Origin of the sequence: Streptomyces sp. NPDC056061 (genome assembly GCF_042266885.1) — a bacterium.
Classification (GTDB): domain Bacteria; phylum Actinomycetota; class Actinomycetes; order Streptomycetales; family Streptomycetaceae; genus Streptomyces.
In genome coordinates this window covers 513,422-560,608 of record NZ_JBHJWQ010000001.1, presented here as the reverse complement: position 1 = coordinate 560,608, position 47,187 = coordinate 513,422, and the positions used below count along the sequence as shown (strand labels likewise).

Here is a 47,187-nt window from a genome sequence, read left to right as displayed (position 1 = left end):
CCGCGGGGGCCGCCCCGCCCCGGCACCTCGCGGGCGGGCTGCTCCGTCCCTTCCGTAGCCGCCCCCCCCCCCCCCGCCGCCCCCCCCCCCACCCCCCCCCGGGACAGCCCTCAGTCCTCGGCGCGGGCGTTCAAGTGCTGAAGCAGACGGGCAAGTTCGGCCACCTCGGCACGGTCCCAGTCGGCGAGCTTGCGCACGTAGCGGTCGCGGCGGGCGTCGCGGACGCTGCGGTAGCGGGCCAGCCCCTCGTCGGTGAGGTGGACCAGGAAGGCCCGCCCGTCGGCCGGATCGGGCTCGCGCGCCACCAGTCCGAGCCCTTCCAGGGCACGAAGTTGACGGCTCATGGTCGCCTTGCCGACGCCGAAGTAGGCCGCCAGATCGGTGGCACGCTGCCGCCCGGCCGATTCCAGCCGTACGAGGAGACCGTATGCGGCGGCTTCGAGTTCGGGGTGGACCTCGCGCGCCATCTCGCCGGAGTTGGCGCGCGCCCGGCGCAGGAAGACGGCCAACTCCCGTTCCAGAGCGAGGAATGCGTGGTCCACACCACTTCCACCGGTCGCGCCGCGTTCACCACCGCTTTCGCTCCCGTGCACGTCAACACCCCTCACGAGCTTTCCTGTCGCTGAAAGTTTCTTCCGCCGCCGGTCATCGCCGCAGCTCCACCAGTATTTCGCAGGCATAGACCAGTGACGGCCCCCCGCCCCTCTTCCGCAGCACGGGTCTACGTGCGTAGCGTCACGCCTGGCATGTTCACACCATTGCATGTCGACAGGGGGTGCGCCCGGCTCCCCCTGGGATCAGCGCGTCCCCCCACCAACGCTTCGGAGGCATTCACATGCCGGTGCTCAGATCCGCATCCGGAACACCCCGCCGCTCGCGCTTCGCCGCGGCCGGAACCCTGCTCGCAGCCCTCTCCCTCCTCCTGGCCCTGCCCGGAGCGGCGAGCGCCTCGGACGCCCACGACGCCGCCGCGGCCAAGAAGCCGGCCCGCGGCACGGCCACGATGGGCATGGGCGTCGCCGCCCACGACGGCCAGGGCGGGCTGCCGCGCGACACCCGCGCCGTCCAGACCGAGGGCGTGGACGTCGCCGGCTATCAGGGCAACGTCGACTGGCCGACGCTCTGGGGCAGCGGCGTGAAGTGGTCCTACGTCAAGGCCACCGAGGGCACCTACTACACGAACCCCTACTTCGCGCAGCAGTACAACGGTTCGTACAACGTGGGCATGATCCGCGGCTCGTACCACTTCGCCACACCGAACACCACGAGCGGCGCCGCCCAGGCCAACTACTTCGTGGACCACGGCGGCGGCTGGTCCAGGGACGGCAAGACGCTGCCGGGCGCGCTCGACATCGAGTGGAACCCGTACGGCGCCCAGTGCTACGGCCTGAGCCAGGCGGCCATGGTCAACTGGATCCGCGACTTCGTGAACACCTACAAGGCGCGCACCGGCCGCGACGCGGTCATCTACACCGCGACCAGCTGGTGGAAGGACTGCACCGGCAACAACGCGAGCTTCGGCGCCACCAACCCGCTGTGGGTGGCCCGCTACGCCGGCGCCGTCGGCGAACTCCCGGCCGGCTGGGGCTTCTACACGATGTGGCAGTACACCGAGTCCGGTCCGTACGTGGGCGACCACAGTCGCTTCAACGGCGCCTACGACCGCCTGCAGGCCCTCGCGAACGGCTGAGCCGGCCCACCGCGTCCGCCGCACGTCCCATCGCTCCACACGTTCCACCGCTCGACACGGCCGAGCCCCCGGCGACCCACCCGTCGCCCGGGGCTCGGCCCGTTTTCGAGCCCGCACCAGGCACTTCACGCCCTCGTTCGATGTCGCCACCCCGCCTTCGGTCCCATCTATACACCATGTGTATAGTCCGCTTCTGCCGCACATCGTGTGCTCGGCCCAGCAGTGGAGGAGTGATCCGCCGTGTCCTTGAAGACGAAGCCGATCGGTACGGGGTTGGCCGCCGCGCTTGTGACGGCACTCACCCTGACGCTGGCCGGCTGCTCCTCGGACACCACCGCGCCGGCCGCGGCGCGGGCCGACGCGGGCTCCGACGCCAAGGGCTCCTTCGGCCCGGTGGACTGCCGCAAGGCGAAGTGCATAGCGCTGACCTTCGACGCGGGTCCGGGCGAGGACACCCCGCACCTGCTGGACGTCCTCAAGGAGAAGAAGGTGCACGCGACCTTCTTCCTGCTGGGCAAGAACCACGTCAAGAAGTACCCGGACACCGTGCGCAGGATCGCCGAGGAGGGCCACGAGGTGGCCAACCACACCTGGACGCACGCGATCCTCACGGACCAAAAGCCTGCCGAGATACGGGCCGAGCTGGAGAAGACCCAGAACGCGATAGCGGAGATAACCGGCAGGAAGCCGCGCCTGATGCGCCCGCCGCAGGGCCGCACCGACGACACCGTCTCGCAGATCAGCAAGGACCTGGGACTTTCGGAGGTGCTGTGGAGCGCCACCGCGAAGGACTACTCCACGACCGACTCGGCGCTCATCGAGAAGCGCATCCTGGACCAGGCGAGCAAGGACGGCATCATCCTGCTGCACGACATCTACAAGGGGACGGTCCCCGCGGTGCCGGGCATCATCGACGCGTTGAAGAAGCAGGGCTACACCTTCGTCACCGTCCCGCAGCTGATGGCCCCCGCCGAGCCCGTCCCGGGCACCGTCTACCACCCCTGATCGCCGCGGCCTGCGGGCCCGGCGCCGACGCGCCGGGCCCGCAGGCACGTTCGATCCCGCCCGACCACCGCGACCCGGCCGGGTCCGGGCAGGTCCGGAAAGGTCCGATTCGACCCGAACCACCGTGACCCGGACAGGTCCGATTCGGCTCGGTCCCGCCCGGTCCGGGCGAAGCACCCTACGCCGCGGCCGGGATCCTCTCCTCGGGCCGACCGGCGGAGGCCGGGGTCAGGGCGATCTCCAGCACCTGGCGGACGTCCGTGACCGGGTGGACGTCCAGGGTGTCCAGCACCTCGGCCGGGACGTCGTCCAGATCGGCCTCGTTCCGCTTGGGGATCACCACGGTGGTGATCCCGGCCCGGTGCGCGGCCAGCAGCTTCTGCTTCAGGCCGCCGATCGGCAGCACCCGCCCGGTCAGCGAGACCTCACCGGTCATCGCCACGTCCGTACGGACCAGCCGACCGGAGAGCAGCGAGGCCAGTGCCGTCGTCATCGTGATGCCCGCGCTCGGACCGTCCTTGGGAACGGCGCCCGCCGGGAAGTGGATGTGCACCCCGCGGTCCCTGAGGTCCGCGACCGGCAGCTCCAGTTCCGCGCCGTGCGACCGCAGGAAGCTCAGCGCGATCTGCGCGGACTCCTTCATCACGTCGCCGAGCTGACCGGTGAGGGTCAGGCCGGAGGCCCCGGTCTCCGGGTCGGCCAGCGACGCCTCCACGAACAGCACGTCCCCGCCGGCGCCCGTCACCGCGAGTCCGGTGGCCACGCCCGGCACCGAGGTGCGGCGCTCGGCCGGGTCCTGGGCGGACTCGGGGACGTGGTGCGGCCGTCCGATCAACGCGCGCAGCTCGCCCTCGGTGACCGTGAACGGCAGCTCCCGGTCGCCGAGTTCGTGCTGGGCGGCGACCTTGCGGAGCAGCCGGGCGACGGCCCGCTCCAGGTTCCGTACGCCCGCCTCGCGGGTGTACTCGCCGGCCAGCCTGCGCAGCGCGGACTCGTCGAGCGTCACCTCGTCCGCCACCAGACCCGCCCGTTCCAGCTGGCGCGGGACCAGGTGGTCGCGGGCGATGACGACCTTCTCGTCCTCGGTATAGCCGTCGAGCCGGACCAGCTCCATGCGGTCGAGCAGGGCCTCCGGGATCGCTTCGAGCACATTGGCGGTGGCCAGGAAGACGACATCGCTGAGGTCGAGCTCCACCTCCAGGTAGTGGTCGCGGAAGGTGTGGTTCTGCGCCGGGTCGAGGACTTCGAGCAGGGCCGCCGCCGGGTCGCCCCGGAAGTCGGAGCCGACCTTGTCGATCTCGTCGAGCAGGACGACCGGGTTCATCGAGCCTGCCTCCTTGATGGCGCGGACGATGCGGCCCGGCAGGGCGCCGACGTAGGTGCGCCGGTGGCCCCGGATCTCCGCCTCGTCGCGCACGCCGCCGAGCGCGACGCGGACGAACTCGCGGCCCATGGCGTGTGCCACGCTCTCGCCGAGCGAGGTCTTGCCGACGCCCGGCGGCCCGACCAGCGCCAGCACGGCGCCGCCGCGCCTGCCGCCGACGACGCCGAGGCCGCGGTCGGAGCGCCGCTTGCGCACGGCGAGGTACTCGGTGATCCGCTCCTTCACGTCCTGCAGCCCCGCGTGCTCGGCGTCCAGGATCTCCTGGGCGCCGCGGATGTCGTAGGCGTCCTCGGTGCGTTCGTTCCACGGCAGTTCGAGAACGGTGTCGAGCCAGGTCCTGATCCAGGAGCCCTCGGGGCTCTGGTCGGAGGCGCGCTCCAGCTTGTCGACCTCCTTGAGCGCCGCCTCGCGGACGTGCTCGGGGAGGTCGGCGGCCTCGACGCGCGCCCGGTAGTCGTCGGACTCGTCCTCCGGGTCGCCGTTGAGCTCGGCGAGCTCCTTGCGCACGGCGTCGAGCTGGCGCCGCAGCAGGAATTCGCGCTGCTGCTTGTCGACGCCCTCCTGGACGTCCTTGGCGATGGACTCGGCGACGTCCTGCTCGGCGAGGTGCTCGCCGAGCCACTGGATGGCGAGCTTCAGCCGGGCGACCGGATCCGTGGTCTCCAGGAGCTGCACCTTCTGCGCGGTGGTGAGGAAGGGCGAGTAGCCGGAGTTGTCGGCGAGCGCGGAGATGTCCTCGATCTGCTGGACCCGGTCCACGACCTGCCAGGCCCCGCGCTTCTTCAGCCAGCTGGTGGCGAGCGCCTTGTACTCCTTGACCAGCTCGGCGGCGGCACCGGGAAGCGGGGCGGGCACGACCGCGTCGACCCGGGTCCCCTCCACCCAGAGCGCACCGCCCGGTCCGCCGGTCCCGGCCCCGATCCGCACCCGGCCCCGGCCGCGGATGAGCGCGCCCGGATCTCCGTCCGACAGCCGCCCGACCTGCTCGACGGTGCCGATGACGCCGGTGCCGGTGTAGGTCCCGTCGATCCGCGGCACGAGCAGCACCTCGGGCTTGCCGCCGCCCTCGCGGGCCGCGGCCTGCGCGGCCTCCACGGCGGCGCGCACCTCGGTGTCGGACAGGTCCAGGGGCACCACCATCCCGGGCAGCACGACCTCGTCGTCGAGCGGCAGCACGGGCAGGGCGAGCGGAGTGACCGCATTGGACTCAGTAGCCATGATCTCCCCTTCGGCAGTCAAGTTGAGCTATGCAGACTCAATGCTCCTGAGCCGCCCATTGTTCCCCGGGCATGTTCGCTGTGAGCGATCAGGCGGACACGTGCGCACGGCCGTCCGTGACACCTCCTCCGACCCGCCGCCCCCACGCAGCCTCCGACCCACCGGCCACCGGCCCGCGCCGGGGACCGCCGGAACGCGCCGCGCGCCGCGTCGGCCCCCTGTCCGTAACCGGCTGGCCGATTGCCCCGTCGACCGGCCAGGATGGCGGGGACCCCGTCCGACAGCCACCGGAGATCCGCGCCATGCCCGACCGCCCCGGAACCGACTCCCCCGCCCCCGTCACCCTCGACCGCCGCGACGGCCCGTACGGCGAGGTGGTGCTGCGGGAGCGGGGGGACGACTTCGAGATCATCGCCAACGGCTGCTTCCTCATGGACACCTCCGACGGCCGGTCCGAGCGGCTGCTCGTCGACGCCGCCCTGGCCGCACTGCCCGCCGACCGGCCGGCCCCGGCGGTGCTCGTCGGGGGGCTCGGGGTCGGCTTCTCGCTCGTCCGGGCCGCCGCCGAGCCGCGGTGGGGGCGGATCGTCGTCGTCGAACGCGAGCAGGCGATCGTGGAGTGGCATCTGCGGGGACCGCTGGACCGGATCTCCGGCGCGGCGCTCGCCGATCCCCGTACGTCGATCCTCACCACGGACCTCGTCTCGTACCTGCGAACGACTACGGACCGTTACGACGCTCTGTGTCTGGACATCGACAACGGACCGGACTGGACGGTCACCGAGGACAACACGAATCTGTACGCACCCGACGGTCTGGCGGCCTGCCGGGAGCGGCTGACCCCGGGCGGCGTCCTCGCGGTCTGGTCCGCCCAGCCCTCCACCGACTTCGAACGAGCATTGCGGAATGCCGGATTCAGTGGAGTAAGGACGGAAGAGGTCGGCGTTGCCCGAGGTGTTCCCGACGTGGTGCATCTCGCAATCCGGATGGTCTGATTCCCTTCGCCGTTCGTTCCCCTTTGCCCCGGACGACCGGGGGCCAAGTGCCACAAGGCCGACACTCCGCCACTTCGGCGAGCCCCGGCCGTTACACCCTGCGTAGCCGAGAGCAGTGAACTGCCTTTACGCTGCTGAACGGGTGACGGGATCACCCACGACATCCACGAGCGAAGACCGTACGTCCCGGGGGAACCGCCCCCGCGAGGACGGGCAGGGGCGGGGCGATGGAACAGACACACACCACCCACAACAACGTCGCGGCCACCCCGGGCGCGCAGCGCCGGGTGCTGGTGGTCGAGGACGACGCCACGATCGTCGATGCCATTTCCGCCCGACTGCGGGCCGAGGGCTTTCTGGTGCAGACCGCACTCGACGGGCCCGCGGCGGTGGACGCGGCCGAGGCGTGGCAGCCGGATCTGATGGTGCTCGACATCATGCTTCCGGGCTTCGACGGCCTGGAGGTCTGCCGCCGGGTGCAGGCCCAGCGGCCCGTGCCGGTGCTGATGCTGACCGCGAGGGACGACGAGACGGACATGCTGGTCGGTCTCGGCGTCGGCGCCGACGACTACATGACCAAGCCGTTCTCCATGCGCGAACTCGCGGCCCGGGTGCACGTCCTGCTGCGCCGGGTCGAGCGGGCGGCGCTGGCCGCGGTCACGCCGCGCAGCGGCATCCTGCGCCTGGGCGAGCTGGAGATCGACCACGCTCAGCGCCGGGTCCGGGTGCGCGCCGAGGACGTCCACCTCACACCGACCGAGTTCGACCTGCTGGTCTGTCTCGCCAACACCCCGCGCGCGGTGCTCTCCCGCGAGCAGTTGCTCGCGGAGGTCTGGGACTGGGCGGACGCCTCCGGCACCCGTACCGTCGACAGCCACATCAAGGCGCTGCGCCGGAAGATCGGCGCGGAGCGGATCCGTACCGTGCACGGCGTCGGCTACGCCCTGGAGACCTCGGCGACATGACCCGGCCCGGCTCCGGACTGCGCCCCTTCTCGGTCAAGGCCAAGCTGGGCGCACTCGTGGTGATCTCGGTCTTCATCACCACCGGGCTGCTGATGGTGGCCCTGCGCACCAGGACCGAGCTGCGGTTCATCACCGTGTTCTCGGTGATCGCGACCCTGCTGATCACCCAGTTCGTGGCACACGGTCTGACGGCGCCGCTGGACGAGATGACGACCGTGGCCCGGTCGATCTCGCACGGCGACTACACCAGGCGGGTGAGCGGCGCCGACCGGCGCGACGAGCTCGGCGACCTGGCGCAGACCATCAATCGCATGGCGGACGACCTGGAGGCGGTGGACCGGCACCGCAAGGAACTGGTGGCCAATGTCTCGCACGAGCTGCGCACCCCCATCGCGGCGCTGAGAGCCGTGCTGGAGAACGTCGTGGACGGGGTGTCCTCGGCCGATCCGGAAACGATGCGCACGGCGCTGAAGCAGACGGAGCGGCTCGGCCGACTGGTGGAGACGCTGCTGGACCTGTCGCGCCTGGACAGCGGTGTGGTCACGCTGAAGGCCGGCCGTTTCGAGGTGTGGCCGTATCTGTCGGGAGTGCTGAAGGAGGCGAATCTCGCCGCCTCGCACCGCCGGCTGGCCTCCGGCTCCGGGAACCACAGCCGCAAGGACGTGCACCTGGCCCTGGACGTGTCGCCGCCGGAGCTGACCGCGTACGCGGACACCGAACGGCTGCACCAGGTCGTGGCCAATCTGATCGACAACGCTGTCAAGCACAGCCCGCCGCACGGCCGGGTGCAGGTGCTGGCGCGGCGCGGCGAGGGGCCGGAGTCGCTGGCCCTGGAGGTGCTGGACGAGGGGCCCGGCATTCCGGAGTCGGAGCGGCACCGGGTCTTCGAGCGCTTCAACCGCGGCGAGGTCCCCTCGCCGCACGGGCCCGGCAGCGACGGCGGTACGGGGCTCGGCCTGGCGATCGCCCGCTGGGCGGTGGATCTGCACGGCGGCCGGATCGGCGTGGCCGAATCCGATCGCGGCTGCCGCATTCGAGTCACTCTTCCGGGGATCTCTCGACCGCGCGGTTGACGTATGGTTCGAACCGGAAGAGCGCCTTCTGCGCGTTCTCTTCCAGGGGTACGGCCCAGGAGGCCGTAGCCCTTGCCGGGCGTTGCCGCGAAGGAGCGGAACCAGGCTTGTTTCCCGCCAATTCCACCGCCGAAACCCGCCTTTCCATGTGACTTGCGCGACGATGGGCGGCCCGGCCTGCGGGGAACGGCCGGGGAGGCGTAGCCTTGATTTCCGCTGTCCATCACCTTGTGAAGCGGAAGAGGGCGGTTGCCGCCGTGTCGTCTCAGTCCCCCAGTAACTCGAGCATCTCGACCGACCAAGCCGGCCCGGGCTCCGACCCGGCTGCCGCCTTCGGCCCCAACGAGTGGCTCGTCGACGAGATCTACCAGCAGTACCTCCAGGATCCCAATTCGGTCGATCGTGCCTGGTGGGACTTCTTCGCCGACTACAAGCCGGGTGCGTCCGGCACGGCGGACAAGCCCGTTCCCGGCGCCGCGGCCCCGACCGCCACCGCGCCGCAGGCCACCCCGGCGCAGGCTCCGGCACCGGCCGCGAAGGCCCCCGCCGCGCCCGCCGCACCCGCCCCGGCGCCCGCACAGGCCGCCCCGGCAGCCCCGGCAGCCCCGGCGAAGGCCGCCCCGGCCCCCGCCGCGAAGGCCCCGGCGAAGGCTGCCCCGGCCACCGAGTCGGCGGAGGGCCCTGAGTACGTGACGCTGCGCGGCCCGTCGGCCGCCGTCGCGAAGAACATGAACGCCTCGCTGGAGCTGCCGACGGCCACGTCCGTCCGCGCCGTCCCGGTGAAGCTGCTGTTCGACAACCGCATCGTCATCAACAACCACCTCAAGCGCGCCCGGGGCGGGAAGATCTCCTTCACCCACCTCATCGGCTACGCGATGGTGCAGGCCCTCAAGGCCATGCCGTCGATGAACCACTCCTTCGCGGTGAAGGACGGCAAGCCGACCCTGGTCAAGCCGGAGCACGTCAACTTCGGTCTGGCCATCGACCTGGTGAAGCCCAACGGCGACCGCCAACTGGTCGTCGCGGGCATCAAGAAGGCCGAGACGCTCAACTTCTTCGAGTTCTGGCAGGCGTACGAGGACATCGTCCGCCGCGCGCGCAGCAACAAGCTGACGATGGACGACTTCACGGGCGTCACCGTCTCGCTGACCAACCCCGGCGGCATCGGCACCGTCCACTCGGTGCCCCGCCTGATGCCCGGACAGGGCCTCATCATGGGTGTCGGCGCGATGGACTACCCGGCCGAGTTCCAGGGCACCTCCCAGGACACCCTGAACAAGCTGGGCATCTCCAAGGTCATGACGCTGACCTCGACGTACGACCACCGGGTCATCCAGGGCGCCGCGTCCGGCGAGTTCCTGCGGATCGTCTCCCAGCTGCTGCTCGGCGAGAACGAGTTCTACGACGAGATCTTCAAGGCGCTGCGCATCCCGTACGAGCCGGTCCGCTGGCTCACGGACATCGACGCCTCGCACGACAACGACGTGACCAAGGCCGCGCGGGTCTTCGAGCTGATCCACTCCTACCGGGTCCGCGGCCACGTCATGGCCGACACCGACCCGCTGGAGTACCGCCAGCGCAAGCACCCCGACCTGGACATCACCGAGCACGGCCTCACCCTGTGGGACCTGGAGCGGGACTTCGCGGTCGGCGGCTTCGCCGGCAAGTCGATGATGAAGCTCCGCGACATCCTCGGTGTGCTGCGCGAGTCGTACTGCCGCACCACCGGCATCGAGTTCATGCACATCCAGGACCCGAAGCAGCGCAAGTGGATCCAGGACCGTGTGGAGCGCACCCGCACCCCGCAGCCGGAGCGCGAGGAGCAGCTGCGCATCCTGCGCCGGCTGAACGCCGCCGAGGCGTTCGAGACGTTCCTGCAGACCAAGTACGTCGGCCAGAAGCGGTTCTCGCTGGAGGGCGGCGAGTCCGTCATCCCGCTGCTCGACGCGGTCATCGACTCCGCCGCCGAGGCCCGCCTCGACGAGGTCGTCATCGGCATGGCCCACCGCGGCCGGCTCAACGTGCTGGCGAACATCGTCGGCAAGTCGTACGCGCAGATCTTCCGCGAGTTCGAGGGCAACCTCGACCCCCGGTCGATGCACGGCTCCGGCGACGTGAAGTACCACCTCGGCGCCGAGGGCACCTTCACCGGTCTGGACGGCGAGCAGATCAAGGTCTCGCTGGCCGCCAACCCCTCGCACCTGGAGGCGGTCGACCCGGTCCTGGAGGGCATCGCCCGCGCCAAGCAGGACATCATCAACAAGGGCGGCACGGACTTCACGGTCCTGCCCATCGCGCTCCACGGCGACGCGGCCTTCGCGGGCCAGGGCGTCGTCGCCGAGACGCTCAACATGTCGCAGCTGCGCGGCTACCGCACCGGCGGCACCGTGCACGTGGTGATCAACAACCAGGTCGGCTTCACCGCCGCCCCGGAGTCCTCGCGCTCCTCGATGTACGCCACCGACGTGGCGCGCATGATCGAGGCGCCGATCATCCACGTGAACGGCGACGACCCGGAGGCCGTCGTCCGGGTCGCCCGGCTGGCCTTCGAGTTCCGGCAGGCGTTCAACAAGGACGTCGTGATCGACCTCATCTGCTACCGCCGCCGCGGTCACAACGAGGGCGACAACCCGGAGTTCACCAACCCGCAGATGTACACGCTGATCGACAAGAAGCGCTCGGTGCGCAAGCTCTACACCGAGTCCCTCATCGGTCGCGGCGACATCACCCTGGAAGAGGCCGAGCAGGCGCTCCAGGACTTCCAGGGCCAGCTGGAGAAGGTCTTCGCGGAGGTCCGCGAAGCCACCTCGCTGCCGGCCCCGGCGCACGCCCCTGAGGTCCAGGCCGAGTTCCCGGTCGCCGTGAACACCGCGGTCTCCCAGGAGGTCGTGAAGGTCATCGCGGAGTCCCAGGTCAACATCCCCGAGCGGATCACCGTCCACCCCCGCCTGATGCCGCAGATGCAGCGCCGCGCGGCCTCGGTGGAGAACGGCACGATCGACTGGGGCATGGGCGAGACCCTGGCCATCGGTTCGCTGCTGATGGAGGGCACCCCGGTCCGGCTCGCCGGCCAGGACACCCGCCGCGGCACCTTCGGCCAGCGCCACGCGGTCCTCGTCGACCAGGTGACCGGCGAGGACTACACCCCGCTGCTCTACCTCACCGACGACCAGGCCCGTTACAACGTCTACGACTCGCTGCTCAGCGAGTACGCGGCGATGGGCTTCGAGTACGGCTACTCGCTGGCCCGCCCGGACGCGCTGGTCGTCTGGGAGGCCCAGTTCGGTGACTTCGTCAACGGCGCGCAGACCGTCGTCGACGAGTTCATCTCCTCGGCCGAGCAGAAGTGGGGCCAGACCTCCGGCGTCACGCTGCTGCTGCCGCACGGCTACGAGGGCCAGGGCCCGGACCACTCGTCCGCCCGCCCGGAGCGCTTCCTCCAGCTGTGCGCGCAGAACAACATGACGGTCGCCATGCCGACGCTGCCGTCGAACTACTTCCACCTCCTGCGGTGGCAGGTGCATAACCCGCACCACAAGCCGCTCGTCGTCTTCACGCCGAAGTCGATGCTCCGCCTCAAGGCGGCGGCGTCGAAGGCGGAGGAGTTCACCACCGGCGGCTTCCGCCCGGTGATCGGCGACGAATCGGTGAACGCGAACGACGTCCGCAAGGTCGTCTTCTGCGCCGGCAAGGTCTACTACGACCTGGAGGCCGAGCGGGTCAAGCGCGGTGTCACTGACACGGCGATCATCCGTCTGGAGCGCCTGTACCCGCTGCCGGGTGCCGAGCTCCAGGCCGAGATCGCCAAGTACCCGAACGCCGAGAAGTACCTGTGGGCCCAGGAGGAGCCGGCCAACCAGGGCGCCTGGCCGTTCATCGCCCTGAACCTGATCGACCACCTGGACCTGGCCGTCGGCGCCGACGTCCCGCACGGCGAGCGCCTGCGCCGCATCTCGCGGCCGCACAGCTCGTCCCCGGCGGTCGGTTCGGCCAAGCGCCACCAGGCCGAGCAGGCCCAGCTGGTCGCCGAGGTCTTCGACGCCTGATCGGACACCGTACGCACACCGGGGCCCGGTCCCGCGACTCGCTCGCGGGACCGGGCCCCGGTCCGTGCGCGAACCGCGGCCGGACCGGTCGGAACGGCGTCCGCAGCGAACCGCGGGGCGGACTCCGGGGCGGGCTGCCGGGCGGACTCCGGAGCCGGGGCCCGGCCGGGTCGCGGTTCCGCGGGCCGCTGCGGCAGTGCCCTCCCGGCCGCCGCACGGCCGTCACCAGGCATTAGGCTTGCCGCATGTATTTCACCGACCGCGGTATCGAGGAGTTGGAGAAGCGGCGCGGCGAGGAGGAAGTCACCTTCGAGTGGCTCGCCGAGCAGCTGCGCACGTTCGTCGACCTCAATCCCGACTTCGAGGTGCCGGTCGAGCGCCTCGCCACCTGGCTGGCCCGCCTCGACGACGAGGACGAGGACGACTGACGTCCTCGCGCCCGGCGCGAGTGCGTCCCCGCGGCCCGGCGAGTGCGTCTCGTGCCCACCGTGCCGTCGAACGCTGCGCCGTCACGCGCCGCGATGCCACGGGATCCCTTCAGGACGCACCGGAAACGGAGCCCGTACGACAGGGCCGCACCCGGCCCCACCGAGCATGGAACCGCGACGTCCTGCGGCCGACGGAACCCGTACGCCGCTCCTCCACCGTGGTCGACCGAAGCAGACCGCGCTGCCGTCGGCAGGGCTGCGGTCGGATATGACGCGGCCTCCACTCGCTCTCGCCCTCATGCGCACGGCCGGGGTTGTCGCACAACGCGGCCGTCCTTCCCATCTCGCCCTGGCCACCGGTGCGTTCCGCGCCTTCCGTGCGGGCCTCGACCACCGGCACATCGCTCGGTCCGTACCGGATTTCGAGGCCGCGGATTCGGCGATCCCACTCACGGTTCCGCTTCGAGCGGCGAGCGCGAGCGCCTGAACCGTCGAACGAGTCGGCATGGCCGGCGGTATCAGCCGCTCCATCCGCGCCCAGGGCGTTTCCGATCGTTCTCATGATGTGCGCAGACCGTCTCGGCGCCCTGCGGGTGCTGCGCCGGTTCCTCGGCCGCCAGAGCCTGGGCCGTTCCGTGTCTTCCGGCGTAGGAGAACGGCGTACGAGAACGGCGTACGCGCTTCTTCGTGGGGCCGCCGCAACATCAACCCGCCCATATCGAGGGCCCGTTACCCGTAACCCGTTCCGAGGGCCCGCCGAGGGCCGGATTCCGGGGCCGTGGCGCGGCCCCGGGCGTCGTTCCCACGCGCCCTCCCTTGACTTCACCCTCCCACGATATATCGTGTCATGGAAGAGACGCGATATGTTGCGTCATTCCGCGTTCCCCTGGAGGCCAGATCCATGCCTGTGTCGACGTGGGCCATCGCCGAGCCCCGAAAGCTCACCTTCGACGCCCCCGTGACGTCGCTCGACGTGCGCATCGTCGGGGGCGCAGTCAACATCGTCGGCACCGACGAGCCGACCGCCCGCCTGGAGGTCTCCGAGATCGAGGGCCCGCCGCTGATCGTGACCCATGAGGCCGGTGTCCTCACGGTGACGTACGAGGGCCTGCAATGGAACGGCCTGCTCGAATGGTTCGACCGCAAGGGCTGGAACCGCAGGGCGGTCGTCTCCCTCGCCGTACCGGCCGGATCTGCCGTGGCGGTCGGCGTGATCGGGGCCGGGGCCGTGGTGTCCGGCATCCGCGGGCGCACGGACGTACGCGGCGCCACCGGTGACACCACACTCGTCGGGCTCTCCGGACCGGTCCGGGCCGAGACGATGTCGGGCAGCGTGGAGGCGCAGTCGGTCACCGGCGAGCTGCGCTTCCAGACGGTCGCGGGCGATCTGACGGTCGTCGAGGGCGCGGGACCGTCGATCCGTGCGGAATCGGTGAGCGGCAACATGGTGCTGGACCTCGGGCCGACCTCGTCCGGGGAGCCGACGGACATCCGACTGACCACCGTGTCCGGCGAGGTCGCCATCCGGCTGCCGCAGCCGACGGACGCGACGGTCGAGGCGAACACCGCGAGCGGCGCCGTGTCCAACGGCTTCGACGATCTGCGGGTGAGCGGCCAGTGGGGCGCGAAGAAGATCTCCGGCACCCTCGGCGCCGGAACCGGAAAGCTGCGGGCGACGACCGTGTCGGGCTCGATCGCCCTGCTCCGCCGTCCCGCGACCGAGGACGATGCGTACGACGCCGAGCCGACCGGAAAGGTGCTCTGACATGCCCCCCGTATTCGCCCACGGCCGCCTCCGCCTCTATCTGCTGAAACTGCTCGACGAGGCCCCGCGCCACGGCTACGAGGTGATCCGTCTCCTGGAGGAGCGCTTCCACGGGCTGTACGCGCCCTCGGCCGGCACGGTCTACCCGCGCCTGGCCAAGCTGGAGGCCGAGGGGCTCGTCACGCATGCCACCGAGGGCGGCCGCAAGGTCTACTCGATCACCGACGCCGGTCGCGCCGAGTTGGCCGGGCGCACCGGTGAACTCGCCGATCTGGAACTGGAGATCAGGGAATCCGTCTCCGAACTCGCCGCCGAGATACGGGACGACGTGCGCGGCGCGGCCGGCAAGCTGCGCAGCGAGATGAGGGCCGCGGCGCACGAGACCCGGCAGCCTCCCGCCGGTTCCACCGACCGCCCGGGGAGCCGGAAGTCCCCCCTCGGCACCTTCCCGGACTTCGCCGACTTCACGGAATTCGGCGACAAGGATGCCTGGCGGGCCGCGAAGGAGGAGCTGCGCAAGGCCAAGCAGGAGTGGAAGGAGCAGGCGCGCCGGGCGAAGGACGAGTCCCGCCGCGCTCGCGAGGACGCCCGGCAGGCCCGGCGCCAGGCCGAGGAGGCCCAGGAGAGGGCGCGTGAGCAGATGCAGAACGCCGCCCGCCAGGTGCAGGAACACTTCGCGCGCGGCGACTGGCCCTCGGGCGTGCGGGAGGGCCTGGCCGAGATCACCGGGCAACTTGGCAACTTCGCCAGGACGGGCGGTTGGGCCCCGTACATCAAGCCGGAACCCGCCGACGCCGACCCGGAATGGGGCCGTGACACCGTCGGCACCGGAGACCCGGCCCGGGACCTGGACCGGTTGCTGGACCGCTTCCGCGACGGCATCCGGGACACCGCGCGGGACCACGGCGTCACCGAGGAGCAGGTGACCGAGGCCCGCCGCCATCTGTCGACGGCGGCGGCCCACATCGACGCACTGTTGCGGCAGGGCGACGACAAGGGCGGGAAGAACGACGAGAAGGAGTGAGCCCCCGGCCCGCCGCCCCTCCGAGCGACGGGCCGAAGGGCCGAAGGGCCGACGGGCCGACAGGCCGAAGGGCCGACAGGCCGAGTGAAGGCCGGACCGGAGGGCCGGGCGAGGGCCCGGCAGGGCGGCTGAGCGACGGGCCGACGGGCCGTCAGGGCGAGTGCGGGCCAGCAGGTCGAGTGGGGGGCCGGCGGGGCGAGTGGGGGCCGACGGGCACAACAGCCCACCCGGCCACCGGATTTCACTCGTCCCTCCCCGGCCCTCCCCATCCCTCACCCGGCCCCTCCCCTCCCGTTCTCCTGCGCCCCCTGCCTCCCTGCCTCCCTGCCCTACCCCCGGCCCTCCCCGTGGCCGTCCCGATGGCCGTCCCCGTCCAGCGCCCTGCTCACCGACTCGTACGTCGTACCGTGGGCGGCGAGGACGTCGGCGACCGCACCGGGGCGGGCGGTGAGCGCCAGCAGGATGTGCTCGTCGCCGATGGCGCGGTCCCTGCGCCCCACGGCGATCCGCAGGGACCTCGTCAGGACGTCCTTCGCCTCGCGGCTGAACGGGCGGCGCCGCATTCCGCGTCGCTCCGGCCGGTCCAGCGCCCCCTCCCCGTGGACCTCCTCGACGCGGGCGACGATCGCGTCGACATCGATGCCGATGTCGGCGAGCGCGTCCGTGTCGGCGCGGGTCAGGCCGCCGCGGCGGCGGGCTGCGGCAAGGTCGGCCTCGACCGCCGCCCGGCCCTCGACGAGCCCCGCCGAGGCGGCGACCGCGGCGGCCCGGCCACCTTCCCGGTCCAGCAGGGCGAGCAGCAGATGCTCCTCCGTGACCGTCGCGGCACCGGCCCGTTCGGCACGGACCACGGCACCGCTCACGACCGACCGGGCATCCGACGTGAATCGTTCGAACATCAACGCCTCCCGTACTTCTTGTGCACGGCCTGTCGACTGACGCCCAGTTCGGCCGCGATCTCCTGCCACGACCAGCCCTTCGCGCGGGCGCGTGCGACCTGCACGGCTTCGAGGTGCTCCAGCAACCGACGCAATGCGGCGACCGCCCGCAACCCCACCCGGGGGTCGTGATCACCGGCGCGTGCGGCGAGATCCGTCGCTTCGCTCATGCCGTCAATGTAGGTTGACATTCACGCATGCGTCAACCCACGTTGACATCCATACGGCGGACCGGCTCAGGCGTGCCGCCGCACCGGGGCCGCCGTGACCGTGACCCGGGCCCCCGCACGGGCCCGGACCCGGACCTCTCCCCCGTTCCTGCGGACCTCGGCGCGACCGTGCACGGAGATGCGCCACCGCCCGGCCGTGGCCGGAAGGGAGATTTCCGTGACACCGCGGCGGCCCGCCGTATAGGTGAGCCGGTAGACGCCCGTGGTGTCGTCGTACGTGTCGGAGTGGACCGTTCCGGCGACGGCGGGCGCGTACGGCGTGGCGGTCCGTTCCTTGTTGGCCGCGAAGGCACCGTTCTCGTCCAGCGCGCAGTAGCCCCCGCCGTAGCACCACACGTAGCCCGCCCAGCCCGAGGTGTAGCGGTTCAGCGAGGCCATCGCGTCCCGGTAGAAGCGGCCCATCATCGGCAGGGCGTTGTTGAGCGGGCCCCATTCGCCGACGACGACCGGAAGGCGGTACCGCGTCGGGTACGCGGTGACGGCGGCCTCGTACGACTCGATCCAGCCGGCCGACGGGTCGTAGTCGGCCCCCGCCTCCATGGCGGTGTTGTAGAAGTGCGGGGCGTAGACGGTCCGGTGGTCCGCGATCGCCCCCAGCCCGGTGGGCAGGCCCTCGCCGACGGCGGGGGTGGGTTCGACGAACAGCCAGTTGGCGCGGTCGACCGAGCGGATCGCGCGGGCGAGCCGGTTGTACATCGGAGTGAGCTGACGGGCCTCGATGCGGCGGGCCGCGGTCGGCAGGTCCTCGCCCTCGGCGATCTCCCCCATCGGCTCGTTGATCAGGTCGTAGCCGAGGACGGCGGGATGGCTCCCGAAGCGCTCGGCGACGACCCGCCACATCCGTGCCTGGGCGCGCCGGAGGTCGGGGTCCTCGTAGAGATGGGTGAAGGCGCGCTGGACGGCGGGCTCGAAGTACTCCGCGAACCAGTCATCGGGGTGCGGGGTGAAGGGAAGTCCGTCGGTCCGGGTCGCCCAGGCTGGAATGCCGCGATGGCCGAACGCCGGGCCGAACACGTCCTGGTGTGCGTCGAGGAGCACCTGGATGCGGTACTTCCGCGCCCAGTCCAGGACGCGTTCGATGCGGCGCAGGTACGCGGTGCTGTAGTGGCCGCGGCGCGGTTCCAGGTCGTCCCAGAAGATGAGCAGCCGGGCGAAGTTGAAGCCCTTGGCGCGCAGGTCGCGGAAGTGCCGCTCGGTGATGGCGGTCAGTGCCTGGTCGCCGCTGTTTGCCTTGTCCTCGACGTTCCAGCCGCGCAGGGTGAGCGTGCGTCCGGCGTCGTCGGTGAGGCGGGGAATGCCGGACCGCTCCGGTGGTAGGGGGCGTGCGTCGGCGGCGGGGGCGAACGCCCCCGCCGCGAGCACGAACGACATGACGATCGAGGTGAGTGCGCTGCCCGTTCGCATCCGCGGCCGTATTCGCATGGCGCAGATCAGAGCAGTTCACCCCGCACACCTCAAGAGCAGGTGAGCACAATCTTTCCGAACTGGTCGCCCGATTCGAGCCGTTCGAAGCCCTCGCGGGCCCGGTCCAGCGGCAGGACCTCGTCGATGACGGGGCGCACCCCGGTCGTCGCGCAGAACGACAGCAGGTCCTTCAGCTCGTCCCTGGATCCCATGGTCGAGCCGACGACCTTCAGCTCCAGGAAGAAGATCCGGGTCAGTTCGGCGTGCGAGGGCCGGTCGCCGCTGGTCGCGCCGGAGATGACGATCGTGCCGCCGGGGCGCAGCGACTTGACCGAGTGCGACCAGGTGGCGGCACCGACCGTCTCGATGACCGCGTCGACGCGCTCCGGCAGCCGTGCGCCGGGCTCGTACGCCGCGACCGCGCCGAGTTCGACGGCGCGTTGCCGCCTCGCCTCGTCCCGGCTGGTGGCGTGGATCCGCAACCCGGCCGCCCTGCCGAGCACGATCGCGGCGGTGGCGACGCCTCCGCCCGCGCCCTGGACGAGGACCGAGTCGCCGGGCCGCACCCCGGCGTTGGTGAAGAGCATCCGGTACGCGGTGAGCCAGGCGGTCGGCAGGCAGGCGGCCTGTTCGAAGGTGAGCTCCTTCGGTTTGGGCAGCACGTTCCAGCTGGGGACGGTGACCTGCTCGGCGAAGGTGCCCTGGTAGCGCTCGGTGAGGATGGAGCGGGGCTCGTCGGGGCCGACGCCGTGACCGCTCTGGCCGATGACGGAGTGCAGGACGACCTCGTTGCCGTCCTCGTCGGTCCCGGCGGCGTCGCAGCCGAGAATCATCGGCAGCCTGTCCTCGGTGAGGCCGACACCACGGAGCGACCAGAGATCGTGGTGGTTGAGCGACGCGGCCCTCACGTTGACGGTGGTCCAGCCGGGGCGCACCTCGGGGGCGGGGCGTTCTCCCAGTTCGAGGCCGGTGAGGGGGCGGTCGCGGTCGATGCGGGATGCGTAGGCGGCGAACATGCACCGACGATAGGCCGGTGGGTGGGCCGGCGATACCGGTCGCCGGTGTGACGCGCGCCGCGCGGGTGCGGCCGTTCGGAGAAGGACGCATGGCCCGGACGGCACATCACGGGGCGCAGGCGCACCACGCGAGGGAAAACGCGCGGGCGTGCGTTCGGGGAGAGCGCGCGGGCGTGCGTTCAGAGAAGGCGCGCTGGCGTGCGTTCAGAGAAAGCGCGCGGGCGTGCCGTCGGGCAGGACCGACGGGGCGACCCGGGCAGGACCCGGCAGAGCAGGGCAAGTGGAGCGGAGCGAACGAGGCGGGGCGAACGAGGCGGGGCGAACGAGGCGGGGCGAACGAGGCGGGGCGAACGGGGCGGGGCGAACGGGGCGGGGCGGCGAGCGGGCCCGCCCCAGACGCACCCCGCATCCGGCACCCCGCTCGCACCCCGCCCCCGGACCTCAGCGCCGAGCGACGCCCTCCGCGCGCGCCGCGGCGGCGACGGCCGCTGTCACCGCGGGCGCCACGCGCTCGTCGAACGGCGACGGGATCACGTAGTCGGCCGCGAGCTCGTCGCCCACGACGTCCGCCAGCGCGTTCGCCGCGGCGATCTTCATGCCCTCGGTGATCCGCGAGGCCCGCACCTGGAGGGCGCCCGCGAAGATGCCGGGGAAGGCCAGCACGTTGTTGATCTGGTTCGGGTAGTCCGACCGCCCGGTCGCCACGACGGACGCGTACTTGTGCGCGATGTCGGGGTGGACCTCGGGGTTCGGGTTGGCCATGGCGAAGACGAACGCGCCGGGCGCCATCGACGCGACGGCCGCCTCCGGCACCGTACCGCCGGAGACGCCGATGAAGACGTCGGCGCCGGCCAGCGCCGTCTCCAGCGAGCCGGAGACGCCGGCCCGGTTGGTCAGCTCGGCCAGCTCGCGCTTGACGTCCGTCAGGTCCTCGCGGTCCCGGCTGACGATGCCCTTGCGGTCGGCCACGGCGACGTCGCCGAGCCCCGCTTCCAGCAGGAACTTGGCGATGGCGACCCCGGCCGCGCCGGCGCCCGAGATGACCGCGCGCAGATCTCCCAGGCTGCGGCCGGACAGCTTCGCGGCGTTGCGCAGGGCCGCGAGCGTCACGACGGCGGTGCCGTGCTGGTCGTCGTGGAACACCGGGATGTCGAGGCGCTCCTGGAGCCTGCGCTCGATCTCGAAGCAGCGCGGCGCCGAGATGTCCTCCAGGTTCACGCCGCCGAACGACGGCGCGAGCCGGACCACGGTCTCGACGATCTCGTCCGCGTCGGTGGTCGCGAGCGCGATCGGCACCGCGTCCACGCCGCCGAACTGCTTGAAGAGGATCGCCTTGCCCTCCATCACGGGGAGGGACGCCTCGGGACCGATGTCACCGAGCCCGAGGACCGCGGTGCCGTCCGTCACGACGGCCACGACCTGGGACTTCCAGGTGTAGTCGTGGACCAGCTCGGGGTTCTCGGCGATGGCGCTGCACACCTTGGCGACGCCGGGCGTGTACGCGAGGGAGAGGTCGTCCTTGTCACGGACGGGAACGGTGGCCCGCACGGCCATCTTTCCCCCGCGGTGCAAGGCGAAGGCCGGGTCGAACGGCTCGTCGGTGGTGCTGTCGGTGCTGCTGTCGCTGCGAGGATTCACGATCTCCGCTGCCATGGTGTTGACCCCTTAAGTCTTTCATCGTTTGAGGGTGGCCACTCCTGGTTGAGGAGGGGTGGGCGGGCACCGCGTACGCGCCCTGCGCCCGGCGGTTGGCCCGCCCCGGCAGGGGGGAAATACGTACGCGCGGGGCGCGCCGCACACGCGCCCTGAGCCCCGGATGAGGGGTGTAAAGGTCTTTCTTACCGGACGGACCGTGTTACGGACGAGTTCATGGCCGCACGGTGATGCGACTCATAGTCGAATATCCGGACAAGTAGGCCGAACGACGAACGGCGCATGGCGTCCGGTTGTCGAGACGCGCCGGAGACGCGCCGGCGCACGGAGGGAGCCGTCGTGGATGGTCCGGCCGCGGTGTACCGGCCGCTGCTGTCAGGGGATCGCCCGTTATCCGAATGTGACATTGCCCGGAACCAGTTCCGTCCGGTTCCGGCCCGTTGCCGTATCCGCCCGACGCGACGGCTTCCGACGTCGTGTGTCGCTCATCGCCCGGCCCCGTACCGCACTTGCCGAAGGAGCCCGATCATGACCGCACACACCACTCCTCGCACGGCAGCGCACTCCGGAATCGCTGCGATCGGCACCCTCGTGGTCGCCGGCGCCCTACTGCTGACCGCCTGCGGCGACCAGACGAAGAACCACCCCCGCCCCGGCGACGCGACGAGACCCGACACCGTCGGCAGCTCCGCGGCGGCCGCCCTCCTGCCGCCGGAGATCAAGGCCCGGGGCGTCATCAGGGTCGGTTCGGACATCGCGTATCCGCCGGTCGAGTTCAAGGACACGTCGGGGAAGACCGTCGGCATCGACCCCGACCTCGGCGCCGCGCTCGGCAAGGAGCTCGGCGTGACGTTCCGGTTCGAGAACGGCACCTTCGACACGCTGATCACGGGGCTGCGCTCCAAGCGCTACGACCTGGCGATGTCGGCGATGACCGACACCAGGAACCGCCAGGAGGGCATCGACCCCGAGACCGGGAAAAAGGTCGGCGAGGGCGTCGACTTCGTCGACTACCTCACCGCCGGTGTCTCGATCTACACCAGGAAGGGCGACGACCAGGGGATCAGGACCTGGGCTGACCTCTGCGGCAAGAAGATCGCCGTCCAGCGCGGCACCGTCTCGCACAACCTCGCCAAGACCGAGTCGAAGAAGTGCACCGGCGGCAGGAGCATCGCCATGGAGACGTTCGACAACGACCTGGAGGCCCGGACCCGGCTGCGCAGCGGGGGCGCGGACGCCGGTTCGTCCGACTTCCCGGTGGCCGCCTGGGCGGTGAAGACCTCCGGCGGCGGCAAGGACTTCCAGCTTGTCGGCGAGCAGGTCCAGGCCGCGCCGTACGGCATCGCCGTCGCCAAGGGCAACGACCGGCTCGCCGAGGCCGTGCGGGCGGCCCTCGACGCGGTCATCAGGAGCGGCGAGTACGGCCGGATCGTCGCCAGGTGGGGCGTGGAGGCCGGCGCGGTGACCGGGGCGAAGCTGAACGGCGGAACCTGACGGCCCGGCACCGAACGAACACCTCGTGTCCCGGCCCGGCACCGAAAGGATTCTTCCGTGACCGACACCCAGAAGACGGGACCGGCCGACCGGCCGCCCCTGCGCCCCACTCCCCCGGCCGTCCCGCAGCCGATCAGGGCCGTTCCGGTCCGGCACTACGGCCGGTACGTCGCCGCCGCCCTCGCGATCGCGGCCCTCGCCGCGATCGTCTACGCCTTCGCCCAGGGCAAGATCAACTGGGGCGCGGTGCCCGACTACTTCTTCGACGACCGCATCCTGACGGGCGTCGGCAAGACCCTGCTGCTGACCGCCCTGTCGATGGTGATCGGCATCGTCGGCGGCGTGCTGCTGGCCGTCATGCGGCTGTCGAAGAATCCGGTGACCTCGTCGATCGCCTGGTTCTACATCTGGTTCTTCCGCGGCACACCGGTCCTGGTCCAGCTGTTCGTCTGGTTCAACCTGGGGCTGGTCTTCGAGTACATCGACCTCGGGCCGATCTACAAGGACTACTGGTCGAGCTTCATGACGCCGCTGCTGACGGCCCTGCTCGGGCTGGGGCTCAACGAGGCCGCCTACATGGCCGAAATCTGCCGGGCGGGTCTGCTCTCGGTCGACGAGGGGCAGACGGAGGCGGCGCACGCGCTGGGGATGAGCCACGGCAGGACCCTGTGGCGGGTGGTGATCCCGCAGGCCATGCGCGTGATCGTGCCGCCGACGGGCAACGAGGTCATCAACATGCTCAAGACGACCTCGCTGGTGGCCGCCGTGCAGTTCTACGAGCTGTTCAAGTACGCCCAGGACATCGGGCAGTCATCCGGTGCCCCGGTCGAGATGTACTTCCTGGCCGCCGCCTGGTACCTGATCATGACGTCGGTGCTGAGCGTCGGCCAGTTCTACCTGGAGCGCCATTACGCGCGCGGCTCGACCCGCAGCCTGCCGCCCACTCCGCTCCAGCGGATCAGGGCCGAACTGCTGTCCCTGGGCCGCCGGAAGGAAGGGGTGGCATGACCGCCATGGTGAAGGCCGAGGGCGTCCACAAGTCCTTCGGCACCGCGCACATCCTCAAGGGCATCGACCTGGAGGTCGCCCCGCGCGAGGTCTTCTGCCTGATCGGCCCGTCCGGTTCCGGCAAGTCGACCTTCCTGCGGTGCATCAACCATCTGGAGCAGATCAACGCGGGCCGGCTGTACGTCGACGGCGAACTGGTGGGCTACCGCCAGAAGGGCGACCGGCTCCACGAGCTCAAGGACAGCGAGGTGGCCCTGAAGCGCCGCGACATCGGGATGGTCTTCCAGCGGTTCAACCTCTTCCCCCACATGACGGCGATCGAGAACGTCATGGAGGCCCCGGTCCAGGTCAGGCGCGAGACGAAGGCCGTGGCGCGGGCCAGGGCCGAACGGCTGCTGGACCGGGTCGGCCTGGCCGACAAGGCGGCGAACTACCCCTCCCAGCTCTCCGGCGGCCAGCAGCAGCGGGTGGCCATCGCCCGCGCCCTGGCCATGGAGCCGAAACTGATGCTCTTCGACGAGCCGACATCCGCGCTCGACCCGGAACTGGTGGGCGACGTCCTGGACGTCATGCGCGGGCTCGCCCAGGACGGCATGACGATGATCGTCGTCACCCACGAGATGGGCTTCGCCCGCGAGGTGGGCGACGCGCTGGTCTTCATGGACGACGGCGTCGTGGTCGAGGCGGGCCACCCGCGCGATGTGCTGACCGATCCGCAGCATGCCCGGACGCAGGCATTCCTGTCCAAGGTCCTCTGACGGACCATCGGCCCGGCACAAGCCCGGCACAGGCTCTCGGAGGCACGGGAGGGGCGGGGGGCCGCCGGAAACCGCCGGGGCACCCCCGCCCCTCCCGTGTCCGGGCGCGCGGGTCCCGCGCCCCGCGCCGCCCCATCGTCCGCCGCTACTTCACGGCGAGCATCAGGGTGTCCGACGGGGACGCCCAGACCGGCCGCGCCTCGGCGAACCCGGCCGCGCGCAGGGTGTCCGCGTGCCACCGGGCGGAGGGCATGTCGCCGTCGGCGTGCTCGCCGTAGATCCGGTAACGCTCGGCGGTGGGCTCCGCGAGGACCGGGTCCTTCGCCGCCAGTGCCCACCAGTCCGCCCAGTCCAGCGCGCCCGCGGCCTTGGCACGGTCCATGGCGGCGTGCCGGTGCGCGCGCTCGGCCGCGTTGATCCTGGGGGTGTCCGTGTCGATCATGTGGTCGGCGTTCATGAACACCCCGCCGTCCTTGACCAGTCCGCCGACGCACCGGTAGAGCGCGGCGAGCGGTTCGGCGTGCAGCCAGTGCAGGGCCGTGGCGGTAAGGACGGCGTCGTACGACTCGTACGGCAACCGCCCCGCCCAGCCGGGGTCCTTGAGATCGGCGGTGACGAAGGTGACGCGCTCGTCGCCGTCGAAGTGACCGCGGGCGATGGCGAGCAGCGCCGGGTCGAGGTCGACACCCGTACTGGTCGCCTCCGGGAACCGTTTGAACAGCCGGTCCGTAATACTTCCCGTACCGCACGCGAGATCGAGGACTCTCGGCCGGGGCCCCACGAACGCCTCGACCATGTCCAGCATCACCCGGAACCGCTCCTCGCGGTCCGGCATGTACCACTCCTGCTGCCGGTCCCAGCTCTCCTGCCAGGCCGCCCAGTCAGCAGGTGCCGTCAACTCCGTCACGAACCCTCCATGTAATACCCTGGTTCCCAAAACGACCATTACATCGTTCGCGCATCGACTCTAGACCGACGCCGTAAGGACTACAAGTGGAACTGGCCTATTACTCGGACTATGCAGTGAGTCTGGTCAACACCGAGGAGCCGGCCCGCAACAAGGACTCCCTCACCTCCGTCGAGGCGATCCGCGAACTGTTCGGCGCCAACCAGCAGGCGGCCCGCCGCGCCACCGACACGGACGTGACCCGTTTTCGGTCCGTGCGGGCACGGCTGCGCGCGGTCTTCGAGGCCGCCGACGGCGGCGACGAGACCCTCGCCGTCGACCTGCTCAACTCCCTGCTGCTGGAGTTCCCGGTCAGCCCGCAGATCTCCGGCCACGACGTACGCGACGAGGACGGCAAACCGGACTGGCACATGCACCTTGCCGACCACCCGTCCAACGCGACGGCCGGGTACGCGGCCATCGCCGCGATGGGCCTCGCCTTCCACCTCACCTCGTACGGCGTGGACCGACTCGGCCTGTGCCGGGCGTCACCGTGCCGCAACGCCTATCTCGACACCTCGACCAACCGGTCCCGCCGCTACTGCTCGGACCGCTGCGCGACCCGCGCCAACGTGGCCGCCTACCGGGCCCGCAAGCGCCGGGAGACGGAACGCGCCGCCGAGACCGGCCGCACCGCGGAGACCGCCCAGGCCAGCACGTCCCCCACCGACCGCTGACCCTTCTTCGGCGGCCGGTACCGCACCCGCACCGTGGCCAGCACGAAATCTTCGGGCACCGTCCCGTAGTCCGTGCTGTCGCCTCCCGCGAACGCGTTGTCGGCCAATACCCACCAACCGCCCCGGCGACGCTCCGCGGCCCGCTTGACGACCAGCAGGTCCTGCTGGAACGGGTGGCGCAGAATCACCACGTCCCCGGGGCGCACCCGCGCCCCGTAGTGCACGAGCAGCCGGTCCCCGTGATAGAGCGTCGGCACCATCGACGGCCCCGTCACCTCCACCACCTGAAAGGGCATCCGCCCCGCAGGCCCTCGCCCGGGCCGCGCCCCTGTCGGCTCAGGCACCTCCGGCACCTCCCGCATCGTTCCGGCACCTCCCCGTCCGTCCCGTACAGCGTCTTCCGCTTCTTCCACGTCTTCCACAGCGTTCCGCGGATTCAGCCGCCGGGCCCATCCTCACCCCGGACTTTTGGCCTAAGCCCATGGGGGCACCCACGAAAACCGGTCTCTCACGGAGTAATGTCCCACCTGAGAAGACGATCACGAGGAAGGACAGCTCCATGCTTTCCCGCCTGTTTGCCCCCAAGGTGAAGGTCAGCGCGCACTGCGACCTGCCCTGCGGTGTGTACGACCCGGCCCAGGCCCGCATCGAGGCGGAGTCCGTCAAGGCCGTCCAGGAGAAGTACCAGGCCAACGAGGACCCGCACTTCCGGGCCCGCGCGGTGGTCATCAAGGAACAGCGCGCCGAGCTGGCCAAGCACCACATCTCGGTGCTGTGGAGCGACTACTTCAAGCCCCCGCACTTCGAGAAGTACCCGGAGCTGCACCAGCTGGTCAACGAAGCCCTGAAGGCCCTGTCGGCCGCGAAGGCGTCCACGGACCCGGCGACGGGCCAGAAGGCGCTGGACTACATCGCCCAGATCGACAAGATCTTCTGGGAGACCAAGAAGGCCTGATCTCCCCTCGGCTTTCCGACCTGCGGTTTCGCGGGTCGCATCGCCTGTCTTTCCGCACCCGGCCCGTCGGCCGCCGAGAACGGCGTCCATGACGGACCGGGTGTGGTTTTTTTCCAGCACGATGCCAGCGGACAGGTGCCCGAAAGCGGATTGTGACGCGCTCGCTGTTCAGCAATCCGACGGGCGAACTCCGCCGCTCGCACCGCGTCCTGTGCCAGGCGATCACCACGGACACGAAAAGCCTCGGGCGCAGGCGCGGACTGCGCGATCTCGGCCCCGGCACCGCCTTTTCCGTCTCGCCTCCCCTTCCTGACGGCCACGGCTCGATCGAGCAGGCCGACATCGACGTCGAAGACCTGCGCCAGGTATTTCCGAGCACAGGGAAGGGGGATCCGCGCCTCGCGCTCGTACCGCCCGATCTCCTTGCCGGTCTTCGCGGAACGCCCCTCCCGGGTGTTGTGCTCGTCGGCAACCCTCTGCCGGCTCCAACCACGCGCGCTGCGCAGCCGGACGAGCAAGGTGCCGATCCCGGTGCCGCCGGCGTCGGCCGGGGAGGGGTGCGGCGGGTTCGGATCGTCGAACGCCCGTGGGTGGCACGGAAGATGTGATCTGCGGCTCGCGGGGTCGCCCGGCGCGTTGAGCGGTGTCTTGAATGCGATGCCGGTGATGATGGCCGTGCCGACACGATTCCCCATGCCTCCCGCTCGTGACCGTTCAGGTCCGCGGGCGGGATCGGCCGGTATGCGGGGACCTGCGCAGCCGACCGGTATGCGCTCATGACAGGAGACAGGGATGACCACCGAGGGCTTCACCACATGTCTGTGGTTCGACGGGCAGGCCGAGGAGGCGGCGGAGTACTACCTGTCGGTCTTCAGGAAATCCCGTCGTGGCAGGGTCGTGCGCTACACCGAGGCCGGTCCCGGGCCCGCCGGGTCGGTGCTGACGGTCGAGTTCGAGATCAACGGCCAGAGCTTCATCGCGGTGAACGGTGGACCCGAGTTCACGTTCAACGAGGCCGTCTCCTTCCAGATCCGGTGCGGGGACCAGGACGAGGTGGACTACTACTGGGACCGCCTCACGGACGGGGGCGAGGAGGGGCCCTGCGGTTGGCTGAAGGACCGGTACGGGGTCTCCTGGCAGGTCACGCCCGAGATCCTGATCGAGCTCCTCGCCGATCAGGACGCCGAGCGGGCCGCACGGACGACCGCGGCGATGATGACGATGAAGAAACTCGACATCGCGGCACTGCGCGGGGCGCACGACGCGGCCTGAGACGCGAGGGCGGCGCGGAGGGGCGTTCGGAGGGCGTCGGGCCCCGGACGGCACCAGATGTCGTGGACGTGCCGCGGCAGGAGCCCGCCGGGCAGCCGACGGCGCCGGGTGCCCGGCGGGTCGGCACTCCCGGCCCGCCGGGATCCGCTGCGCGGTGAGCTGGTCGCGGCGCGGCAGGAGCACGTCGATGCCGCGGTGCGCCCGGAAGGCGTGGCCCGCGGCGAGTTCGACCGCATGGCCGCCCGAGATCCACCGGGGGGTGCGCAGGGAGGTGAAGAGGCGGGCGGCCTCTTCGAGCGGGGCGAGGTACCCGGGCCCCCGTGACGTACCCGTACGCGTCCCGGCGCGTCCCGGCGTGTCCCCTTCCTGTCGTTCGGCCGCCGTCCCGGCCCGGGTGGGGACGGGCCGAGCCGGGACGGGCCGGGGACTGGCCGGGACGGGCCGGGACGGGCCGGGGACTGGCCGGGTCCGTCAGTCGGTCGTCAGCAGGTGCCGGTAGCTGTCCGGATGTTCCCTCAGGTAGGTGGCCAGGCTCATCGCCGGGTGCCCGGTGAGCTGCGGTACGGCGTCCGAGACCGCGGACATCTCGCCGGTGGCGATGGCCTCGTACGACGTCACCCAGCCGGCGACCTCCCAGTCCTCAGCGCCGTACCGCGCCCGTGAGGCGTATGCCTCCTCGCGGGTCTCCGGTACGTAGGTGATGGTCCGGCCGGTGATCCTGCCGAGTTCCTCGGCGGCCTCGGCGAGGGTGAACGCCTCGGGACCGGTGAGGTCGTAGGTGACTCCGTCGTGGCAGGTCGTGTCCGGCTCGGTGTCGGCGAGCAGTACGGCGGTCGCCGCGTCGGCGATGTCCTCGTGCGCCACCGCCGCCACCCGGCCGTCGCCGCCCGGACCGCGCAGCACGCCGTCGGCGCCGGTCATCGCGGGGAGTCCGGCGAGGTACAGGCTGTCCCGCAGGAAGGTGTGGCGGACCTCGGCGACCCGGATGTGCGCCTCGGTGTGCCAGTGGTCGCGGGCGAAGGTGAACGTGGCGTCCGGCGCCGCGCCGAGGAAGGAGACGTAGACGATCCGCTCGACACCGGCGGCCACCGCCGCGTCCACGGCGGTGGTGTGCTCGCGGACCCGGTAGGGGCTCTCGTGCGCCGAGACGAGGAACAGGGTGTGCGCCCCGGCGAGGGCGCGACGCATGGCCTCGCCGTCGCCGTAGCGGGCGGGCGGCGCCGCGACGGCTCCGGGGAGTTCGGGCAGCCGGGACGGGTCGCGGCCGAGGAGCCGGACGGGCACTCCGGCCCGCGCGAGACGCCGGGCGACCTGTCCGCCGACCGCGCCGCTCGCTCCCGTGACGGCGATGACAGGGGCCTCGGAGGCTTCCGGGCCGGTGGGGTCGGTGCGGTCCTGGGGGGTCATGCCTGTCCGCCCTCCTCGCGCGACCAGGAACGCACCTCCACGACCGCGTCCACCGGGACCGGGCCGTAGACGTGCGGGAACTCCTCGCCGCCGGGTGCGGCGGCTTCGTACCGTACGGGGACCGGGAGCCGGGCCGGGTCGATGACGAGGACCACCAAGTCCTGGTCACTGGCCCCTGCCCGGCTTCCGGCGCCGTACAGCGCCTCGGCCACCCCGTCGAGCTGGTGCGGCAGCGAGCAGTGGATGAAACCTACTTCGTGCAGGGTGCAGCCGCGGGTGGACATCTCGTACGTCCCAAGCCCGCGGGCCGCCTCCCACAGAGGGCCCTCGGTGAGGTGCAGCAGCAGTTCGGCCATGGGCCAACGCTAACCACCTCACCCACAATTTTCAGCGCTGGAGCAGCGCGCGGCGTCGGACACTGTCCGTCACGGGACGAGGCGGCTCGTCGCAGGGCGGCGTGGTCCGCCGTCGGGCGAGGTGCCGCGCGTCAGGGCGAGGTGCTGGTCCACCGCCGGGTGGAGGGGTTCCCCGCACCGAATGTGTGCGGGCGCCCGACAGCATGGCGGGATACGCGCAGCCGCCGTCGGGCGCCCGCCGGGATCACGGACGGCCCTCAACCGCGCCGACGTGTCCTCCGTGCCATCGACACGGCCGCCGATCCGGCGGCGAGCAACACCGCCCCGGTACCGGCCAGCACCCATTTCTCCTGATCGAAGCCTGTGTGCGAGAGCGATCCGCCGGGACCGGGCTGGTCCGGTCCGATGCCGGAGGAGTCACCGGGCATGCCCGGCGTGTACGGCCGGCTCCGGGAGGGAGTGGGCTGCGGACCGGGACTCGTCGGGGTGCCGGTGGGAGCCGGGGTCTCGGTCGGGGCGGGCGTGTCGGTCGACGTCGGGGTGGGGCTCGGAGTGGGTGTGCCGGTCGAACCGGGAGTGGGGGTCGGGGTGGTCGTGGGCGCGTCGCCGCAGGCGGGCAGGTCCCCCTCGAAGGGGTAGGAGTGCAGCTCCTGGCCGCCCGACTGCCCCTCCGATGTGTGGGTCAGCGAACCGGCGGTGTAGAAGCGGCCGTTGGTCCCGCTCATCGTGAGCGTCGTCGTGCTCGACGGGTTGCCGACCAGCACGCTGCCCTGGAACTGGCTGGGTCCCTTGAGCCCGATCCCGGTGGCGTCCGGAACGTTCCACATCAGGCGTTCCCGCAGCCCCGCCCGGGGCAGCGAACCCATCAGGGTGTTGATGGTGCGGCTGCCGCCGTACACGTTGACGAGTACGGTCGCGCCCGCCGGGATGTTCTCGAACCTGATGTCCTGCGCGCCGCCCTGGGCGCTCACCAGGTCGGAGTCCAGGGCGAAGACCTGGAGGGCGGAGGTGCCGTCGCCCGTGAAGACGCTCTCGTGGCCCATGTTCGCGACGGTGCCGGTGGTCGGGCGCCGGTGGTCCTTGCCGTCGTCGTACGCGTAGCACTGGCTGGCCCGGGTCAGCTGGTCGCGCAGGGCGGTGTACGGCGCTGCCGCGTCAGGATCCTTGACCGGGTCCGGGATCACCGTGCCGCTGAGGTCCTGCGCGTACTTCACCACGCCGTGGCTCGTGCCCTCCTCGGCGAGCAGCCGTTCGCCGCTCGCCACGGTCAGGTCCCCGCCCACCGTGAGGTAGTCGGAACCGTCGGGCGGTGGCACCCGGGAGCCGACGCCCACGACACCGACGTTGTAGATCTGCGAAGCGCCCGGACGTTTGTCCATGTCGAAGTCGCCGAGGGTGACGACCTTGCCCTCTGCCTCGGCAGCGGCCTCCCGTACCAGGAAGTCGCCGCCGACGAAGACGCTGATGTTGCTGTCGTGGTGGGTGACGGCGCCGTTGTGCGGATCGGTCCAGTTCGTCGGGCAGTCGCTGCCCAGACACGGGCCGAGCCCTCCGGGCAGCGGGTCGGCCATGGCGGTGGGAGCCAGCACACCGACCATCGCCGATGCCGCCGCCACGGCTACCGCTGCGCGCACGGTTCCGCCGCTGCCGCCTCTCAACTTAGATATCGCCATACTGGGTACTATGCATGGCATTTAATGAATAGTCACCCTGTTGGACTGATAGCGACTCAAAATATCCCGAAACGCCCACGCGAGCCCCCACACTGCCTGCTTCCCGTGCCGGACACGGATCTCACGGGCAAGCGGCCGACGCGAGAGAGCCACACGCCTGGGCGGCTCATACGGGCGAGGGAGCCGGGCAACGGTGACGCGTCCGGTGCGACGACTCCGTCGCCGCGCCCCGGACCGGCGGACGGCGCGGCAGCGGATGTTCAGGGCGCGCAGGCGAACGGGCTGCGATTGCGCACCAGCCACTGGTGGTACCCGGCCGCGCGGCAGGCCGCCTCGCGGTAGGCCGCCTCCAGTTCCGCGTACGCCGTCGCCATGTCCGCGCCCGGCCGGGACACCAGGAGCAGCCGTACCGCGAGGGGGTCGTCGCGCAACGGTCGGATCGCCATGTCGTCGCGGGGCCCGGAGGTGGGCTGGCAGGGGGCGACCGCCTCGCCGAGCACCACCAGGGACGCGGCGGTGAGGTAGTCGCCGTGCAGGACGGTCGGCGCGAGACCGGCCTTCCCGAACACCCGGCGCAGCCCGTCCCACTCGCCATCCACCGTGGGATCGACCATCCAGCGGTCCGCGGCCAGGTCCCCGAGGTCGACGACGGGCCGGGTGGCGGCCGGATGGTCCCGGGCCATGGAGATGAACTGCGGTTCACGGTCCACCAGTACGCGCTGCGTCAGCCCCTCAGGAATGGCCAGCGGGCAGCCCTCGACCTCGTGCACGAACGCGACGTCGAGTCCACCGGCCGCGACCGTGCGCAGCAGCGCGCCCGCCGACACGTCGACGCGCAGCGAGATGTCCGTGTCGGGCAGCCGGAGCCGCAGCCTGCGCAGCCAGCCGCCGATGACCCGGCTCGCGGTGCTGCCGATGCGCAGCCGTGGCCCGGAGGCGCGGACCGCGTCGGCCTCCGCCTTCGCGTCGCTCACCAGGGCGGTCATGCCGTCGACGAGGGGACGGGCCCGGCTCAGGACGGCATGGCCGAGCAGCGTCGGCCGGCAGCCGGTCCGTTCCCGGCAGAAGAGTTCGGCACCGAGGGCGTTCTCGATCCGGCGCAGCTGGGTGGTCAGGGACGGCTGGCTCACGCCCAGTTGGCGGGCCGCTCGGTGCAGGCTGCCCGCGTCCGCAATGGCGCACAGCGCCCTGAGGTGTCTCACCTCAAGCTCCATGCCCTTGAGCCTAGGGCGGCGGACGGCCGTCGCACCAGACGAACGAACCTGTTCAAAGTCCTTGAATTCACCGGGAGTTGATCTGATCTTCGCGACCGGTACCGGCGACGGTGATAGGTCGGTGCTATCGCCGGTTGACATCATCCCCCCGGGCTCCGTCTCCCCGACACTCTCTCCGTACCGCCCCCCGTCCACGTCCGGTCACCGGACGAACTCGTCGGACGGGTTCATCGGATCGGCAATCGGCAGGAGACCCCCCATGAAACACCCCAGGACCGTCATGTCGGCCGTGATCGGCCTCGGCATCGGGCTCGCGGCCGCACTGGGCACCGCACCCGCCATCGCCTCCTCCCCCGCGCCCGCCGCACCGCCCGCCCCCGCCCCGGCGGCGCACGCCGGCTACACCGCCCAGGCCGGTACGTACGAGGACGCCGCCGCCAACAAGGCGTTCTTCGAGGCGGTCGTCAAGTCCGTCGCGAAGAAGAGGAGCGCGCACCCCGGCGCCGAGGCGGTCACCATCGTCTACAGCGCGGCCAACGCGCCGAGCTTCCGGACGCAGATATCCAACAGTGCGCAGATATGGAACAGCTCGGTGTCCAACGTCCGGCTCCAGGAGGGCTCGAACGCCGACTTCACCTACTACGAGGGCAATGACTCGCGCGGTTCGTACGCCAGCACCGACGGGCACGGAAACGGGTACATCTTCCTCGACTACGCGCAGAACCAGCAGTACGACTCGACCCGGGTCACCGCGCACGAGACCGGTCACGTGCTCGGTCTCCCGGACAACTACTCCGCCCCGTGCAGCAAGCTGATGTCCGGCGGCGGCCCCGGCCCGTCCTGCACCAACCCGTACCCCGACGCGGCCGAGCGCAACCAGGTGAACTACCAGTGGCAGTACGGCTTCGCGGCCGCCCTCGCGCGCAACGCCTCCTGACGGCGCTGCCGTACGGCGGCACCGGGGCCGCTCCGCGGGACGGGGCGGCCCCGGTGCCGGGTCCGGGGCCGCCCCGCGCGACACGGTCCGCCGCCGGGCGGGGCGGCGGGCTACCGGGCGTCGAACGCGGCGCGGACCAGGGCCAGCAGTTCGTCCTCCGTCATCCCCAGCTCATGGGCGTCGGCGGCCACTTCCCGTACGCGTTCCAGCAGGCGGGCGCGGTGCGGCGAGGCGCCGCCGGTGACGACCGCGCCGCGCCCCCGGCGCAGTTCGATCAGCCCTTCCTCGCGAAGCTGCTGATAACCGCGCAGCACGGTATGGACGTTCACCCCGAGGGACTCGGCGAGCACCCGGGCGGCGGGCAGCCGCTCGCCCGTGGCGACCGTGCCGTCGGCGACGGCCCGGCGGACCGAGGCCGCGATCTGGTCGCCGAGCGGCACGGTGGACGTGGGGTCGACCCGGAAGAGCATGGTCAGCGCTCCGCCTGTCGCTGGTCGATCAGGGTGTTGAGGAGTGCGGCCCCGGTCGCCGAGTCGTCCACGGTCACCGCGAAGTCCCGGCCGCCGACCAGGGTGGCCACGATGCCCTCGCCGGAACGGATCATCAGGCCGCTCCGGCCGGGACGGATGCGGTAACCCCATCCCCCGTACTCGGCAAGGGGGTTGATGTCGCGGCTGGTCGCGGTCTCGATCCGGTCGAGCGGCACCCTGAGGCGCGGCCAGGGCAGGAGCCCCGAGATGGTGATGCCGCGGCGGTCGACCACCACATAGGGCCGGGCGAAGACGGTCAGCAGCGCGCCGAGGACCAGCGGCGGGACTCCGGCCGCCCAGCCCGAGGTGAACAGCAGCACCGCCCCGACGGCCACGAGCCCGAGCGCGAGCAGCGGCATCCACCAGCCCCCGGCGCCGCGGGCCCATCCGGCGACCTCCCCGTCGGCGAGGTCGATCCGCGCGCCGTCCCTCGTCGGCGCGGCTCCGGCCGGTGGCGCGGGTACGGGCGTGAGCCCGGCAAGTGCCGCGCCGATCCCGAAGGCGACCGCGGCGGCGGCCAGGGCCGCGGCGATCTGCCACATGGGGAGCGACACGCCCTGTGCCTGCCCCCGCGCATCCTCGGCGGCGTCCACATTGGCGAGCAGCACGGCGGTCAGCAGCCAGCCCATGAAACCGACGAAGGCGTATCCGGCGGCGACCAGCAGGCGGTGGGACCGCCCGTAGAACTTCCCCTTCACGACCATGACGGTCCACAGCACCCCGGTCACGGCGAACAGCAGGGCGCCGGACACGGCATGCCAGATCGCCCCCATGTGCCCGTCCGCCTCGCCGTCGACGCCGAAGTGCCCGGAGATCCGCTCGGGGAGCCGGTCGCGGAAGACCGCGAAGAGCGCCAGACCGACTACGAGCGCGATCAGGAACGGCAGCGCCACGACTGCCACGCCGCCCAGTTTCTTACGCTTCATGAATACCTCCATTGTTCGCATGCTAGTAGAACAACTTGGCGGCGGCAAGGTTTTGGCAAGCGCCGGGCAAGCCTTCGCAGCACGGCCCGGGCAACCCTCGGAGTGGGAAGCGTCCGAAGCGAACACGGGGGATTCGATGCCTGCTGCGAAACGGCCCTCGGGCCTCACGACCGTGCCCACGTCCGTCCCGGTACCGGCGGCTCCGCCGGTACCGCTGCCCGCCCCGGTGGCGCCTGCGGGGCCCGCCCGGACGGGGCCCACCGCGCCGGTCCGGCGCGACCGCGACCAGTGGCTGACCCTGCCCGGGTGCCGGAAGGTCCTGATGGTCGTGCACACCGAGGTGTACGGCCAACGGCTGCGCGACCTGCTGCCGTTGCTGGCCGGGGACCTTCGCGTCCAGGTGGCCTTCACCATCGCGCCGCACGCGTTCAACGACGGCGCGGCCCGCTCGCTCCCCGACCTCGGGGCCACCCTCGTCCCGTGGGAGGAAGCGGTGCGCACCCCGTTCGACCTGGCGGTGGCCGCCGGTTCCCAGGGCGTGGAACAACTCCGCGCCCCACTGCTCCGCATGCCGCACGGCATCGGTCACATGAAACTGTCCCGGACGGCGGACGCCCACCGAGGAGCGCCCCGCACGGTCGGCGGGCTGGGGGCCTCGTACCTGATGTGGGACGGGCGGGTGGTCCCGCGGGCCTACGCCCTCTCCCACCGCGAGGACCTCGTCGCGCTGGAGCGGTGGTGCCCCCAGGCACTGCCGATCGCGGAGGTGGTCGGCGACGCGAGCCACGACCGGATCACGGCATGCCTGCCGTCGCGCGACCACTACCGCGCCGCTCTGGGGCTGCGCCCCGGCCAGAAACTGGTGCTGGTCTCCTCGACCTGGGGGCTGGGCTCGTCCTTCAACCGGCTGGAGGCCCTGCTGCCGAGGCTGCTGACCGAGCTGCCCGGGGACGAGTTCCGCATCGCGCTGCTGGTGCATCCCAATGTCTGGTCCGGCCACGGTCGTTGGCAGGTACGGGCATGGCTCGACGCCTTCCGGCGGCGCGGCGTGGCGGTCATCCCGCCGGAGGACGACTGGCGTCCGACGCTGATCGCGGCGGACTTCCTCATCGGCGACCACGGATCCGTCACGCTGTACGGCACGCTGGCCGGTCTGCCGATCCTCCTCGCACGTTTCCCGGAGGCTGACGTCAATCCGATGTCGCCGGGGGCCGAACTCGCCCGGATCGCCCCGATGCTCTCGCCCGCGCATCCACTCACCGAGCAACTCGCCTATGCCGCGGCCGAGTACGCGGTGGAGGAGCACCGGCGCGTCGCGGCACGCATCTCCTCCGAACCGGGCCGGTTCAACCAGCGGATGCGACGGCTCCTGTACCGGATGCTGGGGCTCGGCCAGCCGGCCCACGCCCCGGTGACCGACCCCCTTCCGCTGCCCGCGCCACTGCATTGGCGGACGGGCTCCGACGGGGCGGAGGTGTCGGCGTGACGGGGCACGGCCGGGGCGGGACCCGGCAGGCACCCGCGGCCGTGACCGGCGTGGTGGCCGCGGACGGGGCGGTGTGCGTCGACCTCGACGGCCCGGCCGGCGAGGCGTGGCGCCAGTGCGCCGACGTGCTGTACGGCAGCCGGCCGCGTCCGGGCGCCGAAGCGGAAGCCCTCGCCCTGCGGACGCTCGGGCGCTACCCCGGGTGCCGGCTGGCCGTGATCCGGCGCGACGACGGCTGCTGCGTCACCGCCTCCGATTCCGCCCGCGATTCCGTCACCGTCACCACCTGCGCCCGCGATTCCGCCTCCGGCACCGAATCCGTCACCGCCGCCGCGTCCGTCACCGGCCCCTTCTCCACCTCCACCTCCACTGCCACCACCGCCTCCGTCGCCCTCGGCCGCCCGGTGGTTCCGGGGGCGCCGCCGCCCGGGTCCGTGTCCGGCCCGCACGATGTCCCGGCCCCGCTCGTCGGGTCTCCCGCGCCGTCGCCCGAAGTCACTCCTCGTGAGGGCCGTCGAGTCGGCGCAGGCAGTCCACCAGGCGCCGCGCGTCCGTCTCGCTGACCGGTGTGTAACGGGCCAGGGACTGCTCGTACCAGTCCCTGGCCGCCGGGACGTCCCCGCTCTCGGCGGCCGTGTCGCCGAGCATTTCCAGCACCTTGGCCTGCCAGTGCACGGAACCGGTCTCCTCGAACTCCCCGAGTGCCCGGCGCAGTTCCTGCTCGGCGGCGGTACGCCCGGCTGCCGAGGTGCCGGCCCGCGCCCGCCCGAGAAGGGCGAGGGCGCGCGCCGCGTCGTACGGATCGTCCACACCGAGCAGCTCGTCGCGCGCCGACGCGAGGAGGGCGGTGGCCTCCTCGGGACGGCGGTCGACGAGTGCCACCTCGCCGAGACAGAGTCGGGTGAGGGCTGCTCCGCGGACGTGGCCGATGTGCTCGCGCAGCTCCAGCGCCCGGCGGAAGAAGTCCGTCGCCGCGGACAGCCGGCCCGCCAGCCGGTGCGACTGGCCGAGTCCGTGCAGGGCCTGCGCCTCGGCCTTCGGGTCCCCGTCCCGCCGGGCGGCGTCCCGGGCCAGGGTGAACCAGGTGATGGCGTCGTCGTGGCGGCCCGCGTTGCGCAGTCCCGTGCCGCCGGAGGTGAGCATCCGGCTCTCGCCCTCGCGATCCCCGTCGCGCCGGGCCGCGGCACGTCCGATCTCGTGGGCCTCGATCCACAGGTCGTAGGGGCGCAGCCGGAGAAAGAGCGGCCACATGGCGTCGGCGAGTTGCCAGGCCGTGGCGTGCCAGCCGTGTTCGGCTGCCGTACGCAGCGCGGCCATGAGGTGGAACCGTTCGGCGTCCAGCCACTCAAGGGCGCCGGTCGCGTCGTCGAACGGCGGCGGCTGCCCGGGCTCGAAGGCGTAGTCCCGGGCCAGGGTGCGGTGGCTCGGGGACAGCAGCGCCTCGGCCTCGGTGGCGGTGAACAGGTAGAGATCGACGACCCGGCGCACGGCCTCCTGCCGTTCGGTCGCCCCGTCGGTGCGGGCGGCGAGGCCGCTCGCGTGCATGCGCACCAGATCGTGGAAGCGGTAGCGGTCCGGGCCGGACACTCCGTCCGGACCCAGGTCCTCCAACAGGTTCACCTCGGCGAGTCCGTCCAGCAGGCGGTCGGCCCGTACGGGATCGATCGCGCAGGCCGCGGCGGCGGTCGAGGCGTTGAGCACGGCGACGGGCGCGACTCCCAGCCGCCGGTACCCCCGGGCCTGTTCGGGCGAGAGGTCCTGGTAGGACGCGTCGAGGGCGGCGCGCACCACATGTTCCCCCTCGACGCTCAGCGCCTCCAGTCCGCCCACCCCTTCCCGGCCGAGCGTCCCCGCCATGGCGGCGATCGGCTGCCGGGGCCGTACGGCCATCCGGGCCGCCACCACGCACACGGCGAGCGGCAGTCCCGCGCACAGTGACACCACCCGGCGCGCCGCCTCGGGCTCGCGTCGGACCCGCCCGGCTCCTATCCTCCGGCTGAGCAGCTCCACCGCGTCGCCGGACGCCAGCATGCCGAGCGGCTGGAAGGCCGCACCGTCGATCCCCAGTCCGGTCAGACGCCGCCTGCTGGTGACCGCGACCAGACTGTCCGTGCCGCCCGGCAGGAGTGGGCGCACCTGGGCCGCGCTCAGCGCGTTGTCGAGCATGACGGCTATCCGGAGCGCGGATGTCCTGGAGCGCCACAGCGCCGCGAGCTCCGCGAAGTCCAGCGGGGTCCGGTCCACCCCGAGGGCTCTGAGGAACTGTCCGAGCACCTCGGCCGGAGCGGCCGGGTCCCCGGTGGTCGTGTGTCCGCGGAGGTCCGCGTAGAGCTGCCCGTCGGGGAACTCGCCGGAGAGTTCATGGAGCCACCGGGAGGCGAGTGCGGTCTTGCCCACCCCGGCCGGGCCGCTGATCACGGCGATGACGGGTGAGTCCGATGCCTGACGCGCCAGGTCGCGCAGCGCCGCGAGTTCCTCCTCGCGGCTGATGAAGTGGGCTGGCGCGGGCGGGAGTTGACGTACTGCGAGGGTGTCGGCCGCGGCGGGTGCGGGCAACGCGGGCGCGGCGTGGAAGTGGACGTCTCCGTGGATGCCCCGGGCCTGGATGACGGAGCCGTTGACGACGGCGCCGCCGCCGACGGCGTTGTGCGTGGGCGGGGCGGCATCCGCCCCCGACCCGGGCGAGCCGGATCCGCCCCGCGTCGGACCGCGGCCGTCGCCGCTCGGAACGGTGCGCCGTGCTGCGTCGCGGGCCCGGACGGGGTTCCCGGCGGCGATCCAGCGCCGCAAATCCCCGGCCAGCGAGTCGTTCCGGACCGCCCCTCGCGCCAATGCCTCGGCCATGGGCCCGATTCCGGCCGGGTCACGGCCGGATGCCTCCATGGCCTCCCAGGCGCGGCGTAACTCCTCCTCGCCGGGCTCGTCCCGTCTCGTCCCGGCGTGCACGACATCGGCGAGGGCCCGCCAGCGTTCCGGCCGGGCGCGCGCCGCCTCCAGTGCCTCTCCGAGCTCGGTAGCCGTAACCGGTTCCATACCTGCCGCCTTCCCCCAGGGCCCAGAGCGGCGCCGATACCGTGTTTTTCCCGGACGGCGGAAGATCTACCCCCGACGCCGCTCCCCCACGACCTGCACTAACTCCAAACCGATCATTTGAGCGTAGTCATTGATCAAAGAGTGCCATCTTTTGAACGATGCTGACATCGTGTCATCCTCGGGCGTGCACTGAATTCCCTGGCCCCCGACGTGTGGTCGGAGGCCGGGGCCGACGAAAGCCGACCGGCGATTGGGGCGCTGGTGGAATTCGAGATCGTGCTGCTCGGGCCGGTCGAATTGAGGGTGAACGGGCACGGGGAAGCTCTCGGCACGCCCAAGGCGAGAACGATGGCCGCCGCGCTGGCCGTCGACGCGGGGCGCCCGCTCTCCATCGACACCCTGATCCACCGCCTGTGGGACGACAACCCGCCGGGAAAGCCACGGGCGAGCCTGCACGCGTACGCCACCAGGATCCGGCAGCGGCTGCGCGGACCCGAAGGCGACGGGCCGGACCCCCTCCCCCAGCAGGCCCACAGCTACACCCTCGCGATCGACCCGGAACAGGTGGACAGCCACCGTTTCCAGCGGCTCTGCACCGAGGCCCGCGCCCTGTCGGACAACGGCGACGACACCGGCGCGCTCGCACTGTTCCACCGGGCCGAACGGCTCTGGCGGGGCGATCCGCTCACCGGGCTCACCGGCCTCTGGGCGGAGAGCGTCCGCGCCAACCTGCGCGAGAAGCACCTGGCCGCCACCCTGGCCCGGGCGGACATCGAACTGCGGCTGGGGCACTACGCGGAGCTCGTCCCGGACCTGTCCACGCTCTTCGAGCAGCATCCGACGGACGAGACGGTCGCACGGCAGCTCATGGTCGCGACATACGGCTGCGGCAGGCTCGCCGACGCGCTGCGCACGTACGACATCGTCCGCCGTCGGCTGAGCGAACACCTGGGCTCGGACCCCGGCGAGGAACTGACCAGGCTCTACCGGCGCATCCTGGACCGGGCCCCGCTCTCGGCGCTGCTGAGCGGACCCGAATCCGCCCGGGTGGTACCGGTCACGCTTCCCAGCCACGGTGATCTGGTGGGCCGGGAGGAGGAGATGCGCGCGCTGGAGGCCGCACCGAGGACCGGCGCCGTGATCGCGTTGCAGACGATCACCGGAATGGGCGGGGTCGGCAAGACCCACGTCGCCCTCCATGCGGCCCGCCGGCTCGCCGACCGGTACCCGGACGGACAGATCCACATCGACCTCGGCGCACACGCCCAGGGCCGGCGTCCGTTGTCGCCCGAATCGGCCCTGACCACCCTGTTGCGGGCCTTCGGTGTCTCCGCCGGGGAACTCCCCGACGACCTCGACGAGCTCGTCTCGCACTGGCGCACCCTGCTCAGCACCCGGCGCGCGGTGATCGTTCTCGACGACGCGGCCGACGCGGACCAGGTGCGCCCCCTGCTCCCCGGCTCCTCCGCCTCGCTGATCATCATCACCAGCCGCCACCGGCTGGCCGGCCTTCCCGGTGTCCGGTCACTCTTCCTGGACGTCATGCCAGAGGACGACGCCGGCCGGCTGTTCCGGCGGCTGGCGGGCGAGGAACGCACCCCGGACGCGGCCGATGTCGCAAGGATCGTCCACCTGTGCGGCTACCTGCCGCTCGCAGTGGAGATCGCGGCGGGACGCCTGGTGTCCCGCCCGTCCTGGACCACGTCCCACTTGATCAAAAAACTCTCCCGCGCGCCCGGCAGACTCGACGAAATAAGGGACGGATATCGCGAGATCGCCGGGGTGTTCGACATGTCCTACGCCACCCTGTCTCCCGATCAGCGCACCGCTTTTCGCATGCTCGGTCGACATCTCGGCCACGATTTCGATCTGTATGCGGCCTCGGCCCTCACCTCCCTGCCGCTCGATTCCGCGGAACGCGTCCTGGAGGCGCTGCTCGACGCGCATCTCGTCCAGGAGCCCTCGCCGGACCGCTACCGATTCCACGATCTGATCGGCGAGTTCGCACGGACCCTCGATTCCGGCGGGAAGCAGGAAGAAGATCACCGCCTCGCCGTGGAGAGACTGATCGATTTCTACGTACGGGCGGCCGAGCGGGCCGACGAGATGATCCACCCCGACCACTCACCGGGGAAAACACCGCCCGCGCCCGCCTTTCCGCTTCCGGAATGGCCCGACGCGGCCGCCGCCACCGGCTGGCTGTCCCAGGAGCTCACGGCCCTGCTCGCCGCGGAGCAGTACGCCCGCACCCGGGGGCATGCCCACCTGGCGGCCCGGCTCGCCCGCGCACTTGCACGCTTCCTCGACAAGGCCGGGTACTGGGCGGCGGCCAGGGACATGCACGAGCCCGCCGCGCGGTACTGGCTCGAAGCGGGAGACCGGCAGGCCGCGGTGCGCGCCCTGATCGATCTCGGCACGACGCTCACGCGCTCCGGCGACTACGAGCCCTCGCTCGCCGCGGGCCACTCGGCGCTGGAGGTCGCCGACGCGCTCGACGACCCGGAGGCCGAGGCGGAGGCCCGGCATCTGCTGGGTGTCGTCCACTGGCATCTCGGCAACCACGAGGCGGCCCTCTCCTTCCAGACCCAGGCACTGGAACGGAGGCTCAAAGTCGGGGACGATCTCCAGCTCTCGAAGACCCGCAACAACATGGGAATCACCCACCTCTTTCTGAAGAATTATGCCGCGGCCCTGGAGTGCTTCGCCTCCGCACTCAGCGGATTCCGCCGCGCCGGAGATGTCCAGGAGGAGCTGAAGGCCCTCAACAATATGGCCGACCTCCATTCGATAACCGGCGACCAGGAATCATCGCGCCGTCTTCTCGATAAAGTTCTCGGGAGCCCACACGCGGCAGCCAATCCATTGACGCGGGCAACCAGCCAGGTAAATCTGGCGAATACCATGAAAATGCCCGAGGAATTGAACGAGGCATTGAGTCTCTACCGTGACGCCCTGCTGACTCTGCATCGCCTCGGCGACCGCAGGAACAGTTCGATCACCTTGCACCACATGGGCCTCGCGTTCGAAGCGGCCGGGGACGACGACCGGGCGGCCGCGCACCACGAGCACGCACTCGAACTCGCCACTGGCATAGGCGCAGCGCACGACCGCCTACAGGCGCTCTGCCGACTCGGTGCGACCGAGCGCAGGCTCGGTCGCACCCGCGCCGCGATCGGGCATCTGGAGGAGGCCGTCGACCTCGCCGACCGCATCGGGGCGACGGACGAAGCGGCCCAGGCGCAATACGAACTCTCCGCACTGCGCGCGTAATTCAACCGCGCGAAAACGGGCACACCTGTCGCGGGAGAGCCGCCCACCACTCATATTTCGTGATCGCAACGGATCATGAAGAGGCTATGCTCACCGGAGTTACACGCACCATTCGCACGAGCACGGAGCAAGACCCACATGAACACCAGCAAGTTGGCATATGCCACCGGCATTATCGCCTTTATCTTCGTCGCGCTGATTTGCCTTCCGTCTTTCCTCGCGACGACAGGAAAGACGGCTCCCGCCACCGCAGGAAACCCACTCCCGGAAGAGATAGGCCGGTCCATCACGCTGTAAACCCGCCCGCAGTCCCAGCGGGATCATCCGTGCCGGAAGCACTCCGGCACGGAGCCCATTCACACCCCTCGCCCGTGCCGGATGGTCAGGCCAGTTCCAGCGGGAAAGCGCCCCGATGACCGGTGCCCGCTCCGCTCTCCGGGCGGGACTCGTACTCCCGGCAGCTCCAGATCTCCTGGACGAACCCCGTCCGCCGCTCCCAGAGTTCGCGGACATCCCCCTCGTCGGCGACTCCGCGGTAGGCGTCCTTGGCGCCCCGGAAACACGCGAGGCCGCCGGAGAGCCCCCGGCCGGGGGCCGGGAAGTAGTCCGAGAACGCGCAGGCGATGCACGTCTGGAGGCGCACACCCGGCGGCAGGGAGCGCTGGATCGTGGCGAGGGCGGACGCGAAGTCGCTCTCGGCCCGGTGCGATCCGTACGCCGCACCGCCGAACTGCAACTCCAGGTGGAGATACGGATCGGGGCGGCGCAACGACAACAGGCAGCTGAGCGTGGCCTGGTGGACGGCATCGTCCCAGAGGACCGGGAGCGGCAGGTCCCACTCCAGGACGCAGTCGCCCAACGCCCCGTCGACCAGGGCGAACAGGCCGTCGGGCGGCGGAGTACCGGCCACCGGCGCGAGGCCGTCGAAGCTCTCGCCCTCGAAGTCGACGCCCCTGATCCGGAGGCGGAGTTGCTGTCCGTCGGTGGTGAGGACGACGGCGTCGGAACCCTGTCGGTCCCGGTACCACCCTGCCCATGACTCGTCTGTCATGGGCAGGGACTGTAGCCCGTGCCCATGACAGATGCCCTGCCGCCCTCCGCCTCACCTCACGGGCCCGGTGACCGCCGTGTCCTTCCGGCCCCTGCTCGCGGCACGGCACGTCCGGGCCGTCGCGTGCGGCTCAGTGCGTGCGCCGGGTGACGAACTCCGCCAGGGTCAGGAGGTCACCGGCCCCGGCCAGGTCGGGGACCGCCCCGGAGAGGTGGTGGACCGCACGGGCCATCCGGTCCGCCGCGCTCATCTGGGCCCAGTCCCGGCCACCGGCCCGCTCCACGGCATCGGCCGCACGGCGCACCTCGTCGGGAGTGCTCATGGACCCCCGGTAGAGCGCGGCGAGTTCGGCGGCGGCGGGCCTGCCGGACACCAGTGCGGCCACCACGGGCAGCGACTTCTTGTGGGCGGCGAGATCCGCGCCGACCGGCTTCCCGGTCCGTGCCGGATCCCCCCAGATACCGATCAGGTCGTCGATCAGCTGGAAGGCGAGGCCCGCCTCCCGGCCGAACCCGTCCATCGCCTCGACGGCCCGCTCCTCGGCACCGGCGTACAGCGCTCCCAGCGCGCACGCGCAGCCGAGCAGGGCGCCGGTCTTGGCGGTGGCCATGGTCAGGCACTCGTCCAGGGAGACGTCCTGCGGCCCGCGGTCCGCGAAGGCGCAGTCGGCCTGCTGGCCCGCGCAGAGCTCGATGACGCAGTTCGAGAGCCTGGCCGAGGCACGGGCCCCGGCCGGGCCGACGTCCTCCGCGAGCAGTCGCTGAGCCAGGGCGAGCACGGCGTCGCCCGCGACGATCGCGTCCGGGACGCCGAACACCGCCCAGGCCGTGGGGCGGTGCCGACGGGTCCGGTCCTCGTCGATGACGTCGTCGTGCAGCAGCGTGAAGTTGTGGACCAACTCGACGGCGACGGCCGCCCGTACCGCCTGCCGCGGATCGCCGCCCAGCGCCCGGGCGGCGGCGAGGACGAGCGCGGGCCTGATCGCCTTGCCCGCCCGCCCCTCGGACGGGGTGCCGTTCGGCTGCTGCCAGCCGAAGTGGTACATCGCGACGCGGCGGATCGGTCCGGGCAACGACTCGACGGCCGCGCGCAGTTCGGGATCGACAAGAACCCGGGCCCGTTCCAGAAGGACTGCGGCCTCCTGGCCGGGAGCCACGGCGTCCTGGAGCGGCATCGCGGTCTCCGGCGGCGTCGTGTCCTCCCGGCGCGGCGTCATGGGGGCGGCCGGACGGTCGCCGCCGGGATGCCTGCGGGTGGGTGGTTGGGGTACGTGATGGGTCTTCACCGGGGCGTCCTTACGACCTGGGTGGGGAGCAATGGGGAGTGGACCAGTGAGCGGCGCCATGCGGCTTCGCGTCCGAGGCGGAGAAGTGCGCGAGGGCGAAGGGGGCCTCCCCCGTTCGAGCCGAGCCGGCAACGTGGGGAGGCTCGCGACCGACGACGACGCGGGAGGCGGAGTCGCGGGGCGTCAGGAGCCCGCCCCCTCTTGCTCCCCAGGTCGTTGGATGCCGCCCCGGGCCCGATCGCCCGGGGCGGGGGTTGTCCGGGCCCGGACACTGCCGTCCGGGCCCCAAGGGCTACCGCCAGCGGCTGACCTCGACGTTTTCCAGAACACCGAGGGCGTCCGGGACGAGGATGGCCGCGGAGTAGTAGGCCGTCACCAGGTAGGAGATGATGGCCTGTTCGTCGATGCCCATGAAGCGGACCGACAGGCTGGGCTCGATCTCGTCGGGAATGCCGGTCTGCTGGAGGCCGATGACACCCTGCTCGGCCTCGCCCGTCCTCATGCAGATGATCGACGTGGTCCGGGCCTCGGTGACCGGGATCTTGTTGCACGGGAAGATCGGCACGCCCCGCCAGGCCGGCACGTGGTGCCCGCCGACGTCCACGCTCTCCGGCACCAGGCCGCGCTTGTTGCATTCGCGCCCGAACGCCGCGATGGCCCGGGGGTGGGCGAGGAAGAGCTTCGAGCCGCGGCGGCGCGAGAGCAGTTCGTCCATGTCGTCGGGGCTGGGCACGCCGTCGTGCGGCTGGAGGCGCTGCCCGTAGTCGCAGTTGTTCAGCAGGCCGAACTCGCGGTGGTTGATCAGCTCGTGCTCCTGGCGCTCGCGCAGCGCCTCGACCGTGAGCCGCAACTGCTGCTCGGTCTGGTTCATCGGCTGGTTGTAGAGGTCGGCGACCCGGCTGTGGACCTTCAGGACGGTCTGCGCGACGCTCAGTTCGTACTCACGCGGTGCGGCCTCGTAGTCGACGTACGTGTGCGGGACGACGGCTTCGCCGACGTGGCCCGCGGAGAGGTCGATCGCCGCCTCCCCGTACTTGTTGGTGCGCTGCTGCGGGACGCCGAGCAGGCCGGCGAGATGGGCGCGGAGCGAATCCGCGCGCTCGGCGAGGTTCAGCACATCGGCCCGGCTCAGCGTCAGCACGGTGCACGCGGTGACGGCGCGGGCCGTGTAGTCCCAGGTGGCATCGCCGTCGACCAGGGCCTGGTCGCCGAAGTAGGCCCCGTCGGCGTGGACCCCGAGCACCATCTCGTCCCCGTACGGGCCGGTGCCGACCTTCTCGACCTTGCCGTGCGCCAGGAGGAAGACACGGTCCGCCGCGTCCCCCGAACCGGCGAGCACCTGCCCTGCCGCGATCTCCCGCTGCTCGCACCGCCGGGCCAGTTCGCCGAGCACCTCCTCGTCGCCGAAGTCCCGGAGGGCGGGCAGCTCTCCGAGCTCGGCGGGAATGACCGCCACCCGGTCGCCGGTCTGCACGAAGGTCACCCGGCCGTCCCCGACCGCGTAGCTCAGCCTCCGGTTCACCCGGTACGTACCGCCCTGCACCTGCACCCACGGCAGCATCTTCAGCAGCCACCGGGAGGTGATCTCCTGCATCTGCGGTGCGGACTTGGTGGTTGTCGCGAGGTTCCGCGCGGCCGCCGTCCCCAGACTCTGCTGCGGCGGCAGCGACGCGTACTGAACCTCTTCACCCACGGACATCTGTGGTCCTCTCGAAACGCTCGACTTGCCTGCGCGAAGAAGCCTTTCAGCGCGCAGAGTCGCGGCGCCATTACACAAAAGAGTGTGATTATCCCGGCATTGGGCTGGGCACTGCGCCGAGTCGGGCATCTTAAGTTGCATCCACGATGCAACTTATCTACCGTGACGGTCATGCGGCTGACGAGATTCACCGACGTGGCGCTGCGCGTACTGATGCGCCTCGCCGTCGTGAAGGGCGAGGATCCACCGACCACGCGGGAGGTGGCGGCGACCATGCAGGTGCCGTACACCCACGCCGCGAAGGTCGTCGCCCGGCTCCAGCACCTCGGCCTGGTCGAGGCGCGCCGGGGCCGCGGCGGAGGAATCGGCCTCACCG

41 protein-coding genes (1 of these 41 running past the window's edge) are annotated in these 47,187 nt (G+C 71.4%); 21 read left to right on the top strand and 20 right to left on the bottom strand.

Going from position 1 to position 47,187, the window contains the following annotated elements:
* Positions 1-110 precede the first annotated feature (110 nt).
* Positions 111-593, bottom strand: a complete 483-nt coding sequence (locus ACFC79_RS02495; protein WP_376234108.1) for a MarR family winged helix-turn-helix transcriptional regulator — start codon at positions 591-593, stop codon at positions 111-113.
* Between the two features lie 242 nt (positions 594-835).
* Between ACFC79_RS02495 and ACFC79_RS02490 the strand changes: the two genes are divergently transcribed.
* Together ACFC79_RS02490 and ACFC79_RS02485 are read left to right on the top strand one after the other, a co-directional pair.
* Positions 836-1,690 carry a lysozyme gene (locus ACFC79_RS02490; RefSeq protein ID WP_376234105.1) on the top strand — a complete coding sequence of 285 codons (855 nt, stop codon included), beginning with the start codon at positions 836-838 and terminating at the stop codon, positions 1,688-1,690.
* A gap of 240 nt (positions 1,691-1,930) precedes the next feature.
* A complete protein-coding gene (locus ACFC79_RS02485; protein ID WP_376234102.1) occupies positions 1,931-2,695 on the top strand; it encodes a polysaccharide deacetylase family protein in 765 nt (254 codons plus the stop codon).
* A gap of 178 nt (positions 2,696-2,873) precedes the next feature.
* Here the strand turns inward: ACFC79_RS02485 and lon are convergent, their stop codons facing one another.
* The gene (gene lon, locus ACFC79_RS02480) at positions 2,874-5,297 is read right to left on the bottom strand and encodes an endopeptidase La (protein WP_376234099.1); all 2,424 of its coding nucleotides are present in this window, start codon (positions 5,295-5,297) and stop codon (positions 2,874-2,876) included.
* Positions 5,298-5,599: 302 nt separating this feature from the next.
* Between lon and ACFC79_RS02475 the strand changes: the two genes are divergently transcribed.
* The 7 genes from ACFC79_RS02475 to ACFC79_RS02445 all read left to right on the top strand — a co-directional run bounded on the left by ACFC79_RS02475 (position 5,600) and on the right by ACFC79_RS02445 (position 15,593).
* Entirely contained in the window at positions 5,600-6,292 is a 693-nt protein-coding gene (locus ACFC79_RS02475; protein ID WP_376234097.1) for a spermidine synthase, read from the top strand.
* A 227-nt stretch (positions 6,293-6,519) separates the two neighbouring features.
* Entirely contained in the window at positions 6,520-7,257 is a 738-nt protein-coding gene (locus tag ACFC79_RS02470) for a response regulator transcription factor (RefSeq protein ID WP_376234095.1), read from the top strand.
* Complete coding sequence (locus tag ACFC79_RS02465) at positions 7,254-8,330, top strand: ATP-binding protein (protein WP_376234093.1); 1,077 nt, start codon at positions 7,254-7,256, stop codon at positions 8,328-8,330. Before ACFC79_RS02470 ends, ACFC79_RS02465 begins: the two co-directional genes overlap by 4 nt.
* Positions 8,331-8,587: 257 nt before the next feature.
* Entirely contained in the window at positions 8,588-12,376 is a 3,789-nt protein-coding gene (locus tag ACFC79_RS02460) for a multifunctional oxoglutarate decarboxylase/oxoglutarate dehydrogenase thiamine pyrophosphate-binding subunit/dihydrolipoyllysine-residue succinyltransferase subunit (protein ID WP_376234091.1), read from the top strand.
* A 245-nt stretch (positions 12,377-12,621) separates the two neighbouring features.
* Entirely contained in the window at positions 12,622-12,804 is a 183-nt protein-coding gene (locus tag ACFC79_RS02455; RefSeq protein WP_031091411.1) for a DUF6104 family protein, read from the top strand.
* Positions 12,805-13,705: 901 nt separating this feature from the next.
* Positions 13,706-14,569, top strand: coding sequence for a DUF4097 domain-containing protein (locus ACFC79_RS02450; RefSeq protein WP_376234087.1), 864 nt, complete (start codon positions 13,706-13,708; stop codon positions 14,567-14,569).
* 1 nt (position 14,570) lies between these two features.
* Entirely contained in the window at positions 14,571-15,593 is a 1,023-nt protein-coding gene (locus ACFC79_RS02445) for a helix-turn-helix transcriptional regulator (RefSeq protein WP_376234085.1), read from the top strand.
* Between the two features lie 329 nt (positions 15,594-15,922).
* Here ACFC79_RS02445 and ACFC79_RS02440 read toward each other — a convergent pair whose 3' ends face one another.
* From ACFC79_RS02440 to ACFC79_RS02420, 5 genes are all read right to left on the bottom strand, one after another.
* Positions 15,923-16,492, bottom strand: coding sequence for a Clp protease N-terminal domain-containing protein (locus tag ACFC79_RS02440; protein ID WP_376234082.1), 570 nt, complete (start codon positions 16,490-16,492; stop codon positions 15,923-15,925).
* Positions 16,492-16,701, bottom strand: coding sequence for a helix-turn-helix domain-containing protein (locus ACFC79_RS02435; RefSeq protein WP_376234080.1), 210 nt, complete (start codon positions 16,699-16,701; stop codon positions 16,492-16,494). Before ACFC79_RS02435 ends, ACFC79_RS02440 begins: the two co-directional genes overlap by 1 nt.
* A 66-nt stretch (positions 16,702-16,767) precedes the next feature.
* The gene (locus ACFC79_RS02430) at positions 16,768-18,183 is read right to left on the bottom strand and encodes a cellulase family glycosylhydrolase (protein ID WP_376234077.1); all 1,416 of its coding nucleotides are present in this window, start codon (positions 18,181-18,183) and stop codon (positions 16,768-16,770) included.
* 32 nt (positions 18,184-18,215) lie between these two features.
* Positions 18,216-19,181 carry a zinc-binding dehydrogenase gene (locus ACFC79_RS02425; RefSeq protein WP_376234074.1) on the bottom strand — a complete coding sequence of 322 codons (966 nt, stop codon included), beginning with the start codon at positions 19,179-19,181 and terminating at the stop codon, positions 18,216-18,218.
* A 441-nt stretch (positions 19,182-19,622) separates the two neighbouring features.
* Positions 19,623-20,834 (bottom strand): NADP-dependent malic enzyme, encoded by a 1,212-nt coding sequence (locus tag ACFC79_RS02420; RefSeq protein WP_376234072.1) that lies wholly within the window; start codon positions 20,832-20,834, stop codon positions 19,623-19,625.
* Positions 20,835-21,362: 528 nt separating this feature from the next.
* On the opposite strand from ACFC79_RS02420, the gene ACFC79_RS02415 reads away from it, so the two are divergent.
* The 3 genes from ACFC79_RS02415 to ACFC79_RS02405 are packed head-to-tail and all read left to right on the top strand — an operon-like array spanning position 21,363 to position 24,094.
* Positions 21,363-22,328, top strand: a complete 966-nt coding sequence (locus ACFC79_RS02415; protein ID WP_376234070.1) for an ABC transporter substrate-binding protein — start codon at positions 21,363-21,365, stop codon at positions 22,326-22,328.
* Positions 22,329-22,385: 57 nt separating this feature from the next.
* Complete coding sequence (locus tag ACFC79_RS02410) at positions 22,386-23,336, top strand: amino acid ABC transporter permease (protein ID WP_376234068.1); 951 nt, start codon at positions 22,386-22,388, stop codon at positions 23,334-23,336.
* Positions 23,333-24,094 carry an amino acid ABC transporter ATP-binding protein gene (locus ACFC79_RS02405; RefSeq protein WP_376234065.1) on the top strand — a complete coding sequence of 254 codons (762 nt, stop codon included), beginning with the start codon at positions 23,333-23,335 and terminating at the stop codon, positions 24,092-24,094. Before ACFC79_RS02410 ends, ACFC79_RS02405 begins: the two co-directional genes overlap by 4 nt.
* A 145-nt stretch (positions 24,095-24,239) precedes the next feature.
* On the opposite strand, the gene ACFC79_RS02400 is transcribed toward ACFC79_RS02405, so the two are convergent.
* Positions 24,240-24,929 (bottom strand): class I SAM-dependent methyltransferase, encoded by a 690-nt coding sequence (locus tag ACFC79_RS02400; protein WP_376234890.1) that lies wholly within the window; start codon positions 24,927-24,929, stop codon positions 24,240-24,242.
* A gap of 158 nt (positions 24,930-25,087) precedes the next feature.
* On the opposite strand from ACFC79_RS02400, the gene ACFC79_RS02395 reads away from it, so the two are divergent.
* Positions 25,088-25,717: a CGNR zinc finger domain-containing protein gene (locus tag ACFC79_RS02395; protein WP_376234063.1), complete on the top strand. Its 630-nt coding sequence runs from the start codon at positions 25,088-25,090 to the stop codon at positions 25,715-25,717.
* On the opposite strand, the gene sodX is transcribed toward ACFC79_RS02395, so the two are convergent.
* Entirely contained in the window at positions 25,621-26,079 is a 459-nt protein-coding gene (gene sodX / locus ACFC79_RS02390; RefSeq protein ID WP_376234061.1) for a nickel-type superoxide dismutase maturation protease, read from the bottom strand. The two genes, ACFC79_RS02395 and sodX, sit on opposite strands and share 97 nt — an antisense overlap.
* A gap of 197 nt (positions 26,080-26,276) precedes the next feature.
* Between sodX and sodN the strand changes: the two genes are divergently transcribed.
* Positions 26,277-26,672: a superoxide dismutase, Ni gene (gene sodN, locus ACFC79_RS02385; RefSeq protein ID WP_376234058.1), complete on the top strand. Its 396-nt coding sequence runs from the start codon at positions 26,277-26,279 to the stop codon at positions 26,670-26,672.
* Here sodN and ACFC79_RS02380 read toward each other — a convergent pair.
* Entirely contained in the window at positions 26,624-27,367 is a 744-nt protein-coding gene (locus ACFC79_RS02380) for a hypothetical protein (RefSeq protein ID WP_376234056.1), read from the bottom strand. The two genes, sodN and ACFC79_RS02380, sit on opposite strands and share 49 nt — an antisense overlap.
* Before the next feature lie 97 nt (positions 27,368-27,464).
* On the opposite strand from ACFC79_RS02380, the gene ACFC79_RS02375 reads away from it, so the two are divergent.
* Complete coding sequence (locus ACFC79_RS02375) at positions 27,465-27,944, top strand: VOC family protein (RefSeq protein ID WP_376234054.1); 480 nt, start codon at positions 27,465-27,467, stop codon at positions 27,942-27,944.
* 471 nt (positions 27,945-28,415) lie between these two features.
* Here ACFC79_RS02375 and ACFC79_RS02370 read toward each other — a convergent pair whose 3' ends face one another.
* From ACFC79_RS02370 to ACFC79_RS02355, 4 genes are all read right to left on the bottom strand, one after another.
* Positions 28,416-29,351, bottom strand: a complete 936-nt coding sequence (locus ACFC79_RS02370; RefSeq protein ID WP_376234052.1) for an NAD(P)H-binding protein — start codon at positions 29,349-29,351, stop codon at positions 28,416-28,418.
* Positions 29,348-29,707, bottom strand: a complete 360-nt coding sequence (locus ACFC79_RS02365; RefSeq protein ID WP_376234050.1) for a DUF952 domain-containing protein — start codon at positions 29,705-29,707, stop codon at positions 29,348-29,350. Before ACFC79_RS02365 ends, ACFC79_RS02370 begins: the two co-directional genes overlap by 4 nt.
* Before the next feature lie 257 nt (positions 29,708-29,964).
* Positions 29,965-31,380 carry a choice-of-anchor A family protein gene (locus tag ACFC79_RS02360; RefSeq protein ID WP_376234048.1) on the bottom strand — a complete coding sequence of 472 codons (1,416 nt, stop codon included), beginning with the start codon at positions 31,378-31,380 and terminating at the stop codon, positions 29,965-29,967.
* Positions 31,381-31,640: 260 nt separating this feature from the next.
* The gene (locus tag ACFC79_RS02355; RefSeq protein ID WP_376234046.1) at positions 31,641-32,594 is read right to left on the bottom strand and encodes a LysR family transcriptional regulator; all 954 of its coding nucleotides are present in this window, start codon (positions 32,592-32,594) and stop codon (positions 31,641-31,643) included.
* Between the two features lie 259 nt (positions 32,595-32,853).
* On the opposite strand from ACFC79_RS02355, the gene snpA reads away from it, so the two are divergent.
* Positions 32,854-33,531 (top strand): snapalysin, encoded by a 678-nt coding sequence (gene snpA / locus ACFC79_RS02350; protein ID WP_376234044.1) that lies wholly within the window; start codon positions 32,854-32,856, stop codon positions 33,529-33,531.
* Between the two features lie 110 nt (positions 33,532-33,641).
* Here the strand turns inward: snpA and ACFC79_RS02345 are convergent, their stop codons facing one another.
* Together ACFC79_RS02345 and ACFC79_RS02340 are read right to left on the bottom strand one after the other, a co-directional pair.
* Positions 33,642-34,001 carry a GntR family transcriptional regulator gene (locus tag ACFC79_RS02345; RefSeq protein WP_376234041.1) on the bottom strand — a complete coding sequence of 120 codons (360 nt, stop codon included), beginning with the start codon at positions 33,999-34,001 and terminating at the stop codon, positions 33,642-33,644.
* Between the two features lie 2 nt (positions 34,002-34,003).
* Entirely contained in the window at positions 34,004-34,987 is a 984-nt protein-coding gene (locus ACFC79_RS02340; protein ID WP_376234038.1) for a DUF1648 domain-containing protein, read from the bottom strand.
* Positions 34,988-35,123: 136 nt separating this feature from the next.
* Between ACFC79_RS02340 and ACFC79_RS02335 the strand changes: the two genes are divergently transcribed.
* Complete coding sequence (locus ACFC79_RS02335) at positions 35,124-36,473, top strand: hypothetical protein (protein ID WP_376234036.1); 1,350 nt, start codon at positions 35,124-35,126, stop codon at positions 36,471-36,473.
* Positions 36,470-37,036 (top strand): hypothetical protein, encoded by a 567-nt coding sequence (locus ACFC79_RS02330; RefSeq protein WP_376234035.1) that lies wholly within the window; start codon positions 36,470-36,472, stop codon positions 37,034-37,036. Before ACFC79_RS02335 ends, ACFC79_RS02330 begins: the two co-directional genes overlap by 4 nt.
* Here the strand turns inward: ACFC79_RS02330 and ACFC79_RS02325 are convergent.
* Positions 36,969-39,506 carry a tetratricopeptide repeat protein gene (locus ACFC79_RS02325; protein ID WP_376234033.1) on the bottom strand — a complete coding sequence of 846 codons (2,538 nt, stop codon included), beginning with the start codon at positions 39,504-39,506 and terminating at the stop codon, positions 36,969-36,971. The two genes, ACFC79_RS02330 and ACFC79_RS02325, sit on opposite strands and share 68 nt — an antisense overlap.
* Before the next feature lie 261 nt (positions 39,507-39,767).
* Here ACFC79_RS02325 and ACFC79_RS02320 point away from each other — a divergent pair, with 261 nt between their 5' ends.
* The gene (locus tag ACFC79_RS02320) at positions 39,768-42,776 is read left to right on the top strand and encodes a BTAD domain-containing putative transcriptional regulator (RefSeq protein ID WP_376234031.1); all 3,009 of its coding nucleotides are present in this window, start codon (positions 39,768-39,770) and stop codon (positions 42,774-42,776) included.
* A 138-nt stretch (positions 42,777-42,914) separates the two neighbouring features.
* Entirely contained in the window at positions 42,915-43,073 is a 159-nt protein-coding gene (locus tag ACFC79_RS02315) for a hypothetical protein (protein ID WP_376234029.1), read from the top strand.
* 85 nt (positions 43,074-43,158) lie between these two features.
* Here ACFC79_RS02315 and ACFC79_RS02310 read toward each other — a convergent pair whose 3' ends face one another.
* The 3 genes from ACFC79_RS02310 to ACFC79_RS02300 form a co-directional block, all read right to left on the bottom strand.
* On the bottom strand, positions 43,159-43,827 hold the full coding sequence (locus ACFC79_RS02310; RefSeq protein ID WP_376234027.1) for a DUF6304 family protein: 669 nt from the start codon (positions 43,825-43,827) through the stop codon (positions 43,159-43,161).
* A 130-nt stretch (positions 43,828-43,957) separates the two neighbouring features.
* Entirely contained in the window at positions 43,958-45,043 is a 1,086-nt protein-coding gene (locus tag ACFC79_RS02305; protein WP_376234889.1) for a family 2 encapsulin nanocompartment cargo protein polyprenyl transferase, read from the bottom strand.
* Between the two features lie 361 nt (positions 45,044-45,404).
* The gene (locus ACFC79_RS02300) at positions 45,405-46,811 is read right to left on the bottom strand and encodes a family 2B encapsulin nanocompartment shell protein (RefSeq protein WP_376234025.1); all 1,407 of its coding nucleotides are present in this window, start codon (positions 46,809-46,811) and stop codon (positions 45,405-45,407) included.
* Positions 46,812-46,982: 171 nt separating this feature from the next.
* On the opposite strand from ACFC79_RS02300, the gene ACFC79_RS02295 reads away from it, so the two are divergent.
* A protein-coding gene (locus tag ACFC79_RS02295) for an RrF2 family transcriptional regulator (protein ID WP_376234022.1) crosses the window boundary here: on the top strand, positions 46,983-47,187 show its 5' end (the start). It continues 242 nt past the right edge of the window; 205 of the gene's 447 nt are visible here — the first part of the coding sequence; its start codon is at positions 46,983-46,985; its stop codon lies off the right edge, out of view.

Excerpts from the sequence above, each read along its gene's own strand:
- ACFC79_RS02420 (WP_376234072.1), bottom strand. The coding sequence starts at position 20,834 with ATGGCAGCGGAGATCGTGAATCCTCGCAGCGACAGCAGCACCGACAGC.
- ACFC79_RS02440 (WP_376234082.1), bottom strand. The coding sequence starts at position 16,492 with ATGTTCGAACGATTCACGTCGGATGCCCGGTCGGTCGTGAGCGGTGCC.
- ACFC79_RS02380 (WP_376234056.1), bottom strand. The coding sequence starts at position 27,367 with ATGGGGAATCGTGTCGGCACGGCCATCATCACCGGCATCGCATTCAAG.
- ACFC79_RS02340 (WP_376234038.1), bottom strand. The coding sequence starts at position 34,987 with ATGAAGCGTAAGAAACTGGGCGGCGTGGCAGTCGTGGCGCTGCCGTTC.
- ACFC79_RS02405 (WP_376234065.1), top strand. The coding sequence starts at position 23,333 with ATGACCGCCATGGTGAAGGCCGAGGGCGTCCACAAGTCCTTCGGCACC.
- ACFC79_RS02415 (WP_376234070.1), top strand. The coding sequence starts at position 21,363 with ATGACCGCACACACCACTCCTCGCACGGCAGCGCACTCCGGAATCGCT.
- ACFC79_RS02425 (WP_376234074.1), bottom strand. The coding sequence starts at position 19,181 with ATGTTCGCCGCCTACGCATCCCGCATCGACCGCGACCGCCCCCTCACC.
- ACFC79_RS02475 (WP_376234097.1), top strand. The coding sequence starts at position 5,600 with ATGCCCGACCGCCCCGGAACCGACTCCCCCGCCCCCGTCACCCTCGAC.
- ACFC79_RS02335 (WP_376234036.1), top strand. The coding sequence starts at position 35,124 with ATGCCTGCTGCGAAACGGCCCTCGGGCCTCACGACCGTGCCCACGTCC.
- ACFC79_RS02465 (WP_376234093.1), top strand. The coding sequence starts at position 7,254 with ATGACCCGGCCCGGCTCCGGACTGCGCCCCTTCTCGGTCAAGGCCAAG.
- ACFC79_RS02310 (WP_376234027.1), bottom strand. The coding sequence starts at position 43,827 with ATGACAGACGAGTCATGGGCAGGGTGGTACCGGGACCGACAGGGTTCC.
- ACFC79_RS02470 (WP_376234095.1), top strand. The coding sequence starts at position 6,520 with ATGGAACAGACACACACCACCCACAACAACGTCGCGGCCACCCCGGGC.
- ACFC79_RS02370 (WP_376234052.1), bottom strand. The coding sequence starts at position 29,351 with ATGACCCCCCAGGACCGCACCGACCCCACCGGCCCGGAAGCCTCCGAG.
- ACFC79_RS02300 (WP_376234025.1), bottom strand. The coding sequence starts at position 46,811 with ATGTCCGTGGGTGAAGAGGTTCAGTACGCGTCGCTGCCGCCGCAGCAG.
- ACFC79_RS02430 (WP_376234077.1), bottom strand. The coding sequence starts at position 18,183 with ATGCGAATACGGCCGCGGATGCGAACGGGCAGCGCACTCACCTCGATC.
- snpA (WP_376234044.1), top strand. The coding sequence starts at position 32,854 with ATGAAACACCCCAGGACCGTCATGTCGGCCGTGATCGGCCTCGGCATC.
- ACFC79_RS02400 (WP_376234890.1), bottom strand. The coding sequence starts at position 24,929 with ATGCCGGACCGCGAGGAGCGGTTCCGGGTGATGCTGGACATGGTCGAG.
- sodN (WP_376234058.1), top strand. The coding sequence starts at position 26,277 with ATGCTTTCCCGCCTGTTTGCCCCCAAGGTGAAGGTCAGCGCGCACTGC.
- ACFC79_RS02375 (WP_376234054.1), top strand. The coding sequence starts at position 27,465 with ATGACCACCGAGGGCTTCACCACATGTCTGTGGTTCGACGGGCAGGCC.
- ACFC79_RS02455 (WP_031091411.1), top strand. The coding sequence starts at position 12,622 with ATGTATTTCACCGACCGCGGTATCGAGGAGTTGGAGAAGCGGCGCGGC.
- sodX (WP_376234061.1), bottom strand. The coding sequence starts at position 26,079 with ATGCGGGAGGTGCCGGAGGTGCCTGAGCCGACAGGGGCGCGGCCCGGG.
- ACFC79_RS02305 (WP_376234889.1), bottom strand. The coding sequence starts at position 45,043 with ATGACGCCGCGCCGGGAGGACACGACGCCGCCGGAGACCGCGATGCCG.
- ACFC79_RS02445 (WP_376234085.1), top strand. The coding sequence starts at position 14,571 with ATGCCCCCCGTATTCGCCCACGGCCGCCTCCGCCTCTATCTGCTGAAA.
- ACFC79_RS02355 (WP_376234046.1), bottom strand. The coding sequence starts at position 32,594 with ATGGAGCTTGAGGTGAGACACCTCAGGGCGCTGTGCGCCATTGCGGAC.
- ACFC79_RS02435 (WP_376234080.1), bottom strand. The coding sequence starts at position 16,701 with ATGAGCGAAGCGACGGATCTCGCCGCACGCGCCGGTGATCACGACCCC.
- ACFC79_RS02345 (WP_376234041.1), bottom strand. The coding sequence starts at position 34,001 with ATGCTCTTCCGGGTCGACCCCACGTCCACCGTGCCGCTCGGCGACCAG.
- ACFC79_RS02315 (WP_376234029.1), top strand. The coding sequence starts at position 42,915 with ATGAACACCAGCAAGTTGGCATATGCCACCGGCATTATCGCCTTTATC.
- ACFC79_RS02325 (WP_376234033.1), bottom strand. The coding sequence starts at position 39,506 with ATGGAACCGGTTACGGCTACCGAGCTCGGAGAGGCACTGGAGGCGGCG.
- ACFC79_RS02490 (WP_376234105.1), top strand. The coding sequence starts at position 836 with ATGCCGGTGCTCAGATCCGCATCCGGAACACCCCGCCGCTCGCGCTTC.
- ACFC79_RS02450 (WP_376234087.1), top strand. The coding sequence starts at position 13,706 with ATGCCTGTGTCGACGTGGGCCATCGCCGAGCCCCGAAAGCTCACCTTC.
- lon (WP_376234099.1), bottom strand. The coding sequence starts at position 5,297 with ATGGCTACTGAGTCCAATGCGGTCACTCCGCTCGCCCTGCCCGTGCTG.
- ACFC79_RS02365 (WP_376234050.1), bottom strand. The coding sequence starts at position 29,707 with ATGGCCGAACTGCTGCTGCACCTCACCGAGGGCCCTCTGTGGGAGGCG.
- ACFC79_RS02360 (WP_376234048.1), bottom strand. The coding sequence starts at position 31,380 with ATGGCGATATCTAAGTTGAGAGGCGGCAGCGGCGGAACCGTGCGCGCA.